Source organism: Promicromonospora sp. MEB111 (genome assembly GCF_030209445.1).
Lineage (GTDB): Bacteria > Actinomycetota > Actinomycetes > Actinomycetales > Cellulomonadaceae > Promicromonospora.
Map to the genome: position 1 here is coordinate 1 of NZ_JARVSD010000003.1, position 57,671 is coordinate 57,671.

At 72.0% G+C, this 57,671-nt stretch carries 48 protein-coding genes (1 of these 48 running past the window's edge); 33 read left to right on the forward strand and 15 right to left on the reverse strand.

The annotated features are described in order from the left end of the window. Positions 1–70 precede the first annotated feature (70 nt). Together QRN56_RS01880 and QRN56_RS01885 are read right to left on the reverse strand one after the other, a co-directional pair. Positions 71–1,525 carry a DUF1996 domain-containing protein gene (locus QRN56_RS01880; RefSeq protein ID WP_285100771.1) on the reverse strand — a complete coding sequence of 485 codons (1,455 nt, stop codon included), beginning with the start codon at positions 1,523–1,525 and terminating at the stop codon, positions 71–73. Positions 1,526–1,569: 44 nt separating this feature from the next. Continuing rightward, complete coding sequence (locus tag QRN56_RS01885) at positions 1,570–3,816, reverse strand: discoidin domain-containing protein (protein ID WP_285100772.1); 2,247 nt, start codon at positions 3,814–3,816, stop codon at positions 1,570–1,572. A 312-nt stretch (positions 3,817–4,128) separates the two neighbouring features. On the opposite strand from QRN56_RS01885, the gene QRN56_RS01890 reads away from it, so the two are divergent. Together QRN56_RS01890 and QRN56_RS01895 are read left to right on the forward strand one after the other, a co-directional pair. After that, entirely contained in the window at positions 4,129–5,175 is a 1,047-nt protein-coding gene (locus tag QRN56_RS01890) for a LacI family DNA-binding transcriptional regulator (protein WP_285100773.1), read from the forward strand. Positions 5,176–5,307: 132 nt separating this feature from the next. Next, a complete protein-coding gene (locus tag QRN56_RS01895) occupies positions 5,308–6,246 on the forward strand; it encodes a glycoside hydrolase family 19 protein (RefSeq protein WP_285100774.1) in 939 nt (312 codons plus the stop codon). A 187-nt stretch (positions 6,247–6,433) separates the two neighbouring features. Here the strand turns inward: QRN56_RS01895 and QRN56_RS01900 are convergent, their stop codons facing one another. Then, entirely contained in the window at positions 6,434–8,617 is a 2,184-nt protein-coding gene (locus tag QRN56_RS01900; protein WP_285100775.1) for a TerD family protein, read from the reverse strand. Between the two features lie 63 nt (positions 8,618–8,680). On the opposite strand from QRN56_RS01900, the gene QRN56_RS01905 reads away from it, so the two are divergent. Further along, complete coding sequence (locus QRN56_RS01905) at positions 8,681–9,736, forward strand: aldo/keto reductase (RefSeq protein ID WP_285100776.1); 1,056 nt, start codon at positions 8,681–8,683, stop codon at positions 9,734–9,736. 201 nt (positions 9,737–9,937) lie between these two features. Continuing rightward, positions 9,938–11,176 carry an NAD(P)/FAD-dependent oxidoreductase gene (locus QRN56_RS01910; protein WP_285100777.1) on the forward strand — a complete coding sequence of 413 codons (1,239 nt, stop codon included), beginning with the start codon at positions 9,938–9,940 and terminating at the stop codon, positions 11,174–11,176. A gap of 15 nt (positions 11,177–11,191) precedes the next feature. Here the strand turns inward: QRN56_RS01910 and QRN56_RS01915 are convergent, their stop codons facing one another. Continuing rightward, positions 11,192–11,944, reverse strand: coding sequence for a TetR/AcrR family transcriptional regulator (locus tag QRN56_RS01915; protein ID WP_285100778.1), 753 nt, complete (start codon positions 11,942–11,944; stop codon positions 11,192–11,194). Between the two features lie 104 nt (positions 11,945–12,048). Here QRN56_RS01915 and QRN56_RS01920 point away from each other — a divergent pair, with 104 nt between their 5' ends. The 6 genes from QRN56_RS01920 (at position 12,049) to QRN56_RS01945 (ending at position 15,766) form a co-directional block, all read left to right on the forward strand. Next, complete coding sequence (locus QRN56_RS01920; protein ID WP_285100779.1) at positions 12,049–12,612, forward strand: nitroreductase family deazaflavin-dependent oxidoreductase; 564 nt, start codon at positions 12,049–12,051, stop codon at positions 12,610–12,612. Next, on the forward strand, positions 12,609–13,580 hold the full coding sequence (locus QRN56_RS01925) for an NAD(P)-dependent alcohol dehydrogenase (RefSeq protein ID WP_285100780.1): 972 nt from the start codon (positions 12,609–12,611) through the stop codon (positions 13,578–13,580). Before QRN56_RS01920 ends, QRN56_RS01925 begins: the two co-directional genes overlap by 4 nt. A gap of 104 nt (positions 13,581–13,684) precedes the next feature. Further along, positions 13,685–14,353 carry a ThuA domain-containing protein gene (locus tag QRN56_RS01930; RefSeq protein ID WP_285100781.1) on the forward strand — a complete coding sequence of 223 codons (669 nt, stop codon included), beginning with the start codon at positions 13,685–13,687 and terminating at the stop codon, positions 14,351–14,353. A gap of 67 nt (positions 14,354–14,420) precedes the next feature. Beyond that, positions 14,421–14,642, forward strand: coding sequence for an antitoxin (locus QRN56_RS01935; protein WP_285100782.1), 222 nt, complete (start codon positions 14,421–14,423; stop codon positions 14,640–14,642). Continuing rightward, positions 14,629–14,979, forward strand: a complete 351-nt coding sequence (locus QRN56_RS01940) for a type II toxin-antitoxin system PemK/MazF family toxin (RefSeq protein WP_285100783.1) — start codon at positions 14,629–14,631, stop codon at positions 14,977–14,979. The genes QRN56_RS01935 and QRN56_RS01940 overlap by 14 nt, the downstream gene beginning before the upstream one ends. A gap of 43 nt (positions 14,980–15,022) precedes the next feature. After that, positions 15,023–15,766, forward strand: coding sequence for a VOC family protein (locus QRN56_RS01945; RefSeq protein ID WP_285100784.1), 744 nt, complete (start codon positions 15,023–15,025; stop codon positions 15,764–15,766). 7 nt (positions 15,767–15,773) lie between these two features. On the opposite strand, the gene QRN56_RS01950 is transcribed toward QRN56_RS01945, so the two are convergent. Beyond that, positions 15,774–16,253, reverse strand: a complete 480-nt coding sequence (locus QRN56_RS01950) for a tRNA (cytidine(34)-2'-O)-methyltransferase (RefSeq protein WP_285100785.1) — start codon at positions 16,251–16,253, stop codon at positions 15,774–15,776. A gap of 272 nt (positions 16,254–16,525) precedes the next feature. Between QRN56_RS01950 and trpS the strand changes: the two genes are divergently transcribed. Continuing rightward, positions 16,526–17,683: a tryptophan--tRNA ligase gene (trpS, locus tag QRN56_RS01955; protein ID WP_285100786.1), complete on the forward strand. Its 1,158-nt coding sequence runs from the start codon at positions 16,526–16,528 to the stop codon at positions 17,681–17,683. A 147-nt stretch (positions 17,684–17,830) separates the two neighbouring features. Here trpS and QRN56_RS01960 read toward each other — a convergent pair whose 3' ends face one another. Next, positions 17,831–19,753, reverse strand: coding sequence for a phosphoenolpyruvate carboxykinase (GTP) (locus QRN56_RS01960; protein ID WP_285100787.1), 1,923 nt, complete (start codon positions 19,751–19,753; stop codon positions 17,831–17,833). 187 nt (positions 19,754–19,940) lie between these two features. Here QRN56_RS01960 and QRN56_RS01965 point away from each other — a divergent pair, with 187 nt between their 5' ends. Further along, on the forward strand, positions 19,941–21,431 hold the full coding sequence (locus QRN56_RS01965) for a helix-turn-helix transcriptional regulator (protein ID WP_285100788.1): 1,491 nt from the start codon (positions 19,941–19,943) through the stop codon (positions 21,429–21,431). Positions 21,432–21,552: 121 nt separating this feature from the next. Beyond that, a complete protein-coding gene (locus tag QRN56_RS01970; protein ID WP_285100789.1) occupies positions 21,553–22,164 on the forward strand; it encodes a hypothetical protein in 612 nt (203 codons plus the stop codon). Positions 22,165–22,323: 159 nt separating this feature from the next. On the opposite strand, the gene QRN56_RS01975 is transcribed toward QRN56_RS01970, so the two are convergent. Beyond that, positions 22,324–23,628, reverse strand: coding sequence for an alpha/beta fold hydrolase (locus QRN56_RS01975; RefSeq protein WP_285100790.1), 1,305 nt, complete (start codon positions 23,626–23,628; stop codon positions 22,324–22,326). Between the two features lie 92 nt (positions 23,629–23,720). On the opposite strand from QRN56_RS01975, the gene QRN56_RS01980 reads away from it, so the two are divergent. Together QRN56_RS01980 and QRN56_RS01985 are read left to right on the forward strand one after the other, a co-directional pair. Next, positions 23,721–24,428 carry a YqeB family protein gene (locus QRN56_RS01980; protein WP_285100791.1) on the forward strand — a complete coding sequence of 236 codons (708 nt, stop codon included), beginning with the start codon at positions 23,721–23,723 and terminating at the stop codon, positions 24,426–24,428. Further along, complete coding sequence (locus QRN56_RS01985) at positions 24,412–25,005, forward strand: TetR/AcrR family transcriptional regulator (RefSeq protein ID WP_285100792.1); 594 nt, start codon at positions 24,412–24,414, stop codon at positions 25,003–25,005. Before QRN56_RS01980 ends, QRN56_RS01985 begins: the two co-directional genes overlap by 17 nt. Positions 25,006–25,076: 71 nt before the next feature. Here QRN56_RS01985 and glpK read toward each other — a convergent pair whose 3' ends face one another. From glpK to QRN56_RS02000, 3 genes are all read right to left on the reverse strand, one after another. After that, positions 25,077–26,591 (reverse strand): glycerol kinase GlpK, encoded by a 1,515-nt coding sequence (gene glpK / locus QRN56_RS01990; protein ID WP_285100793.1) that lies wholly within the window; start codon positions 26,589–26,591, stop codon positions 25,077–25,079. A 63-nt stretch (positions 26,592–26,654) separates the two neighbouring features. Beyond that, positions 26,655–27,389: an MIP/aquaporin family protein gene (locus QRN56_RS01995; RefSeq protein WP_285100794.1), complete on the reverse strand. Its 735-nt coding sequence runs from the start codon at positions 27,387–27,389 to the stop codon at positions 26,655–26,657. A gap of 107 nt (positions 27,390–27,496) precedes the next feature. Then, entirely contained in the window at positions 27,497–29,242 is a 1,746-nt protein-coding gene (locus QRN56_RS02000) for a glycerol-3-phosphate dehydrogenase/oxidase (RefSeq protein WP_285100795.1), read from the reverse strand. Positions 29,243–29,426: 184 nt separating this feature from the next. Here QRN56_RS02000 and QRN56_RS02005 point away from each other — a divergent pair, with 184 nt between their 5' ends. Further along, positions 29,427–29,954 carry an amino-acid N-acetyltransferase gene (locus QRN56_RS02005; RefSeq protein ID WP_285100796.1) on the forward strand — a complete coding sequence of 176 codons (528 nt, stop codon included), beginning with the start codon at positions 29,427–29,429 and terminating at the stop codon, positions 29,952–29,954. A 7-nt stretch (positions 29,955–29,961) separates the two neighbouring features. On the opposite strand, the gene QRN56_RS02010 is transcribed toward QRN56_RS02005, so the two are convergent. Then, a complete protein-coding gene (locus tag QRN56_RS02010) occupies positions 29,962–30,849 on the reverse strand; it encodes an iron-sulfur binding domain-containing protein (protein WP_285101244.1) in 888 nt (295 codons plus the stop codon). Between the two features lie 251 nt (positions 30,850–31,100). On the opposite strand from QRN56_RS02010, the gene QRN56_RS02015 reads away from it, so the two are divergent. Next, entirely contained in the window at positions 31,101–31,967 is an 867-nt protein-coding gene (locus QRN56_RS02015) for a hypothetical protein (RefSeq protein ID WP_285100797.1), read from the forward strand. A 19-nt stretch (positions 31,968–31,986) separates the two neighbouring features. Here the strand turns inward: QRN56_RS02015 and disA are convergent, their stop codons facing one another. Beyond that, the gene (disA, locus tag QRN56_RS02020) at positions 31,987–33,069 is read right to left on the reverse strand and encodes a DNA integrity scanning diadenylate cyclase DisA (RefSeq protein WP_285100798.1); all 1,083 of its coding nucleotides are present in this window, start codon (positions 33,067–33,069) and stop codon (positions 31,987–31,989) included. Positions 33,070–33,122: 53 nt separating this feature from the next. Further along, positions 33,123–34,556 carry a DNA repair protein RadA gene (radA, locus tag QRN56_RS02025; RefSeq protein ID WP_285100799.1) on the reverse strand — a complete coding sequence of 478 codons (1,434 nt, stop codon included), beginning with the start codon at positions 34,554–34,556 and terminating at the stop codon, positions 33,123–33,125. A 101-nt stretch (positions 34,557–34,657) separates the two neighbouring features. Here radA and QRN56_RS02030 point away from each other — a divergent pair, with 101 nt between their 5' ends. The 10 genes from QRN56_RS02030 to araA all read left to right on the forward strand — a co-directional run bounded on the left by QRN56_RS02030 (position 34,658) and on the right by araA (position 46,021). After that, positions 34,658–35,602 (forward strand): phosphatase PAP2 family protein, encoded by a 945-nt coding sequence (locus QRN56_RS02030; RefSeq protein WP_285100800.1) that lies wholly within the window; start codon positions 34,658–34,660, stop codon positions 35,600–35,602. 190 nt (positions 35,603–35,792) lie between these two features. Beyond that, a complete protein-coding gene (locus QRN56_RS02035) occupies positions 35,793–36,446 on the forward strand; it encodes a hypothetical protein (protein WP_285100801.1) in 654 nt (217 codons plus the stop codon). Positions 36,447–36,522: 76 nt separating this feature from the next. Continuing rightward, positions 36,523–37,326 (forward strand): pyrroline-5-carboxylate reductase, encoded by an 804-nt coding sequence (gene proC / locus QRN56_RS02040; protein ID WP_285100802.1) that lies wholly within the window; start codon positions 36,523–36,525, stop codon positions 37,324–37,326. A gap of 47 nt (positions 37,327–37,373) precedes the next feature. Further along, a complete protein-coding gene (locus QRN56_RS02045; RefSeq protein ID WP_285101245.1) occupies positions 37,374–38,375 on the forward strand; it encodes a LacI family DNA-binding transcriptional regulator in 1,002 nt (333 codons plus the stop codon). A 229-nt stretch (positions 38,376–38,604) separates the two neighbouring features. Then, the gene (locus QRN56_RS02050) at positions 38,605–39,498 is read left to right on the forward strand and encodes a carbohydrate ABC transporter permease (RefSeq protein WP_285100803.1); all 894 of its coding nucleotides are present in this window, start codon (positions 38,605–38,607) and stop codon (positions 39,496–39,498) included. Then, positions 39,498–40,361 (forward strand): carbohydrate ABC transporter permease, encoded by an 864-nt coding sequence (locus QRN56_RS02055; protein ID WP_285100804.1) that lies wholly within the window; start codon positions 39,498–39,500, stop codon positions 40,359–40,361. The genes QRN56_RS02050 and QRN56_RS02055 overlap by 1 nt, the downstream gene beginning before the upstream one ends. Before the next feature lie 62 nt (positions 40,362–40,423). Next, positions 40,424–41,773: an ABC transporter substrate-binding protein gene (locus QRN56_RS02060; RefSeq protein ID WP_285100805.1), complete on the forward strand. Its 1,350-nt coding sequence runs from the start codon at positions 40,424–40,426 to the stop codon at positions 41,771–41,773. A 332-nt stretch (positions 41,774–42,105) separates the two neighbouring features. After that, complete coding sequence (locus QRN56_RS02065) at positions 42,106–43,770, forward strand: xylulokinase (protein WP_285100806.1); 1,665 nt, start codon at positions 42,106–42,108, stop codon at positions 43,768–43,770. Next, positions 43,770–44,510 carry an L-ribulose-5-phosphate 4-epimerase gene (locus QRN56_RS02070; protein WP_285100807.1) on the forward strand — a complete coding sequence of 247 codons (741 nt, stop codon included), beginning with the start codon at positions 43,770–43,772 and terminating at the stop codon, positions 44,508–44,510. The genes QRN56_RS02065 and QRN56_RS02070 overlap by 1 nt, the downstream gene beginning before the upstream one ends. Then, complete coding sequence (gene araA / locus QRN56_RS02075) at positions 44,507–46,021, forward strand: L-arabinose isomerase (RefSeq protein WP_285100808.1); 1,515 nt, start codon at positions 44,507–44,509, stop codon at positions 46,019–46,021. Before QRN56_RS02070 ends, araA begins: the two co-directional genes overlap by 4 nt. Positions 46,022–46,104: 83 nt before the next feature. Here araA and QRN56_RS02080 read toward each other — a convergent pair whose 3' ends face one another. After that, positions 46,105–46,794 (reverse strand): GOLPH3/VPS74 family protein, encoded by a 690-nt coding sequence (locus QRN56_RS02080; RefSeq protein ID WP_285100809.1) that lies wholly within the window; start codon positions 46,792–46,794, stop codon positions 46,105–46,107. A 299-nt stretch (positions 46,795–47,093) separates the two neighbouring features. Between QRN56_RS02080 and QRN56_RS02085 the strand changes: the two genes are divergently transcribed. The 6 genes from QRN56_RS02085 (at position 47,094) to QRN56_RS02110 (ending at position 56,411) form a co-directional block, all read left to right on the forward strand. Continuing rightward, on the forward strand, positions 47,094–48,098 hold the full coding sequence (locus QRN56_RS02085; RefSeq protein ID WP_285100810.1) for an ABC transporter substrate-binding protein: 1,005 nt from the start codon (positions 47,094–47,096) through the stop codon (positions 48,096–48,098). Positions 48,099–48,198: 100 nt separating this feature from the next. Next, on the forward strand, positions 48,199–49,725 hold the full coding sequence (locus tag QRN56_RS02090) for a sugar ABC transporter ATP-binding protein (protein ID WP_285100811.1): 1,527 nt from the start codon (positions 48,199–48,201) through the stop codon (positions 49,723–49,725). Next, positions 49,722–50,798 (forward strand): ABC transporter permease, encoded by a 1,077-nt coding sequence (locus tag QRN56_RS02095; protein ID WP_285100812.1) that lies wholly within the window; start codon positions 49,722–49,724, stop codon positions 50,796–50,798. The genes QRN56_RS02090 and QRN56_RS02095 overlap by 4 nt, the downstream gene beginning before the upstream one ends. Further along, complete coding sequence (gene yjfF, locus QRN56_RS02100) at positions 50,795–51,820, forward strand: galactofuranose ABC transporter, permease protein YjfF (RefSeq protein ID WP_285100813.1); 1,026 nt, start codon at positions 50,795–50,797, stop codon at positions 51,818–51,820. The genes QRN56_RS02095 and yjfF overlap by 4 nt, the downstream gene beginning before the upstream one ends. Before the next feature lie 151 nt (positions 51,821–51,971). Next, a complete protein-coding gene (locus QRN56_RS02105; protein WP_285100814.1) occupies positions 51,972–55,586 on the forward strand; it encodes an alpha-L-arabinofuranosidase family protein in 3,615 nt (1,204 codons plus the stop codon). A gap of 45 nt (positions 55,587–55,631) precedes the next feature. After that, positions 55,632–56,411, forward strand: coding sequence for a GTP pyrophosphokinase (locus QRN56_RS02110; RefSeq protein ID WP_285100815.1), 780 nt, complete (start codon positions 55,632–55,634; stop codon positions 56,409–56,411). Positions 56,412–56,498: 87 nt separating this feature from the next. On the opposite strand, the gene arfA is transcribed toward QRN56_RS02110, so the two are convergent. Then, positions 56,499–57,671, reverse strand: partial view of an arabinosylfuranosidase ArfA gene (gene arfA / locus QRN56_RS02115; protein ID WP_285100816.1) — the 3' portion only. Its footprint extends 384 nt past the window's final position; 1,173 of the gene's 1,557 nt are visible here — the last part of the coding sequence; its start codon lies off the right edge, out of view; its stop codon occupies positions 56,499–56,501.

The window sequence follows — 57,671 nt, forward strand, 5'->3', positions numbered from 1 at the left end:
GCCGCCGCCGTCAGCGGGGCCGCGACGCAGGCCGCGACCGCGGCGGCCGCCAGCCAGACCCGGCCCGCTCTCATGAAGCCACCTCCTCGCGTGCGGCCGTGGTCTCGGGCACGAGCTCGTAGTTCTCGTCGAGCACGGTGCCGCGGTGCGGCTTGTAGAGGTCGTAGCCGCGCGGGTTGCACTGCAGGCCGCCGTTGATGCAGTGCTCCACGAGCCGGCGGAGCACCTCGGGGTCCCAGGCGTTCACGAAGTCGTAGTGCCACGACTGGTCGGACCCGCTCACCAGCGCGACGTCGGACATGTCACCGCTGACGGGCCAGGCGATCTTGAACTCCAGCATCGGGACCGCGACGGGGTGGCTCATGGGGCACTGCCCGGCCTCGGGGTACGCCATGTGCGAGCCGTGGCCCATGTGGGCGGACTCCTCCGGGGTCAGGTGCATCCCGTCCCAGCAGCTCGGAGCCTGGTACCGGATGTTGAGCTGGGTGCCCTCGGGGCAGTACGCCGGGATCTCCCAGCTCTTGGAGATGTCGCCGCACTCCCAGCCCTCGACGGCGCCCGGCGCGGTGCGGAACTCCTCGACCGTGGCCATCATGTCGCCGGTCACGAACTGGAGTCCCTCCGGGAACGGCACCACGTCCTGGTAGTCGTCGATGCCCGACTTGTAGTAGACGGTCATCGGGATGTTCGGCTCGACCGGCACGCCGCCCTTGGTGATGGCGGGGAACCAGTAGGCCGAGTGGTCCTGCGGCACCGTGCAGGTGCTCTCCGGCATCGCGTTCAGGCTCGTCGGCGTGGTGAACGCGTCCGTCGACCGGTTGCCGATGAACGTGTGCAGGTGCGACCGGCCCGGCTGGTTCGGGTACACGATCGAGTCGTCGGGCAGGAAGTGCGAGAACTCGCAGTTCGCCTGGAACTCGTGGTGCGTCACCTCGTCACCGGGGAACGGCGGCGGGTCCTCCGGCCCGCCGGCCTCGCCGTCGCCGAACACCTGGAACTCCAGGAGCGAGTAGCCGTAGCCGGTGCCGCGGGCCGTGCCGACGAGCTGCACGTAGCGGCCGGTCGCGGTGATGTCGTAGACCTCGGTGCCGCCGGTCCCGGCGCCCTCGGTCACGACCGTGGTCCAGGTCTGCGCATCGGCGGAGACCTGGAGCGTGAACGCCGCGCCGTAGGCGGCCTCCCACTCCAGCGCGACGTGGTCCAGCGCGTACGACCGGCCCAGGTCGATCCGGATCCACTGGTCGTCCGTGGGGGCGCTGGCCCAGCGGGTGGTGCGGTCGCCGTCGACCGCGAACCGCGGCCCGAGGCCGCCGGACTCCGAGCTGGACGCGGCCGTGAGCGCGCCCTGCGAGAGGAGCGTGTTCGGCTCGGCGACGGCGGTGGTGGCGCCGATGGCGCCCGCCGCGCTCAGGGTCGAGGCGAGCAGTGCGGTGGCGGCCAGGCCGCCCAGTAGGCGAGGTCTGAGGCCGCCGGGTGTGCGGCCGCGGGACGTGGAGCGGTGTGGCGTGCTGAGTGCTGTGCGCATGGTTCCTCCTTTGGTGGTGGTGTGCCTTGCTGACCCGTCACTGCTCACTGCTGGTAGACGCCGACCTCGTACAGGGAGTAGCCCCACTCCGTGCCGCGCTCGGTGAGGTTGAGCCGCACGTACCGGCCCGTCCCGGCCACGTCCAGGCTGTCGACGCCGCCGTTGCCGCCCGTCACCGTGCGGACCGTCGTCCAGGTGTTGCCGTCGTTCGACGTCTGCACCTGGTAGGACTTGCCGTAGGCCGTCTCCCAGACGAGCTGCACGTGGTCGAACGACTGCACCGAGCCGAGGTCCACCTGGTACCAGGCGGTCGGGCCCCACTCGCTGGCCCAGCGTGTGGTGGCGTCGCCGTCGACGGCGCGGCCGGGCGTCCAGTCGCCGTTCCACGGGTCGAAGCTCGACGCCGTGGCGGTCTTGCCCCGCGCGATGTTCGTCCCGTCCACCGGGGGCGCGACGACGCGGAACGACCGGGTCTCCACGCCCACGTTGTCGTGGCCGTCCTCGGCGAACACGTAGACCTTCCAGACACCGAGCATCTCGGGCGCCGTGACCCGGAACGTGCCGGGAGCCGTCTGCGTGAACTGCGCCTGCGCGATGCCGCCGGCGTTGTTGACGTACTTGCTGTTCAGCATCACGTTGGCGTCGATCGGATCGCCGTCCGGGTCGGTGACGTCCACGTTGACCGTGAACTGCTCGCCCGCGGCGACCGCTGTCGCCCCGGGGACGGACATGGCGGTGATGCGCGGCGGGGTGTTCATCCCGGACGTGTCCACGCCCCAGGCCCGCGCGATCGAGTAGTAGCCGAGGCGCTTGTTGTCGCCCGGGAGGACGTTGAACCACACGCCGCCGAAGTCGCCCTCGATGCCGTAGTGGAAGAACGTGGCGCCCAGCGCGACGCCGTCGTGCTCCCGCAGGCAGCGCCATGAGTCCACGTACGCCTGCTCCTTCTCCAGGTCGGTGGGCTCGTCGGGTACGCCGTTCGCGTCGTCCGGCACCTCCCACTCACCGGCAGCGCCGCCCTCGGTGATGATGTACGGCCGGTCGTAGCCGCCGGCCTCCCAGGCCGCGGGCACGTTGCACAGGTCGCCGTACGCGTTGACCGAGAGCAGGTCCAGGTCCGGGGCGTTGCGCTCGAGGTACGGCCAGGCGCCGACCCACGCGTCGGTGCTGGTGGTCGGGTGCTTGGGGTCGGCCTGGTGCACGGCCACGCTGACCTCGTCGACGAAGGCCGCGTACGCGTTGCGGATCGCCTCCAGCTCGGTTCCCGAGTAGCAGTTCTGCAGGCCCAGGAGCGACTCGTTGCCGATGTTCCACATGAGCACGCCCGGGTGGTCCTTGTAGGCCGCGACCTGGTTGAGGATGTCGGCCTTCGTGGTCGTCTTGTAGCTCGTGTCCGTGCGGTAGTCGATGCAGCCGCCCGATCCCGGCCCGCCCCCGGGCAGGAGCCAGAAGCCCATCACCACGCGGACGTCGTGCGCCGCGGCCGAGTCGAGGAGCTGGCGGGTGTCCGCGCCGGTGCCCCACGTGCGGATCGTGTTGGCGCCCATGGCGGTGAGGGTCGGCATGTAGTGGTCGGCCGTGCTGAACGCCGGGCCCCACGTGAAGCCGCGGACCGTGTACGGCTGCCCGTCCACCTCCAGGTCCCAGTCGCCGTTGCCACCCACGACCTCGACGGTGCTGGCCCCCGAGTCCCGCACGGGGACGTTCGGGTGGCCCGGGTTCACGTAGCTCGGGTCGCCTGGGTTGCCGGGATCGGTGCTGCCGCCCGCCTCGCCGAAGACCCGCAGCTCCCACAGCGAGTTGCCGTACCCGCCCGAGCGGGCGGTGGACAGCAGCCGCACGTAGCGGGCGGTGCCGTCGACGTCGAAGGTGTCGGTGCCGCCGTCGCCCGAGGTGGTCGAGTACACGGTGGACCAGGACGACCCGTCGGCCGAGACCTGGAACTGGTAGCTCGTCGAGTACGCCGACTCCCAGACCAGCTCCACGTGGTCCAGCGTCGCGGAGCGGCCGAGGTCCACCCGGATCCACTGCGGGTCGCTGAACTCGCTGGCCCAGCGCGTGCCGAGGTCGCCGTCGACGGCGGCGCTCGCGGGCGTGTAGTCGGGGTTCTCCACGGAGGAGGCGGTGGCGGGCCGGCCCTGCGACAGCAGGACCGGCTCCGCCTGTGCCGAGGCGGCGGGCACGACGAGTGCCGCCGCGGCCAGCAGGCCGGTCGCCAGGGCGGCGGCCCCGGCGCGCGTGCCGCGCCCGAGCCTGGTCGCGCGTGCGCCGGGTGATCCGGTGGTGGTCATGGGTGTTCCTCTCCGTCCGCTCGTCGGCGGCCAGGTGCGGCGGCCGTGGCGCGGTTCGTCGTTGAGCCTGCGCTCGCGACGCTCCGGTGCGCCGCGAGTTGGGAGAGCGCTCTTACGCCGCCCATCCTTGACCCGTTCTTGGCGGAGCGTCAAGGGCTGGCCCGGGACACTTCACCTGCTGTTTCCTGTTTTTTCCTGCGTTTTGTCCCGTCAGGGCTGGCTTTGATCCGAACGCCGGACGGCGCGAGATCTGTCGCATCTCATCCGCACGGGTTCCTTCGGAGAGCGCTCTTACTCTGTTACCGTCGGCCTGTGAGCAAGGATCTGCGGCGTGCGGCGCCGACCCTGGAGGACGTGGCGAAGGTCGCCGGTGTCTCTCGCGCGACCGTTTCCCGGGTGATCAACGGCAAGCGCAAGGTGGCGCCCGCGGTCCAGGAGGTCGTGCTGGAGGCGGTCGCGGAGACCGGCTACGTGCCCAACCGGGCAGCGCGGTCCTTGGTCACCCGCCGCACGGGCACGGTGGCCGTCGTCATCTCGGGTGCGGACGCCGACCCCGAGGGCGAGCTCGACCTGTCCGGCGTCTTCTCGGACCCGTTCTTCGGCCGGGTGGTGGGCTCGCTCGTGCGGACCCTCCGGCCGCACGACGTGCACCCGGTGCTGATGTTCGCCGACGACGCGCAGACCCGGGGCCAGGTCACGTCGTACCTGCGGTTCGGCAACGCGGACGGTGCCCTGCTGGTCTCCACCTACGCGGACGACCCGCTCCCCGAGGAGCTCATCGGCACCGGCCGCCCCATCGTGCTGTTCGCGCGGCCGGGCCACGCGATCCCGGCGAGCTATGTGGACCTGGCCAACGCCGACGGCGCCCGTATGGCCGCGAACCACCTGCTCGACCGGGGCTGCAGCACGCTCGGCGTGATCTCCGGGCCGCTCGACGTCCCGTCCGCGCGCGACCGGCTCGACGGCTTCCGGGACGCGGCGGCCCGGCGCGGGCACGCCTTCGTCCCCAGCGTGGCGGGATCGTTCACGTTCGAGAGCGGGGAGTCGGCCATGGCCGAGCTGCTCGCCTCCGCGCCGGACCTCGACGGGGTCTTCGTCTCGAACGACCTCATGGCCCAGGGCGCCATCCACGTGCTCCAGACGCAGGGCCGCCGCGTCCCCGACGACGTCGCGATCGTCGGCTTCGACGACAGTCCCGTGGCCGTGCAGACCCGCCCCCGGCTGACGACGGTGCGGCAGCCCGTGGAGAAGATGGCGGAGGAGATGGCGCGGATGCTGCTGGAGCAGATCGACGCCGACGAGCCGGCCGTCCGCTCGGCGATCTTCGAGCCGATCCTGGTGGTCCGCGACTCGGCGTGACCTGACTTGTCACGTACGGGTCGCCCGTGTGGGAATCCCTCACGCCCCGCCTGGACGTACCTTGCTAGGTTCCTGAACAAATCGGCCGTCGGTGTCGACGACGGCCCAGGACCCGAAGCGAGGTGGTTCCCCGTGAGATCTCGTCGCGTACCGCTGTTTGTCGCAAGTCTTGTCGCCGCACTCCTGACGACAGGGGTCGTCGCAGTCCCCGGCTCGGCGGCCCCTGCCGCCGGCTCGGCAGCGCCTGCCGCGGTCGCCGACTGCAGCGCGCCCGCCTGGAGCAGCAGCGCCGTCTACGTCGGCGGCAACCTCGTCACGCACGCCGGCGCCTCGTGGCGTGCCAAGTGGTGGACCCAGGGCGAGACGCCCGGCACCACCGGTGAGTGGGGCGTCTGGGAGCGGGTCGGTACCTGCGACGGCGGCGAGCCGCCCGTCGACCCGCCCGGCACCGACGACTTCCCGGTCAGCCAGGCCCAGTTCAACTCGTTCTTCCCCAACCGGAACTCGTTCTACACCTACGCGGGTCTCGTCGACGCGCTCAGCGCCTACCCCGGGTTCGCCAACAGCGGCAGCGAGACCGTCCAGAAGCGTGAGGCTGCGGCGTTCCTCGCCAACGTGTCGCACGAGACCGGCGGCCTGGTCCACATCGTCGAGCAGAACACGGCGAACTACCCGCACTACTGCGACAGGAACCAGCCCTACGGCTGCCCGGCCGGCACCGATCAGTACTACGGCCGCGGACCGGTCCAGCTCAGCTGGAACTTCAACTACAAGGCCGCGGGCGACGCGCTCGGCATCGACCTGCTGAACAACCCCAGCCTGGTCTCGACCAACTCGGCGATCGCCTGGAAGACCGGCCTCTGGTACTGGAACACCCAGAACGGCCCGGGCACCATGACGCCGCACAACGCCATCGTGAACGGCGCCGGGTTCGGCGAGACCATCCGGAGCATCAACGGCTCCATCGAGTGCAACGGCGGCAACCCCGCCCAGGTCCAGAGCCGCGTGGACACCTATCTGCGGTTCACGAGCGCCCTGGGCGTGGACCCGGGCGGCAACCTCTACTGCTGACCCGCTGACCGGTCACCCGGTCTCGTTGACCACAGCACCTGCTGCCAGGGGTGCGGCAATTCCGGCAGCAGGTGCTGTGCTCAACGCCGTGGAGCAAGAAGGCGGGCGAGGAGAGCGCGGCGACTAGGTTCATCCAGGAGTGAGAAGGAAGCCGCCGCATGGCCTCGCCCGGGGCACACCCTAGACGTCAGGCCGGGACGAGGTCGAGCAGGTTCTGGGGCGTCACCACGCGGGAGCCCTCCGGCAGGTCCTCCGGGGCGTCGAGGCCGAGGTAGGTGACCGGCCCCGTGCCCCGCGGCAGCTCGTGGTGCACCTTCACGCCGTCGTCCCGCAGCAGGTCCACCAGGTAGCGCACCGTGAGGTACCGGCGCGCCGCGATGTCGCGCACCAGGGTCGTCGTGGTGACGCGGTGCTCCTCGACGGAGTTGAAGCTCGGCCGGCCGCGCAGGTTCAGGTGCAGCCAGAGCGCCTCCCAGCCGTCCTCGCCGCGCAGGAACGCCGCCGGGACCGACACCTGCCCCTGGCCCGTGAGGTCCGACTTCAGGCGCACCGTCGCCGGCTCGAACGGCAGCCCGGCCTGCGCCGCGTCGCGCGACATGAACCCGAAGAATCCCTCCGCGACCTGGTCGAACCGCTCGCCGGAGTACACGTGCACCTGGGGTACGACGACGGGCTGCCGGACCCGGGACAGGTTGACGTCGACGAGCTCGGTGGCGCCGTCCGGGGCCTCGGTGAGGTCGCCGGAGTGCACGAAGCCCTCGGCGCGCAGCCGGGTCCACGACACGTGCTCGGGGTCCGTGAACTCGCCGTTCAGCAGCAGGCAGGACAGGTCGAGGTCGGTGTCCGTGGCCCGCTGCCGCCAGTGCACGAAGAACCGCAGCAGCTCGCCGGTCACGCGGGTCCGCGAGCCGCGGGGCAACACCCCGGCACCCTCCGGCCGGGAGCGTGCGGACAGCGGCAGCGCCACGTCGAGGAGGTCCGGGTCGACCACCAGCTCGCCGGGCCGGGGGAACCGGCGGAGCACCTCGGCGTCGCAGGCCAGGGCCAGCGCCGTCAGGGCGTCCGTGGGCAGGTCCGCGCGGTCGTCGGGCATGGCCCACGCGCCGCCGTGGCGGTTCACGAAGACCCGTCGGCCGGTGCCCGGCCGCCCCGTGCCCGGCCGCCCGTCGGCGCGTCGCCGGTTCTCCAGGTGCTCGCGCAGGCCGAGGACGACCCGGCCGGACACCCCGGGCAGCGCCCGCCCGAGAGCGTCGGCCACGGCGGTCGCCTCGACGTCGTCCGCCGCCGAACGCAGCAGGTGGTCCGCACGCCGCACGAGCATGCCGGGCGCCGCGGCGAGCAGTCGCAGCGCCTCCGCCCGGGCACCCGAGGCGAGCGACCGCTCGACCCGGGCGGCCAGGGACGGCGCGTCCTCGTCGCCACGGGCGACGGCGAACACCCGGGCGGCCGACGACAGGCCCCGGTGCTCGTGCGGGTGCAGCCGCTCGCCGAGCCGCTTCCACGCCTCCCGGTGCGCCGCGACGTCGCCGAGCTTCGCGGGCGACGCCTCCACGACCGCGTCGAGCGCTCCGAGCAGCACGCGCCGGACGGGGCGCGGCAGCGACCGGAACCGGGTGGCGGTCTCCAGCGTCACGTCCCCGCCGGACAGCGCGCAGGCCAGCCGCAGGACGTCGGTGACCGTGTCGGCCTGGGGCTCGCGCCCGTACAGCACGTGCGTGGCGTTCACGATCGCGCGCGCCGACCGCACCGGCACCGTCGCGGGCTGTTCCATGCCACCGCAGTGCTGGGCCAGCAGCGCGAGCGCGGTGAGGTCGGCGTCGGACAGCGGGGTGGTGCTCCCCGCGAGGCGGAGGTAGAGGCGGTGGGCCTCCTCGTCGAGCGTGCCGCCGACGTCGAGCACCGTGCGCCGGTCGCCGAGGGCGGGCACGAACGCGTCGTGCGCCGCGACCATCTCCTCGTAGGTGTGCTGGTACCGGCCGTAGCGGGGGAGTGCGAGCAGGTCGACCTTCCCCTGACGCGCGAAGAGCGCGTCGGCGTCCGGGACCTCCTGCAGGGCGTCCCGGAGGCAGGAGACCCAGAATTTCAGCGTGTCGGGCACGTTGTGCGGGAAGTCCTGGAAGTACGTGTTGTGCTGCACGTGGGCGCCGAGAGCCTCGTGCACGACGGCGAGGGTCTGCACCGCCACCAGCCGCGCGTCCTGCGGCGACAGGGTGCCCAGGTAGCTCAGCAGCCGGCCCGACGCCTTGTAGCCCGAGGTCAGGAGCACGGCGTCGAACCGCCGGGCGACCGAGGCGGCGTCCCCGGTCGAGACCGCGGTGAGGGGGACGCGCCACGTCCGGCGGACGACCAGGTCGAAGATCTGCGCAGACATGACGCGCATCGTGGCACGGAACCGTGGTCGGGGCGGACAGGTTTCCCGTGCCACGATGGCTGTATGCCTCTCGCATCCCGGTACCTCGCAGCAGAGGACCGTTACGACACCATGCAGTACCGCCGCACCGGCCGCTCGGGTCTGGACCTGCCCGCGCTGTCCCTGGGGCTCTGGCACAACTTCGGCGACACCAGCCCGTTCGACACGCAGCGCGCCATCCTGCGCCGCGCGCTCGACCTGGGCGTCACGCACTTCGACCTGGCGAACAACTACGGCCCGTCCTACGGCGCGGCCGAGGCGAACTTCGGCCGGCACCTCGCCGCCGATCTCAGGCCCTACCGCGACGAGCTGATCCTCTCCACGAAGGCCGGCTACGACATGTGGCCCGGCCCCTACGGCGACAACGGCTCGCGCAAGTACCTGCTGGCCAGCCTCGACCAGTCGCTGACCCGCATGGGCGTGGACTACGTCGACGTCTTCTACCACCACCGGCCCGACCCCTCGACGCCGCTCGAGGAGACCATGGGTGCGCTCGCGTCGGCGGTCCAGCAGGGCAAGGCCCTGTACGTGGGCGTCTCCAACTACTCGCCGGCGCGCACGCGTGACGCCGCGCGGATCCTCGGCGAGCTGGGCGTCCCGCTGCTCATCCACCAGCCGTCCTACTCGATGTTCAACCGGCACATCGAGAACCCCGCCCACGAGGACGGGTACGACGGCACGCAGAGCGAGTCGCTGCTCGACGTCGTGGGCGAGCTGGGCGTCGGGACCATCGTGTTCTCCCCGCTGCAGCAGGGCCTGCTGACCAGCAAGTACCTCGCCGGCGAGGCCCCGGCCGGGTCCCGTGCGGCCCGCTCCGACTCGCCGTTCCTCTCGGACCGGGCCCTCACCGGGGACTACCTGGGCCGCGCCAAGGCGCTCAACGAGATCGCTGCGGGCCGCGGGCAGACGCTCGCGCAGCTCGCGCTCGCCTGGGTGCTGCGGGACGAGCGTGTGACGTCGGCCCTCATCGGCGCGTCGTCCGTGGCGCAGCTCGAGGACAACGTCGCGGCGCTCGCGGCGGGGCCCCTCACGGCGGACGAGGTCGCGGCGATCGAGCCCCTGGCGCGCCCGCTGGGCTGACCCGGCCGGCGCGGTCGCTCGACGCCGCCCGCCCCGGGCACCTCGCCCGGGGCGGGCGGCGTCGGCAGCTCCACACCCCGTGTTCCGCCGCACTTCACGGGGCCGTCGCGCCGAATCGACCGGCGCGGCGGACGATGGGGGAGTCCGCCGCTCGACGGGGAGGGGTACTGGGGTACTGCACTCGTGAGAAGGAGCACCAGCGTGACCGAAACCAAGTCCGCGATCGTCGTCGGGGCCGGCATGGTCGGCCTGTCCACCGCCTGGCACCTGCAGGAACGCGGCGTGGAGGTGACGGTCCTCGACCGGCACGGCGTCGCCGCCGGCTCCTCCTGGGGCAACGCCGGCTGGCTCACCCCGGGCATGGCGATGCCGCTGGCCGACCCGTCGCTCTGGGCCTACGGCCCGAAGGCGATGCTCGACCCCGACGCCGCCCTCAGCGTCCCCTTCCGGTTCGACCGGGCGCTCTGGGGCTTCCTCGCCCGGTTCATGGCCCACGCGACGCCCGGCGCGTGGCAGCGCGCGATGGCGGCCCTCACCCCGATCGACCGCATGGCGCTCGAGGCCTACGACGAGCTGGAGGCCGGGGGCGTGCACGCCACCTCGCACGCCAGCCCCTGGGTGGTCGGGTTCGAGCGGGAGCGGGAGTCGCGGCCGTTCGTGCACGAGCTGCGGGCGGTGGCGAAGGCGGGCCAGAAGATCGCGCTGTCCCGGGTGCCCGACGGCGTCCGCGTGCCGCACCTCACCAGGGCCCTCCAGTCGCTCTGGACCCTGGAGGGTCAGCGGTACATCGAGCCGGGACCGTACGTGGAGGCGCTGGCGACGTCGGTCAGCGCGCGGGGCGCGAAGGTGCTCACGGACGCCCGGGTCACGGCCGTCCGGCCGATGCCGGGCGGCGGCGCCGAGGTCGAGGTGGCCGGCCGCGACGCACTCCGGGCGGACGCCGTCGTGGTCGCCACGGGCGCGTGGCTCCCGGACCTGACCCGGCAGCTCGGCGTGCGCACCCGGGTGCAGGCGGGACGGGGTTACTCGTTCAGCGCGCCCGTGACCGGCCCGCCGATCGACCACCCGGTCTACTTCCCGGCGCGCCGCGTGGCCTGCACCCCGTACCAGGGGCGGCTGCGGATCGCGGGGACTATGGAGTTCCGCGGGCCCGACGAGCCCTTCCAGCCCCGGCGCATCGAGGCCATCGTGAACTCGGTCCGCGGCCTCTTCGAGGGCGTCGACCTCGACTCCCGCGAAGACGAGTGGGTGGGTTCCCGGCCGGTGACGCCGGACGGTCTGCCCCTCGTGGGCCGGACGGCGGCCCCCGGCGTCTTCGCTGCCGGCGGCCACGGCATGTGGGGCATGGTGCTGGGCCCCGCGACCGGCCGAGCACTGGCGACGCTGATCACGACGGGTGCCACGCCGGAGGAGATCCGGCCGTTCGACCCGCTGCGCTGACCCCGGGCGCGCGGGTCAGCGATCCGCGCGCCCGGCCAGCCGGTCGAGCCCGTCGAGGATCAGGTCGAGACCGAACTCGAACTCGGTCTGGTCGTCGCACCAGCCCAGGGTGGCGCCCGGCTCGTCGTGGGCGACCTCGGCGAGCATCTCGACCATGTGCGGCACCTGGTCGGCCATCTGCTGGAGCAGCGCGGTGGCCTCGTCGTCCGCGCCCTCGCGCGCACCACCGCCGGCGGCCGAGCCCGCGGTCGCCCCGTCGGGCTCGAAGAGCTCCTGGGAGAACCCGAACGCCCGGCTGCCCAGGGCGTGCATCGCGTGGTGCACCAGGTCCCACGAGAAGCCGCCGTGGCGCATCAGCCCCAGGAGCGAGTCGCAGTACCGGACGATGTGCAGGCTGAACGACGTCCGCGTCTCCAGGACGGTCGACGCCCAGGGGTGGCGCAGCAGCACCGCGCGCGCCGTGAGGATCTGCCGGCGCATCGCGGGCTTCCAGCCGGACGGCGGCGCGTCGTCCGGCAGGGGGTCGAGCAGGGCCACCGCGTCCTGGATCTCCGCCGCCACGACGTCCACCACGCCGTCGAGCAGGTCCTCCTTGCTGGCGACGTGGTGGTAGAGCGACATCGCCTCGATGCCGAGCTCGCGGGCCAGGCTGCGCATGGTGAGGGCCCCGAGGCCGTCCCGGTCGGCCAGGGCCACCGCCGACTCCAGGACCCGGGCACGGGTCAGGGTGGTGCGTGGTGGCGTGCCGGTCGTCTGCGGGGAAGTCATGGTCTCGCGATCCTACGTCCGCCGACCCTTGACGGGGCCTCGTGACGGTCCTACCTTACGTCGTAAGGCTTACGCCGTAAGTCTCGTCCGGAAGGCGGAGCGTCATGTGGACCTGGATCCTGTGGGTGGTGGGGACTCTCCTCGTGCTGGGGCTCGCCGCGTTCGCGGCGTTGGTGCTGGTCATGCGGAGCAAGAACCGGCGCGGGCTCGGTGTCGTCCGGCGGTTCAACCGGCGGGTCACCAACCGAGGCGCGCTGCGGGACGCGGGGGAGCCCGGTGCGTCGGCCGCGCTCGTCCGGCACGTCGGCCGCCGGTCCGGGGCGTCGTACTCGACGCCGATCGGGGTGTACCCGATGGACGGCGACTTTCTCGTGTACCTCCCGTACGGCCGGGCCGTGGACTGGCTGCGCAACATCCAGGCCGCGGGCACGGCGGAGCTGCGGGTCGACGGGCACGAGCACACGGTGACGCCGCAGCTCGTCGAGCCGGGCCGGGCGCTGCCCTACCTGTCGGGGGCGGACCGGCGGGTCGCGCGGCTGTTCGGGGTCACCGACTTTCTCGCGCTGCGACGGGTGGGGCCGGGCTCGGGCGACGCGGCGTCCAGGGCTGCCGCCGCGGACCAGGACGGATCGGCCGCCGCCCGCGACGGAGCGGGCGGCGCGCAGTGAGGGCCGTGGTCCGCGACCGGTACGGTCCGGTGGACGTCCTGCGGGTCGCCGCCGTCGAGCAGCCCGAGCCGGGCCCGGGCGAGGCGGTCGTCCGGGTCGCGGCCGCCTCGCTGAACACGGCGGACCTCGACCACCTGCTCGGCCGCCCGCGGGTCGCCCGCGTGGCCACGGGCCTGGTGCGGCCGACGAACCGGCGTGTCGGCCTCGATGTCGCCGGGACGGTCGAGCGGGTCGGGCCCGATGTGACGAGCCTGCGGGCGGGCGACCGCGTCTGGGCCGACCTCTTCGACAGCGGGCACGGCGCGCTGGCCGACCGGGTGTGCGTCCCGGCGTCGGCCCTCTCGCCGCTCCCGGAGCACATCTCGTTCGAGCACGCCGCCACCGCGCCGCACTCGGGTTCGCTCGCGCTCCAGGGCCTGCGCGCCGCCGGGCCGGTCCGGCCGGGCGAGCGCGTGCTGGTCAACGGCGCGGGTGGCTGCGTGGGACCGTTCGCGGTGCAGATCGCGAAGGCTCGGGGCGCGGAGGTCACCGCCGTCGACCACGGTGACAAGCTGGCCTTCCTCCGGGAGCTGGGCGCGGACGAGGTGATCGACCATCGCCACGAGGACATCACGCGTTCCGGCCGGCGGTTCGACGTGGTGCTGGACATCGCCGACACCCGGTCCGTCGTGGCGGTTCGCCGGTGCCTGGCCCCGGGCGGCCGGTACGTGCTGATCGCCCGGCGGATGGGCTCCTTCGCGGAGAAGGCGCTGCTCGGCCCGGTGGTCGGCGCGCTGACCGGCACGCGGATCGGCACCTTCGCCTGGCACCCGAACCGCCGCGCCGACCTGGCCGAGCTGGCAGGGCTGCTCGCCTCCGGCGCCGTGCGGCCCAGGATCGACCGCCGCTACAGCCTCGACGACGCGGTCGAGGCCCTCCGCCGGCTCGCCTCGGGTGAGGCGAGCGGCAAGGTCCTGGTGGTCCCGTAGGCGGGCCGCCGTCGAACGTAGGGCTGTTCGCTCCATGAGCCCTGTTCGGCCGACGAAGCCTACGTCCGGCGTCCGTGGCTCAGGACGGTGGCAGGATCGGGCGCATGACGCAACGCCGCATCCTCATCCTCTCCGGCCGTGGACGTTACGAGGATCCCTGGCACGACCATGCGGCGACGTCGCACACGGCAGCCGGGATCCTCGGTGAGCTGGGGGCCGTCGAGGTGCGCGGCCTGTTCCGGGACGCGCTGGACGACCTGGACTCCGTGGACATCCTGGTCGTCAACGGCGGCACGGGCCGCCGGGACGCCGACTTCGACGGTTCCGACGACGACTGGCTCCCTTTTCACGACCGGCTGTCCGCCTGGGCGCGGGCCGGGGGCGCCGTGCTCGGGCTGCACCAGGCGGCGAACACCTTCTACGACGCGCCCGACTGGGAGGCGGTGCTCGGCGGGCGCTGGATCCCCGGCGAGTCGATGCACCCGCCGATCGGCACCGCCCGCTTCGAGCTGACGGTCGGCCACCCCCTCACCGAGGGCCTGAGCGTGGTCGAGGCCTTCGACGAGCGCTACTGCCGTCTCCGCGTCGCCGCGGACACGCGCGTGCTCGGCACCACCCTGGACGACGACGGCGCCCCGCACCCGGTCCTGTGGGCCAACGAGGCGCACGGCGGCCGCAGCGTGTACTCCGGGCTCGGCCACGACGTCCGCTCGTTCGACTCGGCGGGGCACCAGGAGCTGCTGCGCCGCGCCGCTTCCTGGCTGCTGTCGTAGCACGGACGGTGCTACCTCTGGTCCAGGAATTGTCACCCAGGGTAGGATCAAGGGTATGAAGGTGAGTGTGAGTATTCCGGAACAGGACCTGCGGTTCCTGGATGACTACGTGGTGGACAACGGGCTCGGCTCGCGTTCCGCCGGTGTCCACGAGGCGATCGGTGCCCTTCGGCAGATGGCGCTCACGCTGGAGGCCGAGCAGGCGATCTCGGAGTGGTACGACTCGGGTGAGGCCGAGGTCTGGGACGCGACGGTCGCCGACGGCCTGGAGTCCGATGTATCGCGGTGAGGTCTGGTACGCGGATCTCGACCCGGTACGCGGCTCCGAGGCGAACAAGGTCCGACCGGTCGTCATCGTGTCGAACGACGCCTACAACGCGGCGGCCCGGCGACTGGGCCGTGGCGTCCTGACCGTCGTGCCGCTGACGAGCAACGTGAAGCGCGTGCTCTCGTTCCAGGTGCTCGTCTCGAAGCGGGGCTCCGGGCTCGCGGTCGACTCCAAGGCGCAGGCGGAGCAGGTGCGGGCGGTCGACATGGGGCGCCTGGTCAATCGGGTCGGCAAGCTGTCCTCCGATGAGGCGGCGGCGCTCGACGAAGCCCTGCTGGTGCACCTCGGCATCTCCTGAGCCGCTTGACCTCAACCGTTGTTGAGGTTGTTGGCTGGGCCGCATGGAGATCATCAGCATCGACACGGTGACCCGCTCGATCGCCGAGACGGCCGCGTACTACGAGACGGTCCTCGGGCTCCCGGTCAGCAAGGAGATCGGCGCGGTCGAGGTCACCGCCGGGCGCACGGTCCTGCGCTTCCGCGAGGACGCCGACGCCACGGGCGACCAGCACTACGCGTTCCTGATCGACGACGCGCGGTTCGACGCCGCCCGCGCGTTCCTGACGGCGGGACCCGGTCTGCTGAGCGAGGGCGACCGCACGGAGTTCGAGGCGCAGGACGCCTGGAACGCGCGGTCACTGTACTTCCCGGGACCGGACCGCTCCGTCCTGGAAGTCATCGCGCGCCGTGATCTCCCCCGAGACCTGGGTGCCGGGCCCGGCGCGGGTGCGAAGGCCTCGAGCCCGCACGTGCCCGGCACCCAGCCTGACCCGTTCGGGCCGGGCGACCTGCTGTCCGTGAGCGAGGTGGGCATCGCGGTGCCCGACGTCGTGGACACCGCCGACCGGCTCACCGAGGCCGGGATCGGCCGCTACCCGGCCGGGTCGGCGACGTTCAGCCCGGCGGGGCACATCGACGGCATGCTGATCCTCGTCAGCGTGGGCCGCACGTGGTTCCCGACGTCGGACCGCGTCGTGGGCGAGCCGCCTGTCGCCGTCGTCGCCCAGGCGGGGCCGGCGAGCCCGGGCGTGATGCCGGGGCGGTACGAGCTGGCCCCGGGCCGGGTGCTGGTGGTGCGGGCGTAGCCGAGGCTCACGCCCCCTCGGCGAACCCCGCCTGGCGCCACACCTCGTACACCGCGATCGACGCCGCGTTGGTCAGGTTGAGCGACCGGCGGCCGGGCAGCATCGGGATCCGCAGCTCGTCGGTGACGCGGGGGTGCTCGAGCGCCTCGGGCGGCAGTCCGGTGGGCTCCGGGCCGAACAGCAGCACGTCGCCCGGCCGGTACTCGACGTCGGTGAAGCGCGTGGTCGCACGCGTGGTGAACGCGAACACCCGGGCCTCGGGCAGCGCGTCGAGGGCGGCGTCGAGCGACGGGTGCACGTCCATGACGGCGAGGTCGTGGTAGTCGAGGCCGGCGCGCTTCAGCTTGGCCTCCGACAGGTCGAAGCCCAGGGGCTCCACGAGGTGCAGCCGCGCCCCGGTCACGGCGGCGAGCCGGATCGCGGAGCCGGTGTTCCCGGGGATGCGGGGCTCGAAGTACACGATGTGAGCCAGGGGGTTCTCGGGCATGGGGGCGTCAGGCTGGTGCGGCACGGGTCCATTCTCGCTGCCGGACGGCACGGCGGCGTCCGGCGCCGTCGAGCGGGTGCCGGCCCTTGCCCGCCGTCGGACGCCCGCATACCCTGGGCGCATGACGCACGGGCTGAACTGGTGGCGGCTGCACCCGCAGCCGTGACCTGACGCGCCCACCCGCACAGAAGTCCCGAGCTGCTCGCCGCAGCCCGGGACTTTTCTGTGCCCGACGTCGTGCGCGGGCGGCTCCCTGACCAAGGAGACCCAGCATGTCCGTGACCCTGCCGCCCGAGGCGGCCCCGACGTCGTCCGCCCCCGGCGCACTCCTCGACCTCGAAGCTGCCCGCGAGAAGCGCAGCGCCACCCGCTCCGCCGAGGCGGCGCGCGAGCGCACCGCCGTCCTGGAGGGCCTGATCGCCCGGAACCCGGGGGAGTACCGGGTGCTGACCGGCGACCGCCCCACCGGAGCCCTCCACCTGGGGCACCTGATGGGCACGGTCGCCAACCGCGTGCGCCTGCAGGACCTGGGCGTCGAGGTGTTCCTCATCGTCGCCGACTACCAGGTCATCACCGACCGCGACGACTCCGGCGACCTGCCGGCCACGGTCCGGGAGGTGCTGCTCGACTACCTCGCGGCGGGCCTGGACCCCGACCGCAGCACCGTCTTCACGCACTCGGCGGTGCCGGCCCTCAACCAGCTCCTGCTGCCGTTCCTGTCGCTGGTCACGGTGGCCGAGCTGGAGCGCAACCCCACGGTGAAGTCGGAGGCGGAGGCGGCCGTGCTGCGGCAGCGCCGCGGCATCTCCGGCCTGCTGCTCACCTACCCGGTCCACCAGGCCGCCGACATCCTGTTCTGCCACGGCAACCTCGTGCCGGTCGGCGTGGACCAGCTGCCGCACCTGGAGATCACCCGGACCGTGGCACGGCGGTTCAACCAGCGGTACTGCGCCACGCGGCCGTACTTCCCCGAACCGGACGCCCTCATCGCGCCCTCGACCACCGTGCTCGGCAGCGACGGCCGCCGGATGTCCAAGTCGCGGGGCAACGCGCTGGAGCTGCGGGCCTCGGAGGACGACACCGCGACGTTCTTCAGGCGCGCCCGGACCGACGCCGAGCGCACCATCACCTACGAGCCGGAGCAGCGGCCGGAGATCGCGAACCTGCTCCAGATCGGCGCCTCCTTCACCGGCACCTCGCCGGAGGCGCTCGCCGACGAGGTGGGTGCGGCCGGCGCGGGGCGCCTCAAGGCGGTGGTCACCGAGGCCGTCGTGGAGGGCCTGCGCCCCCTCCGTGCCCGACGGCGGGAGCTCGCCTCCGCGGGGCCCCGGCACCTGGACGAGGTGCTCGCCCGGGGCAACGCGCGGGCGAACGAGATCGCGGAGCGCACCCTGGACGACGTCCGCGATCTGATGGGGATGCGCTACTGAGTCCACAGGCCTGTGGACGAACAGGCCTGTGGACAAAGGAGATCCCCGGCCGGGATGCCTCAATAACCCGGCCGGGGAAATCTGTTCGGACGGCCGACGGCGCGACGGGTAGCCACCCGAGAAGGTCGCGCCGTCAGCCGGCCGAGATCATCGGGCCAGACGCTCCCGCAGGGCGTCGAGCTGGGCGCGCAGCGCCGCCGGCGTGTGGTCGCCGAACCGGTCGAAGAACTCCTCGGTCAGGTCGGCCTCGTCCTGCCACGGCGTGGTCGGCACGTCGAAGAGGGCCGCCATGTCGGCGTCCGGCACGTCGATGCCGTCCAGGTTCAGGGTGCCGGGCGCGGGCAGGCTGCCCACCGGCGTGGCCACGGAGGTGTCCTCGCGCAGGCCGCGGCCGGCCTCGACCTGGCCCACGATCCACTCGATCACGCGCGAGTTCTCGCCGAACCCGGGCCACAGGAAGCGGCCGTCCTCGCCGCGGCGGAACCAGTTGACCTGGAAGATCCGGGGGCGCCTGGACTCCTCGATGCCCGCGCCGACCTCCAGCCAGTGCGCCCAGTGGTCGGCCATGTTGTAGCCGCAGAACGGGAGCATCGCGAAGGGGTCGCGGCGCAGCTCGCCGAGCGCGCCCTCGGCGGCGGCCGTGCGCTCCGAGGAGATCGTGGCGCCCATGAACACGCCGTGCTCCCAGCCGAAGGACTCCGCGACGAGCGGCACGTTGCTGGCGCGGCGGCCGCCGAACACGATCGCGTCGACGGGCACGCCCGCCGGGTCCTCCCAGGTGTCCGCGATGGTGGGGCACTGGGCGGCGGACACGGTGAAGCGGGAGTTCGGGTGGGCCGCGGGCGTCTCGGAGTCCGGCGTCCAGTCGTTGCCCTGCCAGTCGGTCAGGTGCGCCGGCGGCTCGGCCGTGAGGCCCTCCCACCAGACGTCGCCGTCGTCGGTCAGCGCGACGTTCGTGAAGATGGTGTCGCGGTCGAACGTGGCCACGGCGGTCGGGTTGGTGTCGATGCCGGTACCGGGTGCGACGCCGAAGAAGCCGGCCTCGGGGTTGATGGCGCGCAGCGTCCCGTCCGGGCCGGGGCGCATCCACACGATGTCGTCGCCGAGGGTCTCGACCTTCCAGCCCGGGATCGTGGGCTGCAGCATCGCGAGGTTCGTCTTGCCGCAGGCGCTCGGGAAGGCGGCGGCCAGGTGGTACTGGCGCTGCTCGGGCGAGGTGATGCGGATCAGCAGCATGTGCTCGGCGAGCCAGCCCTCGTCGCGCGCCATCGCCGAGGCGATGCGCAGCGCGAAGCACTTCTTGCCGAGCAGGGCGTTGCCGCCGTAGCCGGAGCCGTACGACCAGATCTCGCGGCTCTCCGGGAAGTGCACGATGTACTTGGTGTCGCTGCACGGCCAGGCCACGTCCGCCTCGCCCTCGGCCAGGGGCGCGCCCACCGAGTGCACGGCGGGGACCCACTGCTGGCCGGCGTCGATCAGGCGCAGGATCTCGTCCGAGACCCGGGTCATGACGTGCATCGAGACGACGACGTACGGGGAGTCGGTGAGCTCGATGCCCACCTGCGAGATGGGTCCGCCCACGGGGCCCATCGAGAACGGCACCACGTACATGGTGCGGCCCTTCATGGAGCCCTCGAAGACACCCTTCAGCTCGGTGCGCATGTCGGCCGGGGCCACCCAGTTGTTGGTGGGGCCGGCGTCCTCCTCGTCCTGCGAGCAGATGAAGGTGCGCGACTCGACGCGGGCGACGTCGGCGGGGTTGGAGCGCGCCAGGTACGAGCCCGGCCGCTTCTCCTGGTTCAGCGCGACGAGCGTGCCCGCGGCCAGCATCTGGTCGATGAGACGCTGCTTCTCCTCGGCGGAGCCGTCGCACCAGACGATCTCGTCCGGCTGCGTGAGCTCGGCGACGCGGGCGACCCAGTCGCGCACGTCCAGGTCTCCGGCGGGCGGGATGCCGTTCGCGGCCGTGGACGCCGAGGTGTCTGCCGTGGTGGAGTCCTGGCCGATGGTCACGTCGGCCACGAGCTCGGCGACGAGCCGGGTTCGGCGGGGGTTCGCGAGGACGGACATGTGCGCTCCGATCGTCAGACTGCGGGCCACGGTGGCGGGCTTGTTTCCACCTTCACGTGCGGATCGCCCCGAATTCCAGTCCATGGGCTGTCAAGAATCGCCGATCTTCACGTAGTGTGAAGGAGCGGGTTCCTGCTGGCCCGTCCTGGGCAGCGACCGGGTGAAGCGACCACGAGCGGAGGGCGACATGCCTGCCGGAGGCGAGCCGACGTCGTCGGGCACCGAGACGGACCTGATCACCCTCGGCCGCCGGATCCGGCACCTGCGCACCGCGCGGGGGCTCACGCTGGACGCGCTCGGCGAGAAGGTCGGCTCCGCGCCGAGCCTGCTCTCGCTCGTGGAGAACGGCCGCCGCGAACCGCGGCTCGGGCTGCTGCGCTCGATCGCCGAGGCGTTCGGCGTGCCGATGAGCGAGCTGCTCAGCGCCGAGCCGCCGTCGCGCAGGGCCGCTCTGGAGATCGCGCTCGACCGGGCGCAGCGTGGACCCCTGTTCACCACCCTGGGCGTGCCCGCGGTCAAGCCCAGCCAGAAGCTGCCGATGCCGGTCCTGGAGCAGCTGGTGGGCCTGCACGACGAGCTGGCCCGGCGCGAGCAGATGGCGATCGCCACCCCCGAGGAGGCGCGGCGGGCCAACACCGAGCTGCGCCTGGAGCGGGAGGCCCGCGACAACCACTACCCGCAGTTCGAGGCCGTCGCGGAGCAGATGGTCAAGGCCGCCGGGTACACGGGCGGCGCGCTGACCCACCGCACGGTGGCGCGGATGGCGGAGCAGATGGGCTTCACGTTGCTGCACGTGGGCGACCTGCCCCGGTCCGCCCGCTCGGTGACCGACCTGCGCAACGGGCGCATCTACCTGCCCCCGGCGTCGACCCCGGGCGGGCACGGCCTGCGGTCGCTCGCGCTGCAGGCGCTGGCGCACCGCGTGCTGGAGCACGACCGGCCGCGTTCGTACGGCGAGTTCCTGCGGCAGCGCGTCGAGATCACGTACTTCGCCGCCGCCTGCCTGGTACCGCAGTTCGTGGCCGTGCCGTTCCTCCAGGAGCGCAAGCGGGAGCACGACCTCGCGGTCGAGGACTTCCGTGACGCCTTCGGCATCACGCACGAGGCGGCCGCGATGCGGCTCACCAACCTCGCGACGCACCACCTCGGCATCCCGCTGCACTTCCTGCGCGTGGGGGCCGACGGCGCGCTGTTCCGCGGCTACGCGAACGACGGCCTGCCGTTCCCGCAGGACGTCACGGGCGCCATCGAGGGGCAGCTCATCTGCCGGCGCTGGGCGGCGCGCGAGGCGTTCGAGCGCCGCGACCGCGCCACCGAGTTCTACCAGTACACCGACACCCCGGCCGGGACGTTCTGGTGCTCCACCCAGACGGGGTCGACGTCGCCCGCGGGCGGGCCGGACGGCGGTTCGGGCGCCTTCTCGATCACCGTCGGGGTGCCGTACGCGCACGCGAAGTGGTTCCGCGGGCGGGACACGCAGGTGCGGCGCGTCTCGACGTGCCCGGACCCGGCGTGCTGCCAGCGCCCGTCGCCGGAGCTGACCGACCGCTGGTCGGGCGAGGCCTGGCCGTCGGGGCGCATGCACCAGCAGATCCTCGCGGCCCTGCCGCGGGGCGCGTTCCCCGGTGTGGACGACGCCGAGGTGTACGCGTTCCTGGACAAGCACGCCCCGGAGTGACGCACGTATGACCCCTCCGTCGAGTCCGGACGCCGTCGCCGGGTTAGCGTAGGCGACCGTGGCATCGAACCTGGCTTGCATCGGACTGGACGTCTGGCGACGTAGCGAATTTCGCGACCTGGTGGCTTCGGCTCGCGCCGAGGCGGAGACCATCGCCAAGGACGGTGAGGTCGGCGTGCACATCTGGACCGACGTGTCCGGTGCCCGCCTGATCATCACCACCGAGGGCGACCTGGTGCGGGTGGTCACGCCCACGTTCTACGCCGCGCCCGGCGCCATCCTCTCCGAGCCGCAGGCGGTCGACGGCGGGCTGGTGCTCGCCGAGCTCGTGAACCAGCACGACGAGGTCATCACCGAGATCGCCTGCCAGCTCGAGGAGCTCGCCCTGCTGGGCACCGCGGAGGCGCCGGTCACGGGTCCGGCGTCGATCGTCGTGCTCGGCAACTCCGTCCAGGTGATCGGGCGGGCCGACGCCGCGGTGTCCGGCCTGGTCTTCGAGCCCACCGGCGCGTACGCCGCGTCCACGGACGCCGTCGCGCACCTGACCGGCGTGGTGCTCGCGATCGAGCAGCGCTCCGTCGCCCGCACCGGCCAGGACTTCACCGCCGCCCGCGTGCAGACCGACGGCTTCCAGGTGACCCTCTGCCACCCGGCGGGCCGGCCCGGCCTGACCCCGGGGGACGTCGTCGAGGTGGACGGGTACGTGGTCGCCTCGCTGCCGGGGCTGCGCTGACGGCTGCTTGGTGCCGGCTCCTCCCCGCCGGCTCCGCTCCTTCGAGACCCAAGTTTTCTTCGCTTTGCGGCCGCTCAAAGCCAAGAAACTTAGGTCTCGAAGGAGAGGGCGGGCGAAGGGGAGGGGCGAAGTGCAGCCCGTCCAGAACCCGGCGGCGGTCTACTCCGCCGATGTCAGCGGGCCGCCCCGGGCGTCCAGGCGGTCCAGCAGCCTGGGCAGGACGTCGCCGAGCCGCAGCCCGTCGTGCTCGAACTCGTTGGTGACCCACGGCTCGACGTTGCCCACGTGGGCCGCCGTCTCCAGCGAGAGGGACGCGTCGACGAACATGTCGTCGAAGTACACGGCGGCCTCGACCGGGATCTCGTTGTCCGCGAGCCGGTGCAGGTCGTACAGGTCGCCCCAGTCCTGCCGCCGGGCGAGGGCGTCGGCCGCCGCCTCGAACGGTCGCAGCGCGCTGATCTCGGAGAACATCCAGGGGTAGATCATCTCGCCGGTCAGCAGCAGCGGCCGGGCGTCCTCGCCGAACGCCGGGTCGGCGTCGCGCACGGACTGGGCCGCCCACGCGGTGGGGCCTGTGTGGGACTGGGCGTAGATCGACTCGTGCAGCAGCGCGTACAGCGGGTTGGTGGCGAACGACGTCTCGGCCCCGACCGTCGCGCGGAACGTGTCGCTGAGCGGGCCGCCGTGCGGGGAGTCGAACGCCTCGTCGACGATCCAGTGCACGCGCTCGAACCCGGGCTGCATGCCGAAGTCCATGCCGAGCGTCTGGAACCGCCGCACGGTGAGCGGGTCGCCGCCGGGCTCCGTCACGCCGCCGGCCGCGAGGCGGTCGACGATCCGGCCGAGGGTCTTGGTGACGTGCGGGTAGCGCGCGCGGAACCGCTCGTTCTTGGCCACCACGCGCGGCTGGGTGCGCTCGTAGACCTCCCGGGCCGACGCCGTCAGGCTCGGCAGGCCGCCGGTCACGAGGCTCGCGTTCAGGCCCTCGGGCGCGAACGACAGGTACGTCATGGTGATGAAGCCGCCGTACGACTGGCCCAGCGAGGTCCAGCGCCGGCCGCCGAAGAGCGTCTTCCGGACGTGCTCGGCGTCGTGCACGATGTTGTCGGCGCGGAAGTGCGTGAGGTACTCCGCCTGCTCCTCGGGCGTGCCGAGGGCGTTCAGCGCCTCCGCCCGGACGGCGCTGGACCGCCCGGTGCCGCGCTGGTCGAGGAGCACCACGCGGAACCGCTTCAGCGCCGTGCCCACCCAGCCGTCCGGGCCGGTGGGGCGGGGACCCTTGCCGCCCGGGCCGCCCTGGAGGAACACGAGGAGCGGCAGGTCCTCGGTGCGGCGGGTGGGGTCGACGAGCTCCCGGGCGAAGACGGAGATCGTGGGGGACCCGTCGGGCTGGGACCAGTCGAGCGGGACGTCGACGGAGTGGTCGGTGACATGGACACCGGGGAGCGTGTAGCTGATGGGCACGGGCCGAGCCTACGACCGCACGCTCCGCCAGTGCAGCGCCTCGTCCGCGATATTGATTGCATTAGTGGAGTGTGCGCTCTAATAATTGGGCCATGACGACCACCGAGGTACGCCAGCCCCCCGCGCTCCCGCTCGTGCTGGGCCTCGCCGTGCTCGCGCTCGGCCTCGTGCTCGGCTGGTTCGCCGCACCGCTGGCGGGCGGGATCGCCGGGCTGATCGATGCGACGCCGCTGCCCGTACCGCGGCTGCTCACGCTGATCGAGTCGCTCCCCCTGCCCTGGACGCTCGGCATCCTGGGCGGGCTCGGCCTGGTGGGTGGCGGCTTCATCGCCTTCATGACGGTGGGGGAGGCGCCGCAGCTCACCGTCGCCGACGACCACCTCGAGCACAGGCAGGAGGAGCGCGAGGTGTGGATCGAGCGGTCCGACGTCGGCGCGGCGTTCCGGGACGGGGAAGACCTGGTGCTGCTGCGGCCCGACGGCGGCCTGCGCGCCCGCCTCGACGCCGACACCCTGTCGGCGGCGCGGGTGCGCGAGGCGCTGACCGGGCACGGCTGGCCCTGGCGGGACGCCGACCCGCACGAGCAGCTGTTCGAGCGCTGGGTGGACGGCCGCCCGGGGTTCACGGCCGCCGAGCACGAGGCGCTCCGCCGTCGGCTGGAGGAGCGCAAGGACGCCGTCGCCCGCCGCCAGGCGGACGAGGACCTGGCCGCGCTCCGCCTGGTGGCCCGCGTCCGGGACGACCGGATCCAGGTGCGCCGGACGGCGTCCGCGGAGGGTGCCCGTGGCGCGGACCGTTGATCCCGCACGCCACGAGGCGCGCCGGCTGGTCATCATCGACGCCGCGCTCACCGTCTTCGCGGAGCGGGGCTACGACGGCACCACCACCGCGGCGATCTGCCGGCAGGCGGGGATCGGGTCGGGCACGTTCTTCCACTACTTCCCGACCAAGCTGGAGCTCCTGCTCGCGATCCTGACGCTCGGCATCCAGGAGGTGCGCCACGCCGAGGCGCGGTACGCGGACCGCACGGACGCCCTCGGCGTCGTGCTCGACATCGTCCGGCAGGGCGCCGACGACGCCGCGGACCCCCGGATGCCCGGCTTCGTGCGCGCGGTCGGCGGCGTCATGCACCTGCCCGACGTCGCTGCCAAGCTCGACGAAGACACCCACGCCCAGCAGGAGCTGATCCGGCCCTGGGTTGAGCGGGCCCAGCGGGCCGGCGAGATCCGGACGGACCTGACCCCGGACCGGATCACCTCGTGGCTGTACCTCCTGACCGACGGATTCCTGGGGCGAGTGGCGGTCGACGAGGGGTTCACGGCGCAGGGCGAGAAGGCGACGCTCGTGGAGACGGCGCGCCGGTTCCTGGCTCCCTGACGTCTGCCCCGGAACGTGTCAGACGCCCAGGTCACCTTCGGTGGCCTGAGCGTCTGACAGGGGTGGTGAGATCAGCCGATGTCGGCGTCGACCCAGTCGAACGTCTTCGTCACGGCCTTCTTCCAGCTCCGGTAGAGCCGGTCCCGCTCGCCCTCCTCCACGGAGGGCGTCCAGCGCCGGTCCTCCGCCCAGTTCGCGGTGACGTCGGACTCGCCCTTCCAGAAGCCGACGGCGATACCCGCGGCGTACGCGGCGCCGAGCGCCGTGGTCTCCGCGACGACGGGCCGGACGACGGGAACGCCGAGCTGGTCGGCCTGGAACTGCATCAGCAGCTCGTTGGCGACCATGCCGCCGTCGACCTTGAGCTCGGTGAGGTCAACGCCGGAGTCGGCACGCATGGCGTCCATGACCTCGCGGGTCTGGAACGCCGTGGCCTCCAGCGCGGCCCGCGCGATGTGGTTCCGGTTGACGTACCGGGTCAGCCCCACCAGCGCACCGCGCGCGTCGGGCCGCCAGTACGGCGCGAACAGGCCGGAGAAGGCCGGCACGAAGTAGGCGCCGCCGTTGTCCTCGACCTTGCGGGCGAGCCACTCGATGTCCTCCGAGTCGGTGAACATCCCCAGGTTGTCGCGGAGCCACTGCACGAGCGAGCCCGTGACGGCGATGGAGCCCTCGAGCGCGTAGATCGCTGCCGCGTCGCCGATCTTGTAGCAGACCGTGGTGAGCAGGCCGTTCTCGGACGGGACCTTCTCCGTGCCCGTGTTGAGCAGCATGAAGTTGCCGGTGCCGTACGTGTTCTTGGCCGTACCGACCTCGAAGCACGCCTGCCCGAACGTCGCGGCCTGCTGGTCACCGAGGATGCCTGCGATGGGCACGCCGGGCACCATGCCCCGGGGCCGCCCCGTGCCGTAGACCTCGGACGAGGAGCGGATCTCGGGCAGCATCGACAGCGGGATGCCCATGTCCGCCGCGATGTCCTCGCGCCAGGACAGCGTGTCGAGGTCCATCAGCATGGTGCGGGACGCGTTCGTGACGTCGGTGACGTGCACGCCGCCGTCGACGCCGCCGGTCATGTTCCACAGCACCCACGCGTCGGTGTTGCCGAACAGCAGGTCGCCGCGGTCGGCCGCCTCCCGCGCTCCCTCCACGTTGTCGAGGATCCACTTCACCTTGGGGCCGGAGAAGTAGGTGGCGAGCGGCAGGCCGACGATCGCCTTGTACTTGTCGGCGCCCTCGGACCCGCCGAGCTCGTCGACGATCGCCTGGGTGCGGGTGTCCTGCCAGACGATCGCGTTGTAGACCGGCTTGCCCGTCGTCTTGTCCCACACCACGGTGGTCTCGCGCTGGTTGGTGATGCCCACCGCCGCGAGGTCGGTGTGGTTGATGTTCGCCTTGGTCAGCGCGAGGCCGACGACCTGCCGGGTGTTGTCCCAGATCTGTTCCGGCTGGTGCTCCACCCAGCCGGCCTTGGGGAAGATCTGGTCGTGCTCGAGCTGGCCGGAGGACACGATGGTCCCGGCGTGGTTGAAGACGATCGCCCGGGTGCTCGTGGTGCCCTGGTCGATCGCGAGTACGTAGTCAGCCATCGGAGTTGACTCCCTTGTCTGTTTCGAGGTCTGCGTGTTTGCGGCTCAGGCTCAGGCTCAGGCTCAGACGGCGACCGCCGCGGCGAGCAGGCCGCCGAGCGCGCCGCCGACCAGCGGGCCGAGCACCGGCACCCACGAGTAGGCCCAGTCGCTCGAGCCCTTGCCCGGGATGGGCAGGACCAGGTGGGCGATGCGAGGTCCGAAGTCACGGGCCGGGTTGATGGCGTACCCCGTGGGGCCACCGAGGCTGGCGCCGATACCGAGCACCAGGAGCGCTGCGGCCAGCGGCCCCATGTCCCCGGGCCAGTTCCCGAACGACAGGATGACGAAGACCAGCATGAACGTGCCGACGACCTCGGTGACGAAGTTCCACGCGTACGAGCGGATCGCCGGGCCGGTGGAGAAGACCGCGAGCTTGGTCGCCGGGTCGGCGTCCTGGTCGAAGTGCTGCTTGTACGTCAGGTACGCGACGACGGCGCCCACGAAGGCGCCGACGAGCTGCGCGACCCAGTAGATGAGCATGTTGCCGAAGGTGGCGGGGATGCCCGGACCGAACTCTTCGGCCCCGCTGGCCAGGATGCCGAGGGTGACGGCGGGGTTGATGTGCGCGCCGGACCTCAGCGACACGAAGACACCCGCGAAGACCGCGAGACCCCACCCGAAGTTGATCATCAGCCAGCCGCCGTTGAACCCCTTGTTCTTGGGGAGGATGGCGTTGGCCACCACGCCGGCACCGCCGAGGAGCAGGATCATCGTGCCCAGGAACTCCGGCACGATGATGTCCGAGAATGCGTTCATCGCTGACTCGCTTTCTGCCGACAGCTCTGTCGGCGTACGGAGGTAGTCCCGGCGGTCCCTCTGGGGCGACCCGTCGGCTGTGAGTAGAAGTGGTTCCCTCGGTTTCCTTAGCCTCGGAGCGGCTGCATGGCCGCTACGTCCGGTGTGGTCAGGCGCGCCCGCTCTGCGCCCTCGTCGTCAGGCGCCTGCTCGGCCTGGCGTTCCGCGTCGATCCGCGCCTGCCAGGAGCGGACCTCACGTTCGGCGTCCGACGCGTCCCAGCCGAGCAGCGGGGCGACGACGGCGGCGATCTCCTCGGCGGCCGCCGTGCCGCGGTCCGCCACCTCGTAGACCAGGCGCGTGCGGTGCGAGAGCACGTCCTCCAGGTGGAGGGCGCCCTCGTGGCTCACCGCGTAGTGCACCTCGGCGCGCAGGTAGGCGGAGGCGTGCTCGAGCGGCTTGGCGAGCGACGGGTCGGCGTCGCACAGCTCCACGATCTCGGCGAGGTTGGCGCCGTAGCGGTGCAGCAGGTGGTCCAGCATCGGGGGCGACCAGCCGAACCGCTTGCCCCACGTGCGCGCCTGGCGCTGCACCGCCCGCAGCCCGACGGCGCCCGTGAGCGGGATCTGGTGCGTGATCGACGGGAGCGCGGCGGCGCGCTGCCCGATCGCGAAGTCCACGGCGTCCTTGGCCATGATCCGGTACGTCGTGAGCTTGCCGCCGGCGACGACGGTGAGGCCCGGTGTCGGCGACGCGACGGTGTGCTCGCGGCTGACCTTGGCGCTGCTCGTGCCCGCCTTGGTGCCCGGCTGCAGCAGCGGCCGCAGGCCCGCGTACGTGCCGATGACGTCTTCCCTGGTCAGGGGGTGCGCGAGCACGGCGTTCGCGTGGTCCAGCACGTAGTCGATGTCGGTGCTCGTGGCCACGGGGTGCGTCGGGTCCAGGCTCCAGTGGGTGTCCGTGGTGCCGATGATCCAGTACCGGCTCCACGGGATGACGAACAGCACGGACTTCTCCGTCTGCAGGATCAGTCCCGCGTGACCCCGGATGCGCTCGCGCGGGACGATCAGGTGCACGCCCTTGCTGGCGAGCACGCGCAGCCCGCCCTCCGAGCCCGCCAGGGCCTCGGTGTCCTCGGTCCACACGCCGGTCGCGTTGATCACGGACCGCGCCCGGACGGTGATCTCCTTGCCCGTCTCCAGGTCCACGACCACCGCGCCGTTCACGGCGCCGGTCGCGCCCTGCGTCAGGCTGACCACCTGGGTGCGGCTGGCGGCGTGCGCGCCGTAGCTGGCGGCCGTGCGGATCAGGGTCGCGACGAGGCGGGCGTCGTCGACCGAGGCGTCCCAGTACTGGACGGCCCCGACGGCGGCGTCGTGCGCCAGGTCCGGGAACTTGGCCTCCATCTGGTGGCGGCTGAGGTGCCGGTGGAACGGCATCGGCCGGCGGCCCGGGGTGAGCGTCGCGAGCACGTCGTACATCGCGATGCCGGCGCCCACGTAGGCGCGCTCCCAGACCCGGTGCTCCAGGGGATACAGGAACGGGACCGGCCGCACGAGGTGCGGTGCCAGGTCCCGTAGCAGGAGGTCACGCTCCGTGAGCGCCTCGTGCACCAGCTCGAAGTCGAGCATCTGGAGATAGCGGAGGCCGCCGTGCACCAGCTTGCTGCTGCGGCTGGACGTCCCCTGCGCCCAGTCCTGTGCCTCGACGACGGCGGTCGACAACCCCCGGGTGACCGCGTCGAGCGCGATGCCGGCGCCGGTGACGCCGCCCCCGATCACCAGCACGTCGAGCTCTGCGGCGGGGCTGACACTGGCTTCGAGCGCAGCCAGCGCCTGGGTCCTCGCTTCTGCGGTCAGGCGTGTAGAGGCCATGCGCCAAACTCACCACGCATTCCGTGACTTGGCAAGACCTTTGCCCTTGTGGCGAGGGTGTGTTGGGATGTTCTCTCGCTCACTTTCCGGTTTGCCATTCGTTTCACCAGGTACGGGGCTTGTGGGGCCGTCCGGATGTCACCCGCACGTCACCCGTTGCGCCCGCCCGCCGTAGTGTGTCGCCGTGACGACACCCGAGGCGCCGGCAGTGCCCGTGATCCGACCCGCCCTTCCCGCCGACGTGCGCACCATCCGCGACCTCGTCCAGCCGCTCAGCCAGGAGCGCATCCTCCGGCCGTACGAGATGGTCGGGTACTACGAGGCCGTCCAGGAGTTCCTCGTGGCGGCCGACCCCGCCGCGCCGGACGCCGCGGTCGGTTGCGGCGCGCTGCACGTGATGTGGGACGACCTCGCCGAGGTGCGCACGCTGGCCGTGCACCGCGACTGGCGCGGTCGCAAGGTGGGCCACGCGCTGCTGGAGGCGCTCGTCGAGCGCGCCCGCGCGCTCGGGCTGAGCCGGGTCTTCTGCCTCACGTTCGAGGTCGAGTTCTTCGCCGCGCACGGGTTCCGGGAGATCGACGGCACGCCCGTGACGCCCGAGGTGTACACCGAGCTGTTGCGCTCGTACGACGAGGGCGTGGCCGAGTTCCTCGACCTGGCGCGCGTGAAGCCCAACACCCTGGGCAACTCGCGGATGCTGCTGGAGCTCTGACCCCGCGCTACCGGGGCAGGTGGAGGCGGCCCGCGTCGTCCTGCTCGGCCAGGCCGTCCTCGACAAGGCCGGCGATCGCGCGGTCGAGCTGGGCCGGGTCCTGCCAGAGGCTCGCGAGCAGGGCCCGGTCCACGGGCTCGGACGCGTGCCGCAGCTCCGCCATGACGCGCCCGCGCGCCTGCCGGTCGGTGCCCGCCCAGGCCTGGGTGCGGCGCTTGTCGGCGTGCGCGTCCGGCGGCGAGCCGGCCCGGCGCCACGCGCACAGCCCGGCGACGGGGCAGACGCCGCACTTCGGCGCCTTCGCGGTGCAGACCAGCGCGCCCAGCTCCATCGAGGCGGCGGCCCACCGCGCGGCGTCGGCGTCGCCCTCGGGGGCGAGCGACGTCGCCAGCGCCCGTTCGGCGGCCGTGTACGACGGCGCGGGCAGCGCCGACCCACCGACCGCCCGGGCCAGCACCCGGCGCACGTTCGTGTCGACCACCACGGACCGCTTCCCGTAGGCGAACGCCAGGACCGCGGCGGCCGTGTACTCGCCGACGCCGGGCAGGGCGAGCAGCTCGGGCTCGGTGCGGGGCACCGCGCCGTCGTGCCGCTCGACGATCACGCGGGCGCACTCCTGCAGGCGCAGCGCGCGGCGGGGGTAGCCGAGGCGGCCCCAGGCGCGCAGCACGTCGGCGGTCGGCGCCCGCGCGAGGTCGGCGGGCGTGGGCCACTCCTCCAGCCACGCGCGCCAGGCGGGCTCGACGCGCACCACGGGCGTCTGCTGCAGCATGACCTCGCTCACCAGCACGCCCCACGCGGTGCGGTCCGGCGCGCGCCAGGGCAGGTCGCGCGCGGCGCCGTCGAACCACTGCACGACGCCGGAGCGCACCTCGGCACGTCGCGTCACCTCCACTGCTGTCACGGGGACTCATCCTGCCGCACGGGTCGTGGTCCGGCGGACCCGGTGGTGGTGTCGCGTCGGGCCGCCGCGGTCGGGTGGGGTCCGGCGGGGTTCTGTGTGCCCGGGGTGGCCGGCCGGATCGTGAGGCGGCCGGCCGGATCGTGAAGTAGGACATGTGACCGACTCGGCGGCGCGGCTGCCGCCCCGGCCGCGCGCGGGGTCGTACTTTGGTGCCGCGGCCGTCCGAGCATGTCAGGCCGTAGGTGTCGCAACAGCTTCAGGGGGTCGAGCAGGTGGTCAGTGCGCCGGAACGGGCCGAGTGGTCCCTGGGTCGGGTCGCGGTGGAGCAGCGCCCGTCCGGCAGACGGCCGCGCCGGCCCGGGCGGCTGATCGCGGTGCTGGTCATGCTGGGGCTGGCCGGGATCGGGGTCGCGGTGACGTGGCCGCAGCCGGACCCCCCGATCGCGGCCGACAAGCTGAGCCCGCCGGAGCCCGTGGACCCGAACGCCGCGGCCGCGCCGTGCACGCCCGAGGACCTCGACGTGGGGCTCGCGGCCGACCGCACGGCGGTCACGCCCGGGGTGCCGGTCAGGTTCACCGTTTCGGTGCGGAACACCGGCCAGGTGCAGTGCCTGGTCGACGCTCCCCGGCACGGCCTCGCCGTGACCGTGTACCAGGGCGAGCTTGGCGAGCAGACGGCGGAGCGGGCCTGGTCGTCGGCGGACTGCGCCGACCAGGACGAGGAGCGGCTGCTGCTCCTGGGGTCGGGCGACGTCGACGTCACGAACGTGAGCTGGTCCGACGCGCGCTCGGCGCCGGGCTGCGCGGCGGACCAGCCCAAGCCGACGGCCGGCGAGTACACGGCGCAGGTCACGCTCGCCGGTGTCGAGGGGGCGGCCAGCGACGTCGTGCGGCTGACGTACACGGTGCCGCAGCCGTCCGGGTCGCCGTCGCCGTCCGGGTCGTCGTCGGGCGAACCGTCCGGGAAGCCGTCCGGGGGCGCGTCCGACGACCCGAGCGCGGACCCGAGCGCGTCGTCGGACGCGGACGCGTCGTCGGACGCGGACGCGTCGTCGGACGCGGACGCTTCATCGGACGCGTCGTCGGACACCGCGAGCAAGCAGCCCTGAGCCCGGGCCTCAGGACCTGTCAGACGTAGCGTTCGAGGATGCTCGACTCGGCGAGCCGGGACAGCCCCTCGCGGATCGTCCGGGCGCGCTGCTCGCCCACGCCGTCGACCGACATGAGGTCGTCCACGCTCGCGGCGAGGAGCTTCTGGAGGCTGCTGAAGTGGCCCACGAGCTGCTCGATGGTGACGCTGGGCAGGCGCGGCACCTTGGACAGGAGCCGGTAGCCGTGCGGCGCGACGGCGGCGTCGAGCGCGTCCCCACCGCCGGGCAGGTCCAGGATCCGGCCGATCTGGCTCATGTCGAGCAGCTCCTGCGACGTGAGCGCGGAGAGCTCGGCCTGCACGTCGGCGAGCGTGCGGTCCTTGCGGCTCAGCACATAGTCGCGGATCACGAACTCGCGGTCCGAGCCGACGTCGCCGATCAGCTCGTCGAGCTGCAGCGCGAGCAGGCGGCCGTCCACGCCGAGCTCGATCACGTAGCCCGCGATCTCGTCGGAGATGCGCCCCACCATCTCCAGGCGCTGCACCACGGAGCACACGTCGCGCACCGTGACCAGGTCCTCGATCTCCAGCGCTGACAGCGTGCCGGACACCTCGTCGAGGCGGGCGCGGTAGCGCTCGAGCGTCGCGAGCGCCTGGTTGGCCCGGCCGAGGATCGTGTCCGAGTCCTCCAGCACGTGCCGCTGGCCGCCCACGTAGAGGGCGACGATCCGCATGGACTGGCTCACCGAGATGACCGGGAACCCGGTCTGCTTGGCCACGCGCTCGGCCGTGCGGTGGCGGGTACCCGACTCGGTGGTCTCTATGGTCGGGTCGGGCAGCAGCTGGACGGCGGCCTTGCGGATGCGCGTGGCGTGCCGGTCGAGCACCACGGCGCCGTCCATCTTGGACAGCTCGCGCAGGCGGGTGGCCGAGAAGTCGACGTCGAGCGAGAAACCACCGGAGCAGATCTGCTCGACGACCGGGTCGAGACCGAGCACGATGAGCGCGCCGGTGCGGCCGCGCAGGATGCGTTCGAGTCCGTCGCGAAGTTCGGTCCCGGGCGCGACCGCGGCCAGGGTCTCACGGAGCAGCTCGTCAGTGTGCGAGGAGGTCGTGGCCACGAAGAAATCCTACGCTGTGCCCTTGGGGGCAAGCAGTTGGTTTCATGAACCGGTCATCTGTCGTCCACCTTGTTGTCGCCTCGACGCCCTAGGCCCTGCGCCCACTCCACCGCGTCGCGGATGTGGGTCGCCTCGACGAGCTGGAGCCCCTCGGGTGCCTTGACCCCGGTCCCGTGCGGTACGACGGCGTGCGCGAACCCCAGGCGGGCGGCCTCGCCCAGGCGGCGGTCCAGCCCGGCGACGGGGCGCAGGTCCCCGGCCAGGCCCACCTCCCCGACGGCCACGGTGGCGCCGGGCAGCGGCTTTCCGGTCCGTGCGGACACCAGCGCGAGGGCGGCCGCGAGGTCGGACGCCGGCTCGGTGATCCGGACGCCGCCGACCGTCGAGGCGTAGACGTCCTGGTCGGCGAGCCGCAGCCCGCCGTGCCGCTGGAGCACGGCGAGGATCATCGCCAGCCGGCTGGAGTCCACACCGCTGGTCGCTCGGCGCGGGTTGTTCAGGGGGCTCGGCGCGACGAGCCCCTGCACCTCGACGGCGAGCGGGCGCCGTCCCTCCAGCGTGACCGTGATGCACGACCCGGCCACCCCCGTGCCGGCGTGCGACAGGAACAGCCCGGACGGGTCGGGCAGCCCCACGATCCCGTCCTCGGACAGGTCGAAGCAGCCCACCTCGTCCGTGGGGCCGTACCGGTTCTTCACCGCGCGGATCATGCGCAGGCGCGAGTGCCGGTCGCCCTCGAACTGGCAGACCACGTCCACCAGGTGCTCCAGCGTGCGCGGGCCGGCCACCGAGCCGTCCTTGGTCACGTGCCCCACGAGGATCGTCGGGATCTGCCGCTCCTTGGCCACGGCGATCAGCGCCGCGGCGACCTCCCGGACCTGCGAGACGCCTCCTGGAGCCCCGTCCACCTGCGCGGACGCGATGGTCTGCACCGAGTCGACGATCAGCATGTCCGGCTGGTTCGCCTCCAGGTGGCCCAGCACGGTGCCCAGGTCCGTCTCGGCGGCCAGCAGCAGGGTGCGCGAGAGCGCTCCGATCCGCTCGGCCCGCAGCCGCACCTGCCCGGCCGACTCCTCGCCGGTCACGTACAGCACCGTGCGGGGCGACTCGAACCCGTCGGGGCCCAGCGCGCCGTCGGCCACGTTGCTCGCGACCGCGAGCAGCAGCGTCGACTTGCCCACGCCCGGCTCGCCCGCGAGCAGGATCACGGCCCCGGGCACGAGGCCGCCGCCGAGGACCCGGTCGAACTCGCCGACGCCGGTCGGGTTGGCGCGCGCCGACTCCACGTCGATGTCGGCGATGGGCCGGGCGGGTGCGCGGGCGGGGGAGACGGCGGCGGTGCGCGGTCCGGCCGCCGCCGGCCCGTCCTCGGTCACGGTGCCCCACGCCTGGCACTCCCCGCAGCGGCCGACCCACTTGACGGTGGTCCAGCCGCACTCGGTGCACCGGTAGGCGGGGCGAGCCTTCTTGGAGGTCGATGAGGTCACGAGGGGAACCGTACGTGCCACCACTGACACCGGCCGAAGATCACCCGGGCCACGGCCCCCGGGCGGCCGCGGCGCGCGCCCCGGCCAGGTAGTTTGCGACCATGCCGGCCACCGACGGGCGCATGGTGCGCCCCGACCGGTCGCGCACCGGCCCGGACCTCCCCGCCCCCACGCGCGACGCGCACCGTTCGGCGACCCGCCTGGCCGGGATCACGGTCGCGTCCGCCGCGGCGCTCGGCACCCTGCTGGTCTGGTGGGCGATGGTCACCACATGGCCCGGGCAGCGGGTCGAGGAGCTGGTCTTCGTCACGGCCGACCTCTTCCAGGACGTGGTCAACCGGCCCGCGGAGCCCGTGCTGCTGCTCGGCTCGCCGCCGTGGCTCGTGACCGGCTTCCTCGCGGTGTGCGGCATCGGGCTGGTCCGGCGCAGGTGGGGCGCCACCGCTCTCGCTGCCGCCGTGATCCTCGGCTCGAACCTGACCACGCAGGTGATCAAGGACGGCCTGTTCTACCGCACGGGGCTCGTCGGGGAGTGGAACCGCGACATCAACACCCTGCCCAGCGGCCACGTCACCGTGGTCGCGGCGGCCTGGGCGTCGCTCCTGCTCGTCGTGCCCCGCCGCCTGCGACCCGCGACGGCGCTCGCGGGCGCGGCCGCGACCTGCGCCATGGGCCTCGCGACGATCGCGGACCGGTGGCACCGCCCGTCGGACGTCGTCGCCGCGGTCCTGGTCGTGGTGCTGTGGACGGCGCTCGCGGGCGCCGCGCCGCCCGCGGGGTGGGCGGACCGGCCCGAGGACGACCCGCTCGGGCGCGCCGTCCGGCCGACCCGGCTGGTCGCGGTCGCGCTCGGCGTCGCCGCGGTCCCGGCGGCCGTGCTGTCGGTCCTGGCCGCCGCCGCGGCGGAGGGGCGCCTGGGATCAGGCCTGCCCTGGGACACCGGTCTCGTCGCGTACGTGGGCGGGCACCTCGCGGCGTGCGCCGTCGCGGCGGCCGCGTTCGCGGTGCTGCTCCCGCTGTGCCAGGCGGCGGCGCGGCCCCGCTGACCGTGCGACCGCACTGACCCTGCGACCGCACTGACCGAGCCGGCCCGCTGAGCGTCGGGCTCCGCCGAAGCCACCCACCCCTCACCCGGTTCCGCCGGGCGTGCCTCCCTGCCGATGTCAGTGGCGCGACATAAGGTCTCGGATGAGCCATCGTGAGGTATCCGATGGACCTAGCACGGGGGAGCCAGACATGACCGACCAGCGCGTGAAGTCACCGCGCACCGGTGCGACAGCATCGGTGACCGCGAGGAAGGCGTCGCCCGCCGTGTACCGGCGTCGTCGCCTCGTCGTGTTCGTGGGCGTGCTCGTCGTGGTGCTCGTGCTGGTCCTTCTGGCCGGCTTCGCGTGGCCCGGCTTCTGGCGCTCCGAGGCGACGCCGGAGCCGGTGCCCACGGTGACCGTCACCGCGCCCGTGCCGACACCCACGGTCAAGGCGATGGACCGCAGCGGCGAGGAGACCGCGTTCCAGAAGGCCCTGCCGTCGGCGGTGCTGCAGCTCGCGCTCGGCTCGCTCACCGAGGCCAAGGAGCCCAAGGGCGAGGGCGCGCTGGAGGCCTGGAACGCCGAGTACTCCGACGGCGACTCGGTCGAGGTCGCGGTCGTGGCCGGCCAGTGGGCCACGGAGGACGAGGCGGCCACCGGCGCAGCGGCCTGGACCGCGTCCGCGGGCGAGGCCGACCGGACGGGCGACGTCAAGGTCGGCAAGAAGGTCGTGGGGCAGTACACGTTCGTGCAGGCCAAGGGCGGCAAGACCGTCGTGGTGTGGCAGAACGGCACCGCCGTGCTGCAGGCGACCGGCCCGACCGACGTCATGGAGGACTTCTACACGGCGTTCCCTCTGTGACGGGAGCGCGGCAGGCGCGACCGACGGACGGGCAGGTGCGGCACCCGGTTCCCGCGCGCCGGGGGACAATGGTGTGGTGAACCAGCGACTTGCAGTGCTCGGGGCCGGGAACATGGGCGAGGCGGTGCTCGCGGGTGCGCTGTCGGCGGGCTGGGCCGCGTCCGACGTCGTCGCCACCGTGCGTACCGAGGCCAAGGCGCAGCACCTGCGCGAGACCTATCAGGTGGCCACCACCAGCGACAACGTCGCCGCGGTCCAGGGCGCGGGCATCGTGCTCGTCGGCGTGAAGCCCAAGGACGTCGGCGCGCTGCTCGACGAGATCGCGTCCGCGATCGACCCCACCGCCGTCGTCGTCACCGTCGCGGCCGGGCACCCCACGGCGTTCTACGAGCGGCGGCTGCCGGCCGGCGTCGCCGTGGTGCGCACCGTGCCGAACACGCCCGCCGCGGTCGGCGCGGGCATCACGGCGATCGCACCGGGCGCCGCCGCCACGGAGGTCCACCTCGAGGCGGTCGAGCACCTGTTCGCCGGCACCGGCGCGGTGGTGCGTGCCGCGGAGAAGGACCTGGACGCCGTCTCGGCGATCTCGGGCTCCGGCCCCGCGTACGTCTTCTACGTGGCCGACGCGCTCGCCGAGGCCGGCGTGCTGCTCGGCCTGACGCGCGACGTCGCGCGTCGCCTCGCGATCCAGACGCTGCTCGGCGCGTCCCGCCTCATGGACGAGACGGGGGAGCACCCGGTGATCCTGCGCGAGAAGGTCACCTCGCCCGGCGGCACCACGGCGGCCGCCCTGCGGGCCCTGGACGACGGCGGGGTGCGCGCCTCGTTCCTGACCGCCGCGACCGCGGCGCGTGACCGCGCCCGTGAGCTGGGTGGATGATTCCTCCCGTGACCATCTCTCGACCCGCGACGACGCGGCCGCCGGCCATGGCCGACGTCGCCGCGCTCGCCGGCGTGTCCCACCAGACCGTCTCGCGTGTGCTGAACGGCCACCGGAGCGTGCGCCCGGCGACGCGTGAGCGGGTGCTGGAGGCGATCGCCGAGCTCGGCTACCGCCGCAACAGCGCGGCGCGTGCCCTGGTCACGGCCCGGTCGGCCACGGTGGGAGTGGTGACCACCGGGTCGCCGCTGTTCGGCCCGTCGAGCACGCTGATCGCGGTCGAGGAGGCGGCGCGGGAGCAGGGCTGGTACGTCAGCGTCGCGACGCTGCGGCAGTACGACGGCGCCACCCTGCACAAGGCCCTCGAACACTTCATGGATCAGGCGGTCGAGGGCATCGTGGTCATCGCGCCGCACAGCGACGTGGCCGACGCGGTGGAGTCGTTCCAGGCGCCCGTGCCCGTGGTCCTCATCGCCGCCCGCGAGCTTCAGCCCGACGTCCCGGTCATCCCGCTGTCCGTCGACCAGCGGGCCGGCGCCCGGCTCGCCGTCGAGCACCTGATCGAGCTGGGACACCGGCAGATCCTGCACGTCGCGGGCCCGCTGGACTGGCTGGACGCCGTCGAGCGCGAGGAGTCCTGGCGCGCCGTCCTCAGCGAGCACCGCCTGCCCGTGCCGGAGCCGGTCATCGCCGGCTGGACCGCCGACCGCGGCTACATGGTGGGCCTCGACCTGGCCCAGCGCGTCCGGTCCGGCGACGGTCCCACGGCGGTCTTCGCCGCCAACGACCAGCTCGCGCTCGGCCTGCTGCGCGCCTTCTGGGAGTGCGGCGTCTCGGTGCCCGACGACGTGTCGGTGGTCGGCTTCGACGACGTCGACGGCTCCGGCCACTTCATCCCGCCGCTGACGACCGTGCGCCAGCCGTTCGTCGACCTCGGCCGGCGGAGCGTGGCCCTGCTCCTCGCGGCGGTCGACGGCGGCAGGCCCGCCGCCGAGCTGATCGCGCCCGAGCTGGTGGTGCGCAGGAGCGCGGCGGCCCCGCGCGCCTGACGGGCACTCCGCCCGGTCCGGCACTGCGCACTCACCGGTCCCCGACGCCCCGTATACCTTTCTCAGAACGTTGCCGAAGAGAGCGTTGACACGTTCGCGAGGCAGTGGCAGAGTCACCGCGCACGAGGATGTTTACGTTCACATTCCCGTCGTCGGGCAATGTCGTCCGGCGTGTTCCAGGACATTGCCGTCCAGGTGAATCCGGACGCCGTCGTCCGGGGAAAGGGGTGTGCCCGTGCCCGGTCGCCGCCCACCGAGCCGCCGCGTCTCCGCGGCCGGCTGGAGTTTTGTGACGCCCTTCCTGGTGGCGTTCGCCCTGATGATCGTGACCCCGCTGGTCTACTCGATGTACCTGAGCCTGTTCCGCAACCAGCTCATGGGCGGCACCACCTTCGCGGGGTTCGCCAACTACGTGACGGCCTTCGGCGACCCCAAGCTGTGGGACGGCGTGGGTCGCGTGAGCCTGTTCCTGGTGGTGCAGGTGCCCATCATGCTGGGGATCGCCCTGATCGCCGCGCTCGCGATCGACAGCGGCCGTCTGCACGGCAAGAGCTTCTTCCGCGTGGCGCTGTTCCTGCCGTACGCCGTGCCCGGCGTGGTGGCGGTGCTGATGTGGGGCTTCATGTACGACGACCGGCTCGGTCTCACCGGCAGCGTCAACGACCTGGTGGGCTTCCCGCTCATCGACCCGTACACCAAGCAATGGATCCTCACCGCGATCGGCAACATCGTGACCTGGGAGTTCGTGGGCTACAACATGCTGATCCTGTACGCGGCGCTCAAGACGGTGCCGCTCGAGATCTACGAGGCGGCGGCGATCGACGGCGCGAACCAGTTCCGCATCGTCCGGTCGATCAAGATTCCCGCCGTCCGCGGGGCGCTCGTGATCGCCACCATCTTCTCGATCCTGGGCAGCTTCCAGCTCTTCAACGAGCCCACCATCCTCAAGCAGATCGAACCCGCGCTGATCTCGACCTACTACACGCCGAACATCTACGCCTACAACCTGAGCTTCGTGGGCAACCAGGTGAGTTACGCCGCCACGGTCGCGATCGTGATGGGCCTGGTCACCGCCGTGGTCGCCTACGTGGTGCAGCTCCGCGGGACCCGGAGGGAGATCTGATGGCCGCCTACTCCTACCTTCGGCCGCGCAGGTCGATCACACTGACCGTCCTGCTCGGCGCGCTGCTGATCTACTCGATCCTGCCGCTGACCTGGATGCTGTTCAGCGTCACCAAGACGCAGCCCGAGCTGCTCAGCTCGTTCGGCCTGTGGTTCTCGGGGCCGTTCGCGTTCTTCGACAACGTGCAGGCGGTGCTCACGCACGACGACGGCGTCTTCCTGAAGTGGTTCGGCAACACGCTGGTCTACGTGGTGGTGGGCGCCGGCGGCGCCACGGTCCTCGCGACCGCCGCCGGGTACGGCCTGGCCAAGTACCGGTTCCGCGGGCGCAACGCGGTGTTCGCCGTCATCCTCGGGGCGATCGCCGTGCCCGGCACCGCGCTCGCGGTGCCCACGTTCCTGCTGTTCAGCCAGTGGGGTCTGACCAACACCATGTGGGCCGTCATCCTGCCGTCGCTCGTCTCGCCCTTCGGGCTCTACCTCATGTGGGTGTTCTCGGCGGAGGCCGTGCCCACCGAGATCCTGGAGGCGGCCCGGGTCGACGGCTCGGGCGAGTGGCGCACCTTCTTCACGATCTCGCTGCGCCTCCTGGCGCCGGGCATCGTCACGGTGGCGCTGTTCGCGATCGTCGCCACGTGGAACAACTACTTCCTGCCGCTGATCATGCTGAACGACCCGGATCTCTACCCCCTGGTGCTGGGCCTCTACCAGTGGCTGGCGGATGCGTCGGGCATCGGCGCCCAGCCGGTGTTCAACTTGGTGATCACAGGCTCGTTCCTGACGATCGTGCCGATCGTCCTCGTGTTCCTCGTGCTTCAGCGGTACTGGCAGTCCGGCCTGAACGCGGGCAGCGTCAAGGCATAGGCGAGGTCGGCCCCGCCGACGTCGAGATACCTGAACTACAACGATGTGGAAGAAGGAAGACCATGACCATCACCCGTAACCGCCGGGTCGCGCTCGGCGCCCTGGCCGCCCTGATGGCAGCCTCGCTCACCGCCTGTTCGGGTGGCGGGGACGACGACGGTGGCGGCGGCGCCTCCGAGGGTGCCAACGCCGACGAGATCGAGGCCGCGCTCCAGGAGGGCGGCAGCCTGACCTACTGGACCTGGACGCCGCAGGCCGAGACGCAGGTCGAGGCGTTCGAGAAGGCGTACCCGAACGTCGACGTGACCCTCGTGGACACCGTGGGCGCCGGCGACGCCAACACCAAGCTGCAGAACGCGATCGCCGCCGGCGACGGCGTGCCCGACGTGGTGCAGATCGAGTACCAGTCCATCCCGCAGTTCCAGCTCCCCGGCCAGCTCGTGGATCTCACCGCGTTCGGGTTCGCCGACCTGGAGGACCTGTACACGCCCTCCACGTGGGGTGCGGTCTCGCAGCAGGGCATCTGGGGTCTGCCGCAGGACTCCGGCCCCATGGCGTTCTTCTACAACCAGGAGGTGTTCGACGACGCCGGGGTCGAGGCGCCCACGACCTGGGACGAGTACATCGAGGCCGCGCGCACCATCAAGGAGAACGACCCCGACACCTGCATCGGCAACGACACGGGCGACGCGGGCTTCACCACCAGCATGATCTGGCAGGCCGGCGGCAAGCCGTTCCACACCGAGAACGGCGCCGTGACCATCGACCTGGCCGACGAGGGCACCACCAAGTGGGCCGACATGTACCAGCCGCTCATCGACGACGAGCTGCTGTGCCAGCTCCCGGGCTGGAGCGACGAGTGGTACCAGGCCCTGAACGACGGCACCATCGGCTCGGTCGCGCTGGGCGCGTGGATGCCCGGCATCCTCGAGGACGGCGTGCCGGACGGCAAGGGCAAGTGGCGCGTCGCCCCGATGCCGACCTACGACGGCACCCCCACCAACGCCGAGAACGGCGGCAGCGCCGAGTCCATCCCCGGCGCGGCGGAGAACAAGCTGCTCGCGGCCGGCTTCCTCAAGTGGCTCAACTCGAGCGACGAGTCGATCGACGCCTTCATGGAGACGGGCGGCTTCCCCGCCACCGTCAAGCACCTGGAGTCCCCGGAGTTCCTGGGCTACGAGTCCGAGTACTTCGGCGGGCAGAAGATCAACGAGGTGCTCGCCGCGGGTGCGGCCGACGTCAACGAGGGCTGGCAGTACCTGCCGTGGCAGTCGTACGCGAACAGCATCTTCGCGGACACGGTGGGCCAGGCCTACCTCGACAAGTCCTCGCTGATGGACGGCCTCGCCGCCTGGCAGGAGGAGAACGTGTCGTACGGCACCGAGCAGGGCTTCGAGGTGAACGGCGGCTGACGCCAGGCCCTCTCGTTGCTCGTCGGTCGCCTGAGCCTGCGGTTCCGCTCCGGGCAGGTGCCTCGTTCCTCGGCCCCTACCCTGCGCTGCACCTCCGGCTCAGCCGCACCGGGCGGTGATCCACCGCCCCGCACGTGTCAGACCCTCAGGTCCCCCGGGTGACCTGGGGGTCTGACACGTCCGGGGGACCGGCTTGGGTACAGCGTTGTAGGCGGGTATCGTGTGAGCGCTAACATCGCCGGGCGAGGGAGCGGGCTGCTCACCGCCGCGGCCGAACGACGGATACACGAGCTACGCCTCGCGACGGTGCGGGCAGGACGGAGCGGTCCACGATGGTGGAGCGGCAGGACGAAGGAGCGGGGCAGCTCGCCGGCCACCGGGAGGCGATCGAGCAGGGACGGACCGCTCTCGGCATCGAGCTCGGCTCCACCCGGATCAAGGCGTGCCTCGTCGGACCCGACAACGTGCCGCTCGCGAGCGGCAGCCACGACTGGGAGAACCAGCTCGTCGACGGTGTGTGGACCTACTCGCTGGAGGCCGTCCGGACCGGCCTGCAGGAGTCCGTCGCCGCGCTGCTGGGCGACGTCGAGCGCCAGTACGGCGTGCGGCCCACCACGGTGGGCGCCATCGGCGTCTCGGCGATGATGCACGGCTACCTCGCCTTCGACGACGCGGACGAGCTGCTGGTGCCGTTCCGCACCTGGCGCAACACCACCACCGAGCGCGCGGCCACGGAGCTGACCGGCCTGTTCGGGCACAACATCCCGCTGCGTTGGTCGGTCGCCCACCTGTACCAGGCGATCCTCGACGAGGAGGCGCACGTGCCGCGGGTGCGGCACGTCACCACGCTGGCCGGGTACGTGCACTGGAAGCTGACCGGGCAGCAGGTGCTGGGCGTGGGTGACGCCTCGGGCATGTTCCCGATCGACGTCGCCACCGGGGGCTACGACCAGCGGATGCTGGCGCAGTTCGACGAGGCGGCGTCCGGCCGCGGGTTCGGCCGGGGCATCGCCGACCTGCTGCCGGGTGTGCTGCCCGCCGGCGCGGACGCCGGCGTCCTGACCGAGGAGGGCGCCGCCCTGCTGGACCCGAGCGGCACGCTCCGCCCGGGCATCCCGCTGTGCCCGCCCGAGGGCGACGCCGGGACCGGCATGGTGGCGACCAACTCGGTGGCGCCGCGCACCGGCAACGTGAGCGCCGGGACCAGCATCTTCGCGATGGTCGTCCTGGAGAAGCCGCTGGAGCGGGTGCACGACGAGCTGGACCTCGTCACCACCCCCGCCGGAGACCTCGTGGCGATGGTGCACTGCAACAACGGGGCGAGCGAGCTGGGCGTCTGGACCGAGGTGTTCGGCCAGTTCGCGGCCGCCCTGGGGCAGCCGGCCGAGCCGGGCGCCGTCTTCGAGGCGTTCCTGCGGTCCGCCCTGGACGGCGACGCCGACGGCGGCGGCCTGCTCGCGTACAACTACCTGTCCGGCGAGCCCATCACGGGCCTGGAGGCCGGGCGCCCGCTGTTCACCCGCACGCCGGACAGCCGGCTCACGCTGGCCAACTTCGCCCGCACGCAGGTCTACAGCGCGTTCGGCACCCTGAGCCTCGGCATGCGTGTGCTCGCCCAGGAGCGGGTCGAGCTGGACGCGATGTTCGCGCACGGCGGGATGTTCAAGACCGAGGGCGTGGCCCAGCGACTGCTGGCCGCCGCGCTCGGCGCCCCGGTGGCCGTGGGCCGCACGGCGGGCGAGGGCGGTGCCTGGGGCATCGCCGTGCTGGCCGCCTACCGGGCGTCCGCAGGCGGCGCGGTCGCCCCGGCGAAGGGCCTGGGCGAGTACCTGGGCACCGAGGTGTTCGCGGATGCCGCGCTCGACGTCGTCGAGCCGGACGCCGGTGACGTGGCGGGCTTCGCCGCCTTCCTGGAGCGCTACAGCGCGGGCCTGGCGGTCGAGCGCGCCGCCGTCGCCGCGCTCCGGACCCGAGACACGACGCAGGAGAGCGACTGATGAGCAAGACACTGACCGACTACCCGCCGGCCGTCCAGGAGGAGGTGGCGCGCGTCCGCGCCGTCGTCTCGGACCTGCACGCGGAGCTGCCGCGTTGGGACCTGGTGGTCTGGACCGCGGGCAACGTGTCGCAGCGCGTGCCGAACACCGAGGTGCCGGACGGCAGTGCCGACCTGTTCGTCATCAAGCCGTCGGGCGTCTCCTACGACGACCTCACCCCGGCCGGCATGGTGGTGTGCGACCTGGACGGCAACCTCGTGGACGGGACCCGCTCGCCGTCGTCGGACACCGCGGCGCACGCCTACGTGTACAGCCACATGCGCGAGGTGGGCGGCGTGGTGCACACGCACTCCACCTACGCGACGGCCTGGGCCGCGCGCGGCGAGGAGGTGCCCTGCGTGCTGACGATGATGGCCGACGAGTTCGGCGGGCCCGTGCCCGTGGGGCCGTTCGCGATCATCGGCGACGACTCCATCGGCCGCGGCATCGTCGAGACCCTCAGCGGCCACCGCAGCCCCGCCGTGCTGATGCGCAACCACGGCCCGTTCACCATCGGCAAGGACGCGCGCGCCGCCGTGAAGGCCGCCGTGATGGTCGAGGAGGTCGCTCGCACGGTGCACGTCTCCCGCCAGCTCGGCGAGCCCGTGCCGATCGAGCAGCAGCACATCGACGCCCTCTACGACCGCTACCAGAACGTCTACGGCCAGCAGGCCGCGACCACCACGGAAGGACAGGCATGAGCACCAAGCCCTACGCGGACCGTGAGGTCTGGTTCCTCACCGGGAGCCAGGACCTCTACGGCGAGGAGACCCTGGCCCAGGTCGCGGAGCAGTCGCAGGAGGTCGCCCGCGCCCTGGACGCGTCCTCCGACGTGCCGGTCAAGGTCGTGTGGAAGCCCGTCCTGAAGGACTCGGTCGCCATCCGCCGCGCCATGCTCGACGCCAACGGCGACGACAGGGTGCTGGGCGTCATCACCTGGATGCACACGTTCAGCCCGGCGAAGATGTGGATCGCGGGCCTGGACGCGCTGCGCAAGCCGCTGCTGCACCTGCACACGCAGGCCAACGTCGAGCTCCCCTGGGACGAGATCGACATGGACTTCATGAACCTCAACCAGGCCGCGCACGGCGACCGCGAGTACGCGTACATCGCCACGCGGCTCGGCGTCGCGCGGACCACGGTGGTGGGGCACGTCTCCAACCCGGCCGTCACCCGCCGGGTGGGTACCTGGGCCCGCGGCGCGGCCGGCTGGGCCGCCACGCACGAGCTCAAGCTGGTCCGGTTCGGCGACAACATGCGCAACGTCGCGGTCACCGAGGGCGACAAGACCGAGGCCGAGCTGCGGTTCGGCGTCTCGGTGAACACCTGGGGCGTCAACGAGCTGGTCGCGGCGGTCGACGCGGTCGAGGAGTCCGCGGTCGACGCGGTCGTCGCGGAATACGAGGCGAAGTACGACGTCGCCCCGGAGCTGCGCGCCGGCGCCGAGCGGCACGAGTCGCTGCGGTACGCCGCGCGTCAGGAGATCGCCCTGGAGGGCTTCCTGGAGGCGGCCGGCGCCAAGGCGTTCACCACCAACTTCGAGGACCTCGGCGCCCTGCGCCAGCTCCCCGGCCTGGCGGTCCAGCGCCTCATGGAGAAGGGCTACGGCTTCGGCGCCGAGGGCGACTGGAAGACGGCCGTGCTGGTCCGCGCGGCCAAGGTGATGGGGCTCGGTCTCCCGGGTGGGGCGAGCCTCATGGAGGACTACACCTACGACCTCACGCCCGGCTCCGAGCTGATCCTCGGCGCGCACATGCTGGAGGTCTGCCCGTCGCTGACCACCTCGACGCCGCGCATCGAGATCCACCCGCTCGGCATCGGCGGCAAGGAGGACCCGGTTCGCATGGTGTTCTCGGCGGACGCCGTCGACGGCGCCGTCGTGGTGTCGCTCGCCGACATGCGCGACCGGTTCCGCCTGACGGCGAACGTGGTCGACGTCGTCACGCCGCCGCGCGACCTGCCGAACCTGCCCGTGGCGCGGGCCATGTGGGCGCCCCGGCCGTCGTTCGAGATCTCCGCCGAGTCGTGGCTGACGGCGGGCGGCGCGCACCACACCGTCATGTCGACCGCCGCGGGCATCGAGGCCTTCGAGGTGTTCGCGAACATCGCGCGCACCGAGCTGCTGGTCATCGACGAGGACACGACGCGCCGCGGCTTCGCCGACCAGGTGCGCCACAACCAGGCCTACTACCGCCTGGCCCAGGGGTTCTGACCCCTCGCCGACTCTCGTCGAGTGCGGGCCCTTCGTTGCTCTGAGCTCCTCCGGGCAACGAACAGCCCGCACTCGACGGCGGGTCAGGTGGTGCCGGCGGTCGCGGCGCTGGTCGCCGCCACCATCACGGTGATCATCACCGCGTTGACCTCGTCGATCGCCCGCTTCACCGCGGCACCCGCCCACTCCGACCCGGCGATCTCCTGCGCCCGCTGCTTCAGCGCGCGACGGTCCTCGTCGGGGAAGATCCGGCGGGTCAGGTCGGTCGCGTGCAGCAGCGAGACGAGGGCCGCCGTCGCCTCGTCCACGTCCGCGGTCCCGGTCAGCGCGGACAGCACCCGCTCGCGGACCGCGGTCTCCGGCGCCGGGTCGTGCGACTTCCATGTGGTGCTGGGGAACAGGCCGAGCACCTTGACCTGCTCCTCGCGCAGCACGCCCCGGGCGGCGAGCCCCTGCTGCAGCGACTCCTGACATGTCCGGGCGAAGCTGCCCTGCCCGATCTTCCGGATCGCGTCCTTGGGCCTGCGGCCGTCCAGCAGCGTGAGGATCTCGCGCTGCAGCGGGTCCGACGGCGTCGCCCGGCCGGTCACCCGGAACCTGTCCTGCTGCCCGCCGTCGACGCCGTCGGACACGTCGAGCGCGCCGCGCAGCGTGAGCTCCGCGACCGCGGCCCCGGCCAGCGCGAACTGCAGGTGCTGCGCGCTGAGCAGCGGCCGGCCCGAGGTGTCGTCGAGGGCGAGGAGCAGGTACTCCTCGGCGAGGCTGAGGTCCATGGCTGTCTCCCGCGATGATCGGTGCCGGTCTGTCGGGTCCAGCAGAACACGCCCGGCCCGGGTGCGTGATCCGCCGTTGGGATGACCCCGGCACCGTCGTGGGGCGGAGCCGTCGATGCGAGTGTCTGGATCGCTGGAGTTGGCCGGGTCCGTTCCCCTATGAGGGGAAACGCGGGAAACTCGTTACTGGAATGTGACGTGTCCTGCTATGTCCCGCCGCCATGTGAGCGCTAACATTCGAGGCGGGCACCACGCCGCTAGCACCCGCACGAAGCCGTGCGGGATCTCAAGGAGGAGACATGGCACGCACGACCCTGACCCGTACCGTTCTGGCCGCAGTGTCGGCAGCCGCGCTGTTCGCACTCGGCGCGTGCAGCTCGGACGCCGGCACCCAGACCGGCGGTGGCGGTGAGACCGGCGCCGCCGACGACGGCGTCATCACGCTCGGTTTCTCGCAGGTCGGCGCGGAGTCCGGGTGGCGCGCCGCCAACACCAAGTCGATCCAGGACACGCTCACCACGGAGAACGGCTTCGACCTGAAGTTCTCCGACGCGCAGCAGAAGCAGGAGAACCAGATCCAGGCGATCCGCTCCTACATCACGCAGGGTGTGGACGTCATCGCGTTCTCCCCGGTGGTCGAGACCGGCTGGGACGCCGTGCTCCAGGAGGCCAAGGCCGCCGGCATCCCCGTGATCCTCACGGACCGCGCCGTCGACTCCAGCGACGAGACCCTCTACGAGTCGTTCATCGGCTCGGACTTCGTCAAGGAGGGCGAGATGGCCGGCGAGTGGGCCGTCGAGCAGTACGACGGCGAGGGCTACAAGGCGGTCGAGCTCCAGGGCACCACCGGCGCCGCGCCGGCGATCGACCGCAAGGAGGGCTTCGAGTCCGCCATCGAGGGCTCCGACATCGAGATCATCGACAGCCAGACCGGCAACTTCACGCGCGCCGAGGGCAAGACCGTCATGGAGGGCTTCCTCAACGCCCACGACGACATCGACCTCGTGTTCGCGCACAACGACGACATGGGCCTCGGCGCGATCGAGGCGATCGAGGCCGCCGGCCTGACGCCGGGCGAGGACATCAAGATCATCACGATCGACGCCGTCAAGGACGGCATGCAGGCGCTCGCCGACGGCAAGATCAACTACATCGTCGAGTGCAACCCGCTGCTCGGCCCGGACCTGGCGGAGATCGCCGAGAAGGTCATCGCCGGCGAGGAGGTCGAGAAGCGCATCGTGGTCAAGGACGAGGCGTTCGACCAGGAGGCGGCAGTGGAAGCGCTGCCCACCCGCGAGTACTGACCGGCCGTGGCCGAGGTGGGGCGCCCGTGCGACGGGCGCCCCACCTCGGCCACGGAGCACGTAGCCAGGGTGTCGCAGCACGCCAGACAGAAGGTCGAGGATGACCCAGCAGACAACACCACCCGTCGTCGAGATGACCGGCATCAGCGTCGAGTTCCCACCGGTCAAGGCCCTCGACGGCGTCGACTTCAGCCTGCGTCCCGGTGAGATCCACGCCCTCATGGGCGAGAACGGCGCAGGCAAGTCCACCCTGATCAAGGCCCTGACGGGCATCCACTCGCCGACGGCGGGCACCATCCGCGTCGACGGCGTCGAGCGCCGGTTCAGCGGTCCCGCCGACGCCCGGGCGCACGGCGTCAGCACCGTGTACCAGGAGGTCAACCTCTGCGAGAACCTCACGGTCGCGGAGAACATCATGCTCGGCGCGGAGCCGCGCGTGCTGGGCGGCCTGAACTGGCGGGCGATCCGCCGGCAGGCGGCCACGCACCTGGAGCGGATGGGCCTGGACATCGACCCGGCGTCGTCCCTGGGGTCGCACTCGCTGGCGGTGCAGCAGCTCGTGGCGATCTGCCGGGCCACGGTGGGCGACTGCAAGGTGCTCATCCTCGACGAGCCCACCTCCAGCCTGGACACCGACGAGGTCGAGCGCCTGTTCACCGTCATGCGCGGGCTGCGCGCCGACGGCGTCGCGATCCTGTTCGTGAGCCACTTCCTGGACCAGGTCTACGAGGTCTCCGACCGGATGACGGTGCTGCGCAACGGCACCCTCGTGGGGGAGTACGTGACCGCCGACCTGCCCGCCGCCGAGCTGGTGCAGCACATGATCGGCCGGTCCATGGACGTGCTGGAGGCCGCGGAGGAGGTGCTGGAGCAGGCCGAGCGACCCGCCGAGACCACCCCGCTGCTGCAGGTGGTCGGCCTGGGCCGCAAGGGTTCGGTGCAGCCGTTCGACCTCGACCTGTACGAGGGAGAGGTGGTCGGGCTCGCCGGTCTGCTCGGCTCGGGCCGCACGGAGCTGGCGCGCCTGCTCACGGGCGCCGACCGGGCCGACGTCGGGCAGGCCCGCGTGTCCGGGCGGCCGACGCGCCTGCGGAACCCGCGCGCGGCGATGCGCCACCGCATCGCCTACACGTCCGAGGACCGCAAGGGCGAGGGCGTCGTGGACGGCCTCACCGTGCGGGAGAACATCGTGCTCGCGCTCCAGGCGGAGCGCGGCTGGATGCGGCCGCTGCCCCGCAAGCAGGTGGACGAGCTGGTCGCGCGGTACATCAAGCAGCTCGGCATCCGGCCCGCCAACCCGGAGGCGCTGCTGCGCAACCTGTCCGGCGGCAACCAGCAGAAGGTGCTGCTCGCGCGGTGGCTCGCCACCGCGCCGAGGCTGCTCGTGCTGGACGAGCCGACGCGCGGTATCGACGTCGGCGCCAAGGCGGAGATCCAGAAGCTCGTGGCCGAGCTGGCCGCCGACGGCATGTCCGTCGTCTTCATCTCCGCGGAGCTCGAGGAGGTGCTGCGCATCTCGCACCGCATCGCCGTGATGCGGGACCGCCGCAAGGTGGCGGAGATCGACGGAGGAGGAGCCACGATGGACCAGGTGGTCGACCTCATCGCGGGAGGTGGGGCAGCGTGAGGGACGTCCTGCGCCACCACCTGTTCTGGCCCGTGGCCGCGCTCGTCGCGCTGCTGGTCGCCAACACGGTCGCCCGGCCGGGCTTCCTGGCGGTCACCGTCCGGGACGGCCACCTCTTCGGGGCCCCGATCGACATCCTGCGGACGACGGCGCCCCTGCTGCTCGTCGCCCTCGGCATGACGCTGGTCATCGCGACGCGCGGCATCGACCTGTCGGTCGGCGCGGTGGTCGCGGTCTCCGGGGCGGTCGCGCTGTCGCACATCGCGTCGTCGCCGGACCCGGAGTCGCCGGTCACCGTGCTCACCGCCATCGGCCTGGCCCTGGCGCTCTGCCTGGTGCTGGGTGTGTGGAACGGGTTCCTGGTGTCCGCGCTGGGCATCCAGCCGATCATCGCCACACTGATCCTCATGACGGCGGGCCGCGGTGTGGCCATGCTGATCACCGGCGGCATGATCACCACCGTCAACAGCGCGCCGTTCAAGGTGCTGGGCTCCGGGTTCTGGCTCGGCCTGCCCGTGGCCGCCGTCATCGCGTTCGGCGTCTTCGCCGTGGTCGCGTTCGTCGTGCGGCGTACCGCGCTCGGCATGCTGCTGGAGGCCACCGGCATCAACCCCGCCGCCAGCCGGCTCTCCGGCGTGCGGTCGCGGACGCTGACCTGGACCGTGTACACGGCGTCGGGCCTGTTCGCCGGCCTGGCCGGCCTGCTGATCAGCGCCGACACCATGGCGGCCGACGCCAACAACGCAGGCCTGTTCATCGAGCTCGACGCGATCCTCGCGGTGGTGATCGGCGGGACGGCGCTCTCGGGCGGCAAGTTCAACCTGTCGGGCACCCTGGTCGGCGCGCTGGTCATCGCCACCCTGGAGCGGACCGTCACCGTGCTCGGCATCTCGCCGCTGGTCACGCCGCTGTTCATGGCCCTCGTCGTCATCGCCGTGACCCTGCTCCAGTCGCCCCGCATGCGGGAGCGGCTCACGGCCGCGCGCCGCCGCCAGGTCATGGCACCGCCCGAGCCGCAGCCCGCCGCTCGCCCCGACTCGACTCCCGACTCGACGGAGGTGAAGGCCGGATGACGACGTCGGCCCCCGCGGGCGCACCCCCCGCGCCCCGCAAGACCCCCAAGGCGCGCGCCTGGAAGCTTCCCATCCGGCTGGACCGGCGCTACCTGCCGGTGCTGGGCACGTTCGTGGTGCTCGCCCTCATGCTGATCATCGGCGGCACCCGGTACGAGAACTTCCTGACGCCCGCCGTGATCTCCAACCTGTTCATCAACAACGCACACCTCATCGTGCTCGCGGTGGGCATGACGTTCGTGATCCTCACCGGCGGCATCGACCTGTCCGTCGGGTCGGTCCTGGCGCTGTCGACGGTGATCACCGCGGCCCTGCTCCAGGCCGGCTGGCCGGTGGCCGTGGTGCTCCCCCTCGCCGTCGGCGCCGGGACGGTGATCGGCCTGGCGCACGGCGTGATGATCCACTACTTCCAGGTGCAGCCGTTCGTGGCCACGCTCGCGGGCATGTTCTTCGCGCGCGGGCTGTGCTTCCTCATCGCGCCGGAGTCGATAGCCATCGACAACGCGTCGTTCGTCGAGCTCGCCACCTGGGTGCAGATCTTCGGGGAATGGCGCATGACCTCCAGCGTGCTCGTCGCGCTCATCGTGGTGGGACTCGGATTCCTGGTGCTGCACTTCACGCGGTTCGGGCGCACGGTGTACGCGATCGGCGGCGGCGAGCAGTCCGCACTGCTCATGGGCCTGCCCGTGCCCCGCACCAAGGTGCTCGCCTACGTGGTGAGCGGCACGTGCGCCGGGCTCGGCGGCCTGCTGTTCGCGATGGCCTTCCGGTCCGGCTACTCGCTGACCGGCGTCGGCATGGAGCTCGACGCCATCGCGGCGGTCGTCATCGGCGGCACGCTGCTCACGGGCGGTACCGGGTTCGTGCTCGGGTCCGTGCTGGGCGTGCTCGTGCTCGGCCTGATCCAGACGATCATCACCTTCGAGGGCACCCTCAGCTCCTGGTGGACCAAGATCGTGATCGGCGTGCTGCTGCTGATCTTCGTGCTGCTCCAGCGAGTCCTGAGCCTCCGCCGCACGTGACCCCGGAACCCCGCCCCTGACTCGCCGCACCGGCTGCGCCGAGTCAGGGGCGGGGTCCGACCACTCCACTGACTCGGCGAGCCACACATGGCGAGTCAGTGCCACAGTCCCATCCGACAGCCACAACGACGTGACGAAAGGAATTACAACGATGAAGAGATCGACGAGACGCAGGACCGCCCTCGTGGCGGCAGCACTGAGCCTGGGGCTTGCCGTCCCCGGCGTCGCGGCGGCCACCACCCCGGCCGGCCCGGCCGCGCCCGCCTTGCCCGCCCCGACGTCGGCTACCGCGGACGGCGAGTACGCCGCCTACTTCTTCCCCTACTTCACCGGCGAGTCCACCGCCGACGGCGAGACCATCTCGTTCGCCGTCTCGAACGGGCCCGACCCGCTGGAGTGGACCACGCTGAACGGCGGCGAGCCCGTGCTCACCTCCGACCTCGGGACCAAGGGCCTGCGCGACCCGTTCCTGATCCGCGGCGGCGACGGCACGTACTACCTGCTCGCCACCGACCTGCAGATCTACGGCGGCGGCAACTTCGGCGACGCCCAGGAGACTGGCAGCCGGTCGATCATGGTCTGGGAGTCCACCGACCTGGTGAGCTGGGGCGAGCAGCGCGAGATCGAGCTGGCACCCGACAACGCCGGCAACCTGTGGGCGCCCGAGGCCTACTGGGACGAGGCGGCGGGGGAGTTCGTCGTCTACTGGGCCTCCGCCCTGTACCCGGCCGACGTCCCGCCCGCCGAGCGTGACATCCGGGACTCGTACCAGCGCATGCTGTACGCGACCACCACCGACTTCGAGACGTTCTCGGAGCCGCAGCCCTGGATCGACGAGCCCCAGGGCGACGGCCTCGGCATGATCGACTCCACGGTCGCGCAGGAGGACGGCGTCTACTACCGCCTCACCAAGGACGAGTCGTACATGGGGATGCGGCAGGAGTCGTCCACCGACCTGCGCCGTACCCAGGGCGTGTCCGACGGCGACGGCTGGGATCTCATCAAGGAGCGCGTCGGGTTCGGGCAGCCCAACCCCTGGGGCGGCACGTTCACCGGGGGCGAGGGCCCCACGCTGTTCCCGTCGCTCACCGACGACCGCTGGTTCCTGCTCCAGGACCAGCCCAGCTACCACGGCGGCCAGGGCTACATGCTCTTCGAGACCGACGACCTGAGCAGCGGCGAGTGGACGGCCAACCTCGACGCGATCCTGCCGGCCAGCCCCCGGCACGGCACGGTGCTGCCGATCACGGCCGAGGAACGGGAGCGCCTGCTGGCCGCGTACCCGCCCGCCGAGACCCCGGTCCAGGAGCACACGCTGGAGGTGGACGCCGACGCCGCCGGCACCGAGATGAGCGACGACCTCTACGGCGTCTTCTACGAGGACATCAACTACGCGGCCGACGGCGGCCTGTACGCCGAGCTGGTCCGCAACCGGTCCTTCGAGTTCGCCGCGACGGACAACGCGAGCTTCACCGGCATGACCGGCTGGGACGTGGTGCAGCGGGGCGGATCCACCGGGACCGCCGTCGTGGGGTCCGAGCGGGGCGAGTGGCTCAACGCGTCGAACCGGGCGTACCTGACGGTCGAGGCCGACGGCCCCGGCGTCGGCGTGCGGAACGCGAGCTACAACGAGGGCTTCGCCCTGGAGAAGCGCGAGAAGTACGACTTCTCGGTGTTCGCCCGGGCCGAGCGGGGGCAGCGGCTCACCGTCAGCCTGGAGTCCCCGGACGGGACGACCACCTACGCGTCCACCACGGTGAGCGTCAACGGCTCCGACCGCTGGAAGAAGCACACGGCCACCCTCACGGCGAACCGCACCGTGAACGACGCGCGGCTCGTGGTGACCGGCGGCGCTCGCGGCACGCTGCGCCTGGACATGGTCTCGCTGTTCCCGCGGGACACGTGGGTCGGCCCGGTCAACGGGCGCTCGGTGCTGCGCGCGGACCTCGCGGAGAAGGTCGCCGAGCTGGAGCCGTCGTTCCTGCGCTTCCCCGGCGGCTGCGTCACCAACGTGGGCACCTTCGACACGTACCTGGAGTCGGACGGCGCGGACCGCCGTCGGACCTACCAGTGGAAGGAGACCATCGGGCCGGTCGAGGAGCGGCCCACGAACTGGAACTTCTGGGGCTACAACCAGACCTACGGCCTGGGCTACCTGGAGTACTTCGAGTTCGCCGAGGACCTCGGCGCCACGCCCCTGCCCGTGCTCTCGGTGGGTGCCAACGGCTGCGGCAGCACCATCCCCGAGATGACCGACGACGCCCGCATCGACCGCTGGGTGCAGGACACCGTGGACCTCATCGAGTTCGCCAACGGGTCCGTGAAGACCAGGTGGGGCAACGTGCGTGCGTCGCTGGGGCACCCCGAGCCGTTCGGCCTGAAGTACATCGGCCTGGGCAACGAGGAGAACACCGACACCTTCCAGGCCAACTTCCCGCGGTTCCGCGACGCCGTCGAGGCGGCGCACCCGGAGGTCACCGTGATCTCGAACTCCGGCCCGGACGACACCGGCGCCCGGTTCGAGGAGCTGTGGGACTTCAACCGCGAGCAGGGCGTCGCGATGGTCGACGAGCACTACTACAACGACCCGTCGTGGTTCTTGTCGAACACCGAGCGGTACGACTCCTACGACCGCGAGGGCCCGCACGTCTTTCTCGGTGAGTACGCCTCGCGGGGCAACGCGTGGTCGAACGCGCTGTCCGAGGCCGCGTACATGACCGGGATCGAGCGCAACTCCGACCTCGTGGAGCTCGCGTCCTACGCCCCGATGTTCGCCAACGAGGACTACGTGCAGTGGTCGCCGGACATGATGTGGTTCGACAACGACGAGTCGTGGGGCTCGACGTCGTACTGGACGCAGAAGATGTTCATGACGAACACGGGCGACGAGGTGGTCCCGTCCACGCACGACGGCCCGGAGGAGACCCCCGCGGACATCTCGGGCGGCGTCTTCCTGTCGACGTGGAACACCCGGGCCGCCTACGACGACGTCGTGGTCACCGACAACGCGTCCGGCGAGGTGCTCTTCTCCGACTCGTTCGACGACGCGTCCGGCTGGGACCCCCAGTCCGGGACGTGGGCCGTGACCGACGGCGAGTACGTGCAGTCGGCCGGGAACGTGACCGACGCCCGCTCGATCATCACCGACGCCTACGCCCAGGACTGGGACAACTACACCCTGGAGCTCGACGCCCGGAAGCTCGGCGGCAGCGAGGCGTTCCTCGTCGGGTTCGCGGCCGGCGGCCGGGACGACTTCTACTGGTGGAACCTCGGCGGGTGGAACAACACCCGGCAGGCGCTGCAGCGGGCCGACAACAGCTCGGCGAACGAGGTCGCGGCCGTGGAGGGGCACTCCCTGGAGACGGGCCGGGACTACCACGTGAAGGTGGTGGTCTCCGGGCGGACGATCAGGCTCTACCTCGACGGTGAGCTGCAGATGACGTACACCGAGCCGACCACGGAGTCGCTGTACCAGGTGGTCACGCGCGACGAGCGCAGCGGCGACCTGGTGCTCAAGGTGGTCAACCCGTACGAGTCGGTCGCGCGGACGTCGGTGTCGGTCGACGGGGCCGAGGTGGCCTCCCGGGCGTCCGTGACGGAGATGAGCGGGGCGCCGTCGGCCAGGAACACCAAGACCCAGCCCGAACGGGTGATACCCGTCGAGAGCCGCACGCGGCTCGACGTGTCCCGCTCCGGCGGCGGCTCGGCGTTCACGTACGACTTCCCGGCCCACTCGATCACGTTCCTGCGTCTTCAGGAGCGTTAGCCGGTTCACGCCCACGGGACCACCGTCACCCCGTACGGTGGTCCCGTGAGCAAGCTGCCCGAGGACGTCCGGGAACGCCCCATGCCTGATCCTGCCGAGCTACGTCAGCTGGTCGCCGACCTCCGCCGCCTGGTGCTGACCTACAAGTTCGGGATCGACGAGGTCATGACCAAGGTCTCGATCCTGCGGGACGAGTTCCGGCACATGCAGAACTACAACCCCGTCGAGCACGTGGGGTCCCGGCTCAAGTCGTTCGAGTCGATCGTCGCCAAGTGCCGCCGCAAGGGCATCCCGCTGACGCCGGACGGCGTGCGCGACCAGATGTTCGACGTGGCCGGGGTGCGGATCACCTGCAGCTTCGTCAACGACATCTACCTGGTGCGCGACATGCTGCTCCAGCAGGCGGACCTGACGCTGCTGGAGGAGCGCGACTACATCAAGCACCCGAAGGCGACGGGGTACAAGTCGCTGCACCTCATCGTGCAGATCCCCGTGTACCTGTCCGACCGGGTCGAGAAGGTCATCGTCGAGATCCAGCTCCGCACCATCGCCATGGACTTCTGGGCGAGCCTGGAGCACAAGATCTACTACAAGTACGACGGCGACGTGCCCCGGCACCTCACCGACTCGCTCAAGCTCGCCGCCGACGTCGCGTGGTCGCTCGACACCTCGATGGAGCGCATCCACGACGAGGTCAAGGCCATCTCGGGCGACGAGGAGCCGGTCGCGAGCCGGCACAACCTGCACACCCCGGAGGAGATGCTGCGCGACTTCTGGCGTGGGGCGGAGGCCGACGGTGGTTTCGGCTTCGACAGCAAGTCCTGATCCGCACCTTTCGCGCTCCCACCGTGTCAGACGTACAGGTCACTCCTGTGACCTGTACGTCTGACACGTCGTCACGTCGTCCCGTTCTCAGGACGAGGCGAGGGTGCCCGACAGTGCCGTCCACGACTCCGGCGCCAGGGTGATCGTGGTGCTGCCGGCGGTGTCGGCGTCGGGCCCGGCGGTACCTCCCGCGGTCACGCGGCCGGCGACGTCGAACGCGCCCCAGTGCTTCTCGGCCACCTTCGCCGCATGCTCCGGGCCCACGACGGCGGGCTCGTGGTCGGCGGTCATCGACCAGCCCTCGGTGATCCCGAGCGCCGCGCCCGGGTGCGCCAGCTCGACCTCGACCGGCTCGGGGGAGCGGTTGGTCAGGAACAGCGCCACCGCGCCGTCCGCCAGCGTGGCCGCCGCCGTCACCGACGGCACCTCACCGTGGGCCTTGGTGGTGATGGTCGGTGTGGTCACCCGCAGGTCGAGCGCCTCGCCCTGCGCGAGCCGCGCCGTCGTCGCGAACGGGTGGAACGTGGGCTGCCGCCACGCCTCGCCGGCCGGCTCGGTCATGATCGGCGCGATCACGTTGACGAGCTGGGCCAGGCACGCCACGGGCACCCGGTCGGCGTGGTTCAGCAGCGTGACCAGCAGGTCGCCCACCACCACGGCGTCCAGCCCCGAATAGACGTCCTCGATGATGCGGGGCGCGTCCCGCTGGATCGGCAGGTTCTCCTCGCCCGGGAAGCGGGTCGTCAGGTACCAGACGTTCCACTCGTCGAAGCTCACGGTGATCTTCTTGTCCGAGCGCCGCTGCGCGCCCACGGCGTCGGCAGAGGCCACGACCCGCTCGATGAACCGGTCCATCGCGGTGCCCGAGCCGAGGAACGACGCGCGGTCGCCGTCGACCTCCTCGTAGTAGGCGTGCATCGAGATGTGGTCCACCAGGTCGTACGTGTACTCCAGGACGGTGCGCTCCCACTCGCCGAACGTGGGCATCTGCATCGAGGACGAGCCGCACGCGACCAGCTCGATCGACGGGTCCACGAGCTTCATCGCGGCGCCGGCGTTGCGGGCCAGCTTGCCGTACTCGTGCGCGTCCTTGTGCCCGATCTGCCACGGGCCGTCCATCTCGTTGCCCAGGCACCAGAGCTTGACCCCGTAGGGCTTCTCGCGGCCGTTGGCGATGCGCAGGTCGGCCCAGCGGGTACCCGCCTCGCCGTTGCAGTACTCGAGCAGGGCCACGGCCTCCTCGACGCCGCGCGTGCCGAG

Excerpts from the sequence above, each read along its gene's own strand:
- QRN56_RS01880 (WP_285100771.1), bottom strand. The coding sequence starts at position 1,525 with ATGCGCACAGCACTCAGCACGCCACACCGCTCCACGTCCCGCGGCCGC.
- QRN56_RS01885 (WP_285100772.1), bottom strand. The coding sequence starts at position 3,816 with ATGACCACCACCGGATCACCCGGCGCACGCGCGACCAGGCTCGGGCGC.
- QRN56_RS01900 (WP_285100775.1), bottom strand. The coding sequence starts at position 8,617 with ATGTCTGCGCAGATCTTCGACCTGGTCGTCCGCCGGACGTGGCGCGTC.
- QRN56_RS01905 (WP_285100776.1), top strand. The coding sequence starts at position 8,681 with ATGCCTCTCGCATCCCGGTACCTCGCAGCAGAGGACCGTTACGACACC.
- QRN56_RS01915 (WP_285100778.1), bottom strand. The coding sequence starts at position 11,944 with ATGACTTCCCCGCAGACGACCGGCACGCCACCACGCACCACCCTGACC.
- QRN56_RS01920 (WP_285100779.1), top strand. The coding sequence starts at position 12,049 with ATGTGGACCTGGATCCTGTGGGTGGTGGGGACTCTCCTCGTGCTGGGG.
- QRN56_RS01930 (WP_285100781.1), top strand. The coding sequence starts at position 13,685 with ATGACGCAACGCCGCATCCTCATCCTCTCCGGCCGTGGACGTTACGAG.
- QRN56_RS01940 (WP_285100783.1), top strand. The coding sequence starts at position 14,629 with ATGTATCGCGGTGAGGTCTGGTACGCGGATCTCGACCCGGTACGCGGC.
- QRN56_RS01945 (WP_285100784.1), top strand. The coding sequence starts at position 15,023 with ATGGAGATCATCAGCATCGACACGGTGACCCGCTCGATCGCCGAGACG.
- QRN56_RS01950 (WP_285100785.1), bottom strand. The coding sequence starts at position 16,253 with ATGCCCGAGAACCCCCTGGCTCACATCGTGTACTTCGAGCCCCGCATC.
- trpS (WP_285100786.1), top strand. The coding sequence starts at position 16,526 with ATGTCCGTGACCCTGCCGCCCGAGGCGGCCCCGACGTCGTCCGCCCCC.
- QRN56_RS01960 (WP_285100787.1), bottom strand. The coding sequence starts at position 19,753 with ATGTCCGTCCTCGCGAACCCCCGCCGAACCCGGCTCGTCGCCGAGCTC.
- QRN56_RS01965 (WP_285100788.1), top strand. The coding sequence starts at position 19,941 with ATGCCTGCCGGAGGCGAGCCGACGTCGTCGGGCACCGAGACGGACCTG.
- QRN56_RS01980 (WP_285100791.1), top strand. The coding sequence starts at position 23,721 with ATGACGACCACCGAGGTACGCCAGCCCCCCGCGCTCCCGCTCGTGCTG.
- glpK (WP_285100793.1), bottom strand. The coding sequence starts at position 26,591 with ATGGCTGACTACGTACTCGCGATCGACCAGGGCACCACGAGCACCCGG.
- QRN56_RS01995 (WP_285100794.1), bottom strand. The coding sequence starts at position 27,389 with ATGAACGCATTCTCGGACATCATCGTGCCGGAGTTCCTGGGCACGATG.
- QRN56_RS02000 (WP_285100795.1), bottom strand. The coding sequence starts at position 29,242 with ATGGCCTCTACACGCCTGACCGCAGAAGCGAGGACCCAGGCGCTGGCT.
- QRN56_RS02030 (WP_285100800.1), top strand. The coding sequence starts at position 34,658 with ATGCCGGCCACCGACGGGCGCATGGTGCGCCCCGACCGGTCGCGCACC.
- QRN56_RS02035 (WP_285100801.1), top strand. The coding sequence starts at position 35,793 with ATGACCGACCAGCGCGTGAAGTCACCGCGCACCGGTGCGACAGCATCG.
- QRN56_RS02045 (WP_285101245.1), top strand. The coding sequence starts at position 37,374 with ATGGCCGACGTCGCCGCGCTCGCCGGCGTGTCCCACCAGACCGTCTCG.
- QRN56_RS02055 (WP_285100804.1), top strand. The coding sequence starts at position 39,498 with ATGGCCGCCTACTCCTACCTTCGGCCGCGCAGGTCGATCACACTGACC.
- QRN56_RS02060 (WP_285100805.1), top strand. The coding sequence starts at position 40,424 with ATGACCATCACCCGTAACCGCCGGGTCGCGCTCGGCGCCCTGGCCGCC.
- QRN56_RS02065 (WP_285100806.1), top strand. The coding sequence starts at position 42,106 with ATGGTGGAGCGGCAGGACGAAGGAGCGGGGCAGCTCGCCGGCCACCGG.
- QRN56_RS02070 (WP_285100807.1), top strand. The coding sequence starts at position 43,770 with ATGAGCAAGACACTGACCGACTACCCGCCGGCCGTCCAGGAGGAGGTG.
- araA (WP_285100808.1), top strand. The coding sequence starts at position 44,507 with ATGAGCACCAAGCCCTACGCGGACCGTGAGGTCTGGTTCCTCACCGGG.
- QRN56_RS02080 (WP_285100809.1), bottom strand. The coding sequence starts at position 46,794 with ATGGACCTCAGCCTCGCCGAGGAGTACCTGCTCCTCGCCCTCGACGAC.
- QRN56_RS02085 (WP_285100810.1), top strand. The coding sequence starts at position 47,094 with ATGGCACGCACGACCCTGACCCGTACCGTTCTGGCCGCAGTGTCGGCA.
- QRN56_RS02090 (WP_285100811.1), top strand. The coding sequence starts at position 48,199 with ATGACCCAGCAGACAACACCACCCGTCGTCGAGATGACCGGCATCAGC.
- yjfF (WP_285100813.1), top strand. The coding sequence starts at position 50,795 with ATGACGACGTCGGCCCCCGCGGGCGCACCCCCCGCGCCCCGCAAGACC.
- QRN56_RS02105 (WP_285100814.1), top strand. The coding sequence starts at position 51,972 with ATGAAGAGATCGACGAGACGCAGGACCGCCCTCGTGGCGGCAGCACTG.